This is a genomic window from Roseovarius sp. MBR-154, from assembly GCF_053628595.1.
In genome coordinates, this window is the sequence record NZ_JBRJGR010000022.1 from 1 (window position 1) to 54,104 (window position 54,104).

General features: G+C 65.1%; 58 protein-coding genes, 2 tRNA genes and 1 pseudogene. 43 read left to right on the forward strand and 18 right to left on the reverse strand.

The genetic code is table 11. The features are described 5' to 3' along the window. Positions 1-144: 144 nt before the first annotated feature. Entirely contained in the window at positions 145-1,218 is a 1,074-nt protein-coding gene (locus ACSSV4_RS18920; RefSeq protein WP_454276660.1) for a S8 family serine peptidase, read from the reverse strand. Between ACSSV4_RS18920 and ACSSV4_RS18925 the strand changes: the two genes are divergently transcribed. From ACSSV4_RS18925 to ACSSV4_RS18960, 8 genes are all read left to right on the forward strand, one after another. Next, entirely contained in the window at positions 1,210-1,536 is a 327-nt protein-coding gene (locus ACSSV4_RS18925; protein WP_454276661.1) for a hypothetical protein, read from the forward strand. The two genes, ACSSV4_RS18920 and ACSSV4_RS18925, sit on opposite strands and share 9 nt — an antisense overlap. A 212-nt stretch (positions 1,537-1,748) precedes the next feature. Then, positions 1,749-2,219, forward strand: a complete 471-nt coding sequence (locus ACSSV4_RS18930; RefSeq protein WP_454276714.1) for an RNA polymerase sigma factor — start codon at positions 1,749-1,751, stop codon at positions 2,217-2,219. A 27-nt stretch (positions 2,220-2,246) separates the two neighbouring features. Next, complete coding sequence (locus ACSSV4_RS18935) at positions 2,247-2,954, forward strand: hypothetical protein (protein WP_454276662.1); 708 nt, start codon at positions 2,247-2,249, stop codon at positions 2,952-2,954. A gap of 335 nt (positions 2,955-3,289) precedes the next feature. Next, positions 3,290-3,745: a hypothetical protein gene (locus ACSSV4_RS18940; protein WP_454276663.1), complete on the forward strand. Its 456-nt coding sequence runs from the start codon at positions 3,290-3,292 to the stop codon at positions 3,743-3,745. Beyond that, positions 3,742-4,419, forward strand: a complete 678-nt coding sequence (locus ACSSV4_RS18945) for a MotA/TolQ/ExbB proton channel family protein (protein WP_454276664.1) — start codon at positions 3,742-3,744, stop codon at positions 4,417-4,419. The genes ACSSV4_RS18940 and ACSSV4_RS18945 overlap by 4 nt, the downstream gene beginning before the upstream one ends. Then, positions 4,412-4,792 carry a biopolymer transporter ExbD gene (locus ACSSV4_RS18950; protein ID WP_454276665.1) on the forward strand — a complete coding sequence of 127 codons (381 nt, stop codon included), beginning with the start codon at positions 4,412-4,414 and terminating at the stop codon, positions 4,790-4,792. The genes ACSSV4_RS18945 and ACSSV4_RS18950 overlap by 8 nt, the downstream gene beginning before the upstream one ends. Beyond that, on the forward strand, positions 4,789-5,175 hold the full coding sequence (locus ACSSV4_RS18955; protein ID WP_454276666.1) for an ExbD/TolR family protein: 387 nt from the start codon (positions 4,789-4,791) through the stop codon (positions 5,173-5,175). Before ACSSV4_RS18950 ends, ACSSV4_RS18955 begins: the two co-directional genes overlap by 4 nt. After that, positions 5,172-6,206, forward strand: coding sequence for a TonB family protein (locus tag ACSSV4_RS18960; RefSeq protein ID WP_454276667.1), 1,035 nt, complete (start codon positions 5,172-5,174; stop codon positions 6,204-6,206). The genes ACSSV4_RS18955 and ACSSV4_RS18960 overlap by 4 nt, the downstream gene beginning before the upstream one ends. A 13-nt stretch (positions 6,207-6,219) precedes the next feature. Here ACSSV4_RS18960 and phnE (ACSSV4_RS18965) read toward each other — a convergent pair whose 3' ends face one another. From phnE (ACSSV4_RS18965) to phnD, 4 genes are all read right to left on the reverse strand, one after another. Then, positions 6,220-7,032, reverse strand: coding sequence for a phosphonate ABC transporter, permease protein PhnE (gene phnE / locus ACSSV4_RS18965; RefSeq protein WP_454276668.1), 813 nt, complete (start codon positions 7,030-7,032; stop codon positions 6,220-6,222). Then, positions 7,029-7,832, reverse strand: coding sequence for a phosphonate ABC transporter, permease protein PhnE (gene phnE, locus ACSSV4_RS18970; RefSeq protein WP_454276669.1), 804 nt, complete (start codon positions 7,830-7,832; stop codon positions 7,029-7,031). Before phnE (ACSSV4_RS18970) ends, phnE (ACSSV4_RS18965) begins: the two co-directional genes overlap by 4 nt. Next, positions 7,832-8,650 (reverse strand): phosphonate ABC transporter ATP-binding protein, encoded by an 819-nt coding sequence (phnC, locus tag ACSSV4_RS18975; RefSeq protein WP_454276670.1) that lies wholly within the window; start codon positions 8,648-8,650, stop codon positions 7,832-7,834. The genes phnE (ACSSV4_RS18970) and phnC overlap by 1 nt, the downstream gene beginning before the upstream one ends. 71 nt (positions 8,651-8,721) lie before the next feature. Then, positions 8,722-9,672, reverse strand: a complete 951-nt coding sequence (gene phnD / locus ACSSV4_RS18980) for a phosphate/phosphite/phosphonate ABC transporter substrate-binding protein (RefSeq protein WP_454276671.1) — start codon at positions 9,670-9,672, stop codon at positions 8,722-8,724. A 266-nt stretch (positions 9,673-9,938) separates the two neighbouring features. Between phnD and gpmI the strand changes: the two genes are divergently transcribed. The 3 genes from gpmI to ACSSV4_RS18995 are packed head-to-tail and all read left to right on the forward strand — an operon-like array spanning position 9,939 to position 13,927. Beyond that, positions 9,939-11,453, forward strand: a complete 1,515-nt coding sequence (gpmI, locus tag ACSSV4_RS18985) for a 2,3-bisphosphoglycerate-independent phosphoglycerate mutase (protein WP_454276672.1) — start codon at positions 9,939-9,941, stop codon at positions 11,451-11,453. A gap of 2 nt (positions 11,454-11,455) precedes the next feature. Then, positions 11,456-12,583, forward strand: a complete 1,128-nt coding sequence (locus ACSSV4_RS18990; RefSeq protein WP_454276715.1) for a murein hydrolase activator EnvC family protein — start codon at positions 11,456-11,458, stop codon at positions 12,581-12,583. Between the two features lie 3 nt (positions 12,584-12,586). Next, on the forward strand, positions 12,587-13,927 hold the full coding sequence (locus ACSSV4_RS18995) for a S41 family peptidase (RefSeq protein ID WP_454276673.1): 1,341 nt from the start codon (positions 12,587-12,589) through the stop codon (positions 13,925-13,927). Positions 13,928-14,240: 313 nt separating this feature from the next. On the opposite strand, the pseudogene ACSSV4_RS19000 reads toward ACSSV4_RS18995, so the two are convergent. From ACSSV4_RS19000 to ACSSV4_RS19010, 3 genes and pseudogenes are all read right to left on the reverse strand, one after another. Beyond that, positions 14,241-14,508 (reverse strand): annotated as a pseudogene (locus tag ACSSV4_RS19000) (transposase); the annotation flags it as partial. 286 nt (positions 14,509-14,794) lie between these two features. Next, positions 14,795-16,201, reverse strand: coding sequence for a type I glutamate--ammonia ligase (glnA, locus tag ACSSV4_RS19005; RefSeq protein ID WP_454276674.1), 1,407 nt, complete (start codon positions 16,199-16,201; stop codon positions 14,795-14,797). Positions 16,202-16,232: 31 nt separating this feature from the next. Further along, positions 16,233-16,571, reverse strand: coding sequence for a P-II family nitrogen regulator (locus ACSSV4_RS19010; protein WP_454276675.1), 339 nt, complete (start codon positions 16,569-16,571; stop codon positions 16,233-16,235). Positions 16,572-16,744: 173 nt separating this feature from the next. On the opposite strand from ACSSV4_RS19010, the gene ACSSV4_RS19015 reads away from it, so the two are divergent. After that, positions 16,745-18,313: an NAD(P)H-hydrate dehydratase gene (locus tag ACSSV4_RS19015; protein WP_454276676.1), complete on the forward strand. Its 1,569-nt coding sequence runs from the start codon at positions 16,745-16,747 to the stop codon at positions 18,311-18,313. A gap of 11 nt (positions 18,314-18,324) precedes the next feature. Here ACSSV4_RS19015 and ACSSV4_RS19020 read toward each other — a convergent pair whose 3' ends face one another. After that, positions 18,325-18,822 (reverse strand): Hint domain-containing protein, encoded by a 498-nt coding sequence (locus ACSSV4_RS19020; RefSeq protein WP_454276677.1) that lies wholly within the window; start codon positions 18,820-18,822, stop codon positions 18,325-18,327. 179 nt (positions 18,823-19,001) lie between these two features. Here ACSSV4_RS19020 and ACSSV4_RS19025 point away from each other — a divergent pair. The 5 genes from ACSSV4_RS19025 to ACSSV4_RS19045 all read left to right on the forward strand — a co-directional run bounded on the left by ACSSV4_RS19025 (position 19,002) and on the right by ACSSV4_RS19045 (position 22,390). After that, positions 19,002-19,086, forward strand: a tRNA-Leu gene (locus tag ACSSV4_RS19025). Between the two features lie 257 nt (positions 19,087-19,343). Next, entirely contained in the window at positions 19,344-19,739 is a 396-nt protein-coding gene (locus ACSSV4_RS19030) for a hypothetical protein (protein WP_454276678.1), read from the forward strand. A gap of 143 nt (positions 19,740-19,882) precedes the next feature. After that, on the forward strand, positions 19,883-21,007 hold the full coding sequence (locus tag ACSSV4_RS19035) for a hypothetical protein (RefSeq protein ID WP_454276679.1): 1,125 nt from the start codon (positions 19,883-19,885) through the stop codon (positions 21,005-21,007). Positions 21,008-21,095: 88 nt separating this feature from the next. Next, complete coding sequence (locus ACSSV4_RS19040) at positions 21,096-21,275, forward strand: hypothetical protein (RefSeq protein WP_454276680.1); 180 nt, start codon at positions 21,096-21,098, stop codon at positions 21,273-21,275. Next, entirely contained in the window at positions 21,272-22,390 is a 1,119-nt protein-coding gene (locus tag ACSSV4_RS19045) for a tyrosine-type recombinase/integrase (protein ID WP_454276681.1), read from the forward strand. The genes ACSSV4_RS19040 and ACSSV4_RS19045 overlap by 4 nt, the downstream gene beginning before the upstream one ends. A 9-nt stretch (positions 22,391-22,399) precedes the next feature. Here ACSSV4_RS19045 and ACSSV4_RS19050 read toward each other — a convergent pair. Continuing rightward, a tRNA-Ile gene (locus ACSSV4_RS19050) sits at positions 22,400-22,476 on the reverse strand. Between the two features lie 108 nt (positions 22,477-22,584). Between ACSSV4_RS19050 and purM the strand changes: the two genes are divergently transcribed. The 3 genes from purM (at position 22,585) to rnd (ending at position 25,487) form a co-directional block, all read left to right on the forward strand. Continuing rightward, positions 22,585-23,634: a phosphoribosylformylglycinamidine cyclo-ligase gene (gene purM / locus ACSSV4_RS19055; RefSeq protein ID WP_454276682.1), complete on the forward strand. Its 1,050-nt coding sequence runs from the start codon at positions 22,585-22,587 to the stop codon at positions 23,632-23,634. Next, positions 23,631-24,224, forward strand: coding sequence for a phosphoribosylglycinamide formyltransferase (gene purN, locus ACSSV4_RS19060; protein ID WP_454276683.1), 594 nt, complete (start codon positions 23,631-23,633; stop codon positions 24,222-24,224). Before purM ends, purN begins: the two co-directional genes overlap by 4 nt. Before the next feature lie 102 nt (positions 24,225-24,326). Next, a complete protein-coding gene (gene rnd / locus ACSSV4_RS19065; protein WP_454276684.1) occupies positions 24,327-25,487 on the forward strand; it encodes a ribonuclease D in 1,161 nt (386 codons plus the stop codon). A gap of 19 nt (positions 25,488-25,506) precedes the next feature. On the opposite strand, the gene ACSSV4_RS19070 is transcribed toward rnd, so the two are convergent. Further along, positions 25,507-26,001 carry a hypothetical protein gene (locus ACSSV4_RS19070; protein ID WP_454276685.1) on the reverse strand — a complete coding sequence of 165 codons (495 nt, stop codon included), beginning with the start codon at positions 25,999-26,001 and terminating at the stop codon, positions 25,507-25,509. Positions 26,002-26,151: 150 nt separating this feature from the next. On the opposite strand from ACSSV4_RS19070, the gene ACSSV4_RS19075 reads away from it, so the two are divergent. From ACSSV4_RS19075 to ACSSV4_RS19090, 4 genes are all read left to right on the forward strand, one after another. Then, entirely contained in the window at positions 26,152-26,562 is a 411-nt protein-coding gene (locus ACSSV4_RS19075) for a SufE family protein (protein WP_454276686.1), read from the forward strand. A gap of 134 nt (positions 26,563-26,696) precedes the next feature. Then, positions 26,697-28,370, forward strand: coding sequence for an FAD-dependent oxidoreductase (locus ACSSV4_RS19080; protein ID WP_454276687.1), 1,674 nt, complete (start codon positions 26,697-26,699; stop codon positions 28,368-28,370). Positions 28,371-28,497: 127 nt separating this feature from the next. Further along, entirely contained in the window at positions 28,498-28,776 is a 279-nt protein-coding gene (locus ACSSV4_RS19085) for an HlyU family transcriptional regulator (protein WP_454276688.1), read from the forward strand. 38 nt (positions 28,777-28,814) lie between these two features. Continuing rightward, a complete protein-coding gene (locus ACSSV4_RS19090; RefSeq protein ID WP_454276689.1) occupies positions 28,815-29,285 on the forward strand; it encodes an OsmC family protein in 471 nt (156 codons plus the stop codon). Positions 29,286-29,306: 21 nt separating this feature from the next. On the opposite strand, the gene ACSSV4_RS19095 is transcribed toward ACSSV4_RS19090, so the two are convergent. Continuing rightward, positions 29,307-30,047, reverse strand: coding sequence for a YebC/PmpR family DNA-binding transcriptional regulator (locus ACSSV4_RS19095; protein ID WP_454276690.1), 741 nt, complete (start codon positions 30,045-30,047; stop codon positions 29,307-29,309). Positions 30,048-30,245: 198 nt separating this feature from the next. Here ACSSV4_RS19095 and bchE point away from each other — a divergent pair, with 198 nt between their 5' ends. Together bchE and bchJ are read left to right on the forward strand one after the other, a co-directional pair. Beyond that, the gene (bchE, locus tag ACSSV4_RS19100) at positions 30,246-31,907 is read left to right on the forward strand and encodes a magnesium-protoporphyrin IX monomethyl ester anaerobic oxidative cyclase (protein WP_454276691.1); all 1,662 of its coding nucleotides are present in this window, start codon (positions 30,246-30,248) and stop codon (positions 31,905-31,907) included. Beyond that, positions 31,879-32,493, forward strand: coding sequence for a bacteriochlorophyll 4-vinyl reductase (bchJ, locus tag ACSSV4_RS19105; RefSeq protein ID WP_454276692.1), 615 nt, complete (start codon positions 31,879-31,881; stop codon positions 32,491-32,493). The genes bchE and bchJ overlap by 29 nt, the downstream gene beginning before the upstream one ends. Here the strand turns inward: bchJ and ACSSV4_RS19110 are convergent. The 3 genes from ACSSV4_RS19110 to ACSSV4_RS19120 are packed head-to-tail and all read right to left on the reverse strand — an operon-like array spanning position 32,482 to position 35,163. After that, on the reverse strand, positions 32,482-33,411 hold the full coding sequence (locus ACSSV4_RS19110; protein WP_454276693.1) for a DMT family transporter: 930 nt from the start codon (positions 33,409-33,411) through the stop codon (positions 32,482-32,484). The genes bchJ and ACSSV4_RS19110 overlap by 12 nt on opposite strands. A gap of 4 nt (positions 33,412-33,415) precedes the next feature. Next, positions 33,416-34,231 carry a TIGR00282 family metallophosphoesterase gene (locus tag ACSSV4_RS19115; RefSeq protein ID WP_454276694.1) on the reverse strand — a complete coding sequence of 272 codons (816 nt, stop codon included), beginning with the start codon at positions 34,229-34,231 and terminating at the stop codon, positions 33,416-33,418. Between the two features lie 44 nt (positions 34,232-34,275). Further along, positions 34,276-35,163, reverse strand: a complete 888-nt coding sequence (locus ACSSV4_RS19120; protein ID WP_454276695.1) for a LysR family transcriptional regulator ArgP — start codon at positions 35,161-35,163, stop codon at positions 34,276-34,278. 126 nt (positions 35,164-35,289) lie between these two features. On the opposite strand from ACSSV4_RS19120, the gene ACSSV4_RS19125 reads away from it, so the two are divergent. The 3 genes from ACSSV4_RS19125 (at position 35,290) to ACSSV4_RS19135 (ending at position 37,929) form a co-directional block, all read left to right on the forward strand. Continuing rightward, positions 35,290-35,883, forward strand: a complete 594-nt coding sequence (locus tag ACSSV4_RS19125; RefSeq protein WP_454276696.1) for a LysE/ArgO family amino acid transporter — start codon at positions 35,290-35,292, stop codon at positions 35,881-35,883. 98 nt (positions 35,884-35,981) lie between these two features. Beyond that, positions 35,982-36,911, forward strand: a complete 930-nt coding sequence (locus ACSSV4_RS19130; RefSeq protein WP_454276697.1) for a pirin family protein — start codon at positions 35,982-35,984, stop codon at positions 36,909-36,911. A 97-nt stretch (positions 36,912-37,008) separates the two neighbouring features. Next, on the forward strand, positions 37,009-37,929 hold the full coding sequence (locus tag ACSSV4_RS19135) for a DMT family transporter (RefSeq protein WP_454276698.1): 921 nt from the start codon (positions 37,009-37,011) through the stop codon (positions 37,927-37,929). A 6-nt stretch (positions 37,930-37,935) separates the two neighbouring features. Here the strand turns inward: ACSSV4_RS19135 and crtC are convergent, their stop codons facing one another. Together crtC and crtD are read right to left on the reverse strand one after the other, a co-directional pair. Beyond that, positions 37,936-38,811, reverse strand: coding sequence for a carotenoid 1,2-hydratase (crtC, locus tag ACSSV4_RS19140; protein WP_454276716.1), 876 nt, complete (start codon positions 38,809-38,811; stop codon positions 37,936-37,938). Then, positions 38,808-40,358 (reverse strand): 1-hydroxycarotenoid 3,4-desaturase CrtD, encoded by a 1,551-nt coding sequence (crtD, locus tag ACSSV4_RS19145; RefSeq protein ID WP_454276699.1) that lies wholly within the window; start codon positions 40,356-40,358, stop codon positions 38,808-38,810. Before crtD ends, crtC begins: the two co-directional genes overlap by 4 nt. 95 nt (positions 40,359-40,453) lie before the next feature. On the opposite strand from crtD, the gene ACSSV4_RS19150 reads away from it, so the two are divergent. The 14 genes from ACSSV4_RS19150 (at position 40,454) to dxs (ending at position 53,555) form a co-directional block, all read left to right on the forward strand. Continuing rightward, a complete protein-coding gene (locus tag ACSSV4_RS19150) occupies positions 40,454-41,332 on the forward strand; it encodes a polyprenyl synthetase family protein (RefSeq protein ID WP_454276700.1) in 879 nt (292 codons plus the stop codon). Between the two features lie 5 nt (positions 41,333-41,337). After that, entirely contained in the window at positions 41,338-42,471 is a 1,134-nt protein-coding gene (locus ACSSV4_RS19155) for a methyltransferase (protein WP_454276701.1), read from the forward strand. Positions 42,472-42,598: 127 nt separating this feature from the next. Further along, on the forward strand, positions 42,599-43,540 hold the full coding sequence (gene bchC / locus ACSSV4_RS19160; protein WP_454276717.1) for a chlorophyll synthesis pathway protein BchC: 942 nt from the start codon (positions 42,599-42,601) through the stop codon (positions 43,538-43,540). Beyond that, positions 43,537-44,538, forward strand: coding sequence for a chlorophyllide a reductase iron protein subunit X (locus ACSSV4_RS19165; protein ID WP_454276702.1), 1,002 nt, complete (start codon positions 43,537-43,539; stop codon positions 44,536-44,538). Before bchC ends, ACSSV4_RS19165 begins: the two co-directional genes overlap by 4 nt. Continuing rightward, positions 44,525-44,686: a hypothetical protein gene (locus tag ACSSV4_RS19170; protein ID WP_454276703.1), complete on the forward strand. Its 162-nt coding sequence runs from the start codon at positions 44,525-44,527 to the stop codon at positions 44,684-44,686. The genes ACSSV4_RS19165 and ACSSV4_RS19170 overlap by 14 nt, the downstream gene beginning before the upstream one ends. Next, positions 44,683-46,233 (forward strand): chlorophyllide a reductase subunit Y, encoded by a 1,551-nt coding sequence (gene bchY / locus ACSSV4_RS19175; RefSeq protein ID WP_454276704.1) that lies wholly within the window; start codon positions 44,683-44,685, stop codon positions 46,231-46,233. Before ACSSV4_RS19170 ends, bchY begins: the two co-directional genes overlap by 4 nt. Before the next feature lie 85 nt (positions 46,234-46,318). Beyond that, positions 46,319-47,800, forward strand: coding sequence for a chlorophyllide a reductase subunit Z (bchZ, locus tag ACSSV4_RS19180; RefSeq protein WP_454276705.1), 1,482 nt, complete (start codon positions 46,319-46,321; stop codon positions 47,798-47,800). Further along, on the forward strand, positions 47,793-48,017 hold the full coding sequence (gene pufQ, locus ACSSV4_RS19185) for a cytochrome PufQ (protein ID WP_454276706.1): 225 nt from the start codon (positions 47,793-47,795) through the stop codon (positions 48,015-48,017). Before bchZ ends, pufQ begins: the two co-directional genes overlap by 8 nt. Before the next feature lie 134 nt (positions 48,018-48,151). Continuing rightward, positions 48,152-48,301, forward strand: coding sequence for a light-harvesting antenna LH1, beta subunit (pufB, locus tag ACSSV4_RS19190; protein WP_050662775.1), 150 nt, complete (start codon positions 48,152-48,154; stop codon positions 48,299-48,301). A 16-nt stretch (positions 48,302-48,317) separates the two neighbouring features. Further along, complete coding sequence (gene pufA, locus ACSSV4_RS19195; protein WP_297770349.1) at positions 48,318-48,479, forward strand: light-harvesting antenna LH1, alpha subunit; 162 nt, start codon at positions 48,318-48,320, stop codon at positions 48,477-48,479. 123 nt (positions 48,480-48,602) lie between these two features. Continuing rightward, the gene (gene pufL / locus ACSSV4_RS19200; RefSeq protein ID WP_454276707.1) at positions 48,603-49,442 is read left to right on the forward strand and encodes a photosynthetic reaction center subunit L; all 840 of its coding nucleotides are present in this window, start codon (positions 48,603-48,605) and stop codon (positions 49,440-49,442) included. A 3-nt stretch (positions 49,443-49,445) separates the two neighbouring features. Then, the gene (gene pufM / locus ACSSV4_RS19205) at positions 49,446-50,435 is read left to right on the forward strand and encodes a photosynthetic reaction center subunit M (RefSeq protein ID WP_454276708.1); all 990 of its coding nucleotides are present in this window, start codon (positions 49,446-49,448) and stop codon (positions 50,433-50,435) included. A 3-nt stretch (positions 50,436-50,438) separates the two neighbouring features. Next, a complete protein-coding gene (gene pufC / locus ACSSV4_RS19210; RefSeq protein WP_454276709.1) occupies positions 50,439-51,533 on the forward strand; it encodes a photosynthetic reaction center cytochrome PufC in 1,095 nt (364 codons plus the stop codon). Positions 51,534-51,626: 93 nt separating this feature from the next. Continuing rightward, positions 51,627-53,555, forward strand: coding sequence for a 1-deoxy-D-xylulose-5-phosphate synthase (dxs, locus tag ACSSV4_RS19215; protein WP_454276710.1), 1,929 nt, complete (start codon positions 51,627-51,629; stop codon positions 53,553-53,555). 65 nt (positions 53,556-53,620) lie between these two features. Here dxs and ACSSV4_RS19220 read toward each other — a convergent pair whose 3' ends face one another. Beyond that, complete coding sequence (locus ACSSV4_RS19220; RefSeq protein ID WP_454276712.1) at positions 53,621-53,950, reverse strand: BrnA antitoxin family protein; 330 nt, start codon at positions 53,948-53,950, stop codon at positions 53,621-53,623. Positions 53,951-54,104 lie beyond the last annotated feature (154 nt).

Sequence of the window (54,104 nt, forward strand, 5' to 3'; positions counted from 1 at the left end):
GTGACAGGCGGCGCGTGGAGCACGTAGATTGGACCATGGCGGGGGTCGTCCTCTCAAAAGCTGCATGTTTGGCGGTAGCACCCAAAACATACAGCGTTTCAGATGGTTACGCTACCTCCGCCGCCTTCTCGTGAATTATTTGGGTTAGTTCGCAGAGGCTGGCAGGAAAACCGCCTGCCCAGGGCAGGTGCCACCGAGGTTGAGGACGCCATGCCCGTATGTCTCATCGAGACCGTCAGGGCCAAGATCACCCGCCGAGGCGATCAGCCGTGCGCGGATCTCCTCGGGCGTCAGCATCGGGTCGTGTTGCAGCCAGAGCGCCACCGCCGCCGTGACATAGGGCGCGGCAAAGGACGTGCCGGTCTTCCAGCGCGCGCCCTTGACCGAGGCCGCAGTCCAGATCTCCACGCCCGGGGCGGCGAGGTCGACATGTGTGCCGCGAATGGCGCGGCGATAGACGGTGCCGTTGCGATCCACCGCCGTCACGGCGATCACCGTGTCATAGGCTGCGGGATAGGCCGGTTCGGCGCGGGGGCCGTCATTGCCAGCCGCTGCGATCACCGCGATCCTGCGTTGCCCGGTCAGTTGCAAGAGCGTGTCTTCGAGCACCGTGTTGGGTGGCCCGGCGAGGCTGAGATTGATCACCTGCACGCCGCGTTCGGACAGGTGATCGAGCGCACGCACCAGCGTGAAGGCATCGGTGCGCTCGTCGCCTGCGGTCCGGTGAAACGCATCCACCGCCACCAGCGGCAGGCCGGGCAGGAGGCCGGGCACGCGGGTCTGTGAATCACCGACAAGGATCGCTGCCACCGCCGTGCCGTGAATGGCGGCGGAAGCAGTGTAATCCTCTGGAGCGATGCGGGTGAGGTCGATATCGGCCCCGGCCAACACCTCGTGATCGGTGTTCAGCCCGGTATCGACCATGCCGATCGTCACAGGCGCACCGCATCCCTCGGGGCCAAGCGCCTGCGGCCAGTCGATCAGGGTAAGGGCCGGGCAGTGTAGCCCGTTGCACGCGGGGGCGTCGTCGGTCACCGCCGCGCTGTCCTGTCCGGCGCGGTAATAGTGATTGAAATCCGCCGCTTCGGCACCCGGCAGGGCGCGAATGGTGTCGCGCGCCGCGTCGATCGTCGTGCCCTCTGGCACCCGGAAGCGGCGCATGGTCGTGGCGAGGCTGACAAGATCGGCGCGTTCGAGAACGACGTAGCCTTGTGTCACGAGGGCGTCTGTCTGCGCGTCGGTCAGGCCGCGGGCGACAATCTCTGCGGGGGCGCGTTCGGGCCGGGACGCCGGTTGCGGAGCGGGCTGTCGGCGGGCGCGTTGCGGCTCAACCGGCTGTCGACGCAAAAGACGGCGCAATCCGCGAACGACGTCACGCGGGCCGACACCTTCCCCGGAATTGACACCCCCGCGCGACGCGCCGCCACCTGCGCCGGAGGAGCTGCTACTGCTGCTCCCTCCACCATCGTCGCCGTCGCCGTCGCCACCATCGCCATCGTCGGCCCAAGCGGGCGCGGCGATCATGCTGGTGGATAGAACCGAGACCGAGCCGGTCGCGCATAGCCATAAAGTCACGACCAACACAGTCTCTACGAACACGCGCATCCCGGTAATCTCCTTTTGCTTCCTGGGAAAATGATGCCATCTATAAACGAACGTTATAAGCCGGGATTTATTCCCGGACAGATTGGTGCAGCCGATAAGCGTGGGTCATTCAGGATTCTTTTGTCGAGGACATCGTAGCGCTCCTGCCGAACCTCAAGCGTTTCGCGCTGGCGCTGTGCCGCAGGCCGGATGTGGCCGACGATCTTGTGCAGATCACCGCCGAGCGCGCCTTTCGTGCGCGTCATCAGTTCGACCCTGCGACGCGGCTCGAGGCATGGCTGTTTCGCATCCTGCGCAATGCCTGGATCGACATGCTCCGGCGCGACAGGACGCGGGGCGAGACGGTGGACATTCACGACACCCCGCAGGCCGATCCGGTGGACAGTGCCGCGCAGACCGACGACCGGCTGATGCTGCAATCGGTGCAGGCGGCAATGGCAACCCTGCCCGAGGATCAGCGCGCGGTGCTGCATCTGGTCTGCGTCGAGGGGCTGAGCTATGCCGAGACGGCGCAGACCCTGGGCATCCCGCACGGAACGGTGATGAGTCGGCTGAGCCGGGCGCGGCGTGCCCTTGCGGAAAAAGTGGGAATAAAGGGCGGTGTGGGCCGTTGACGCCGTGCAACGCAAAGGATCGCGACGATGGATATCGACGATGACACATTGATGGCGCTCGCCGATGGTGAGATCGACGGCGACGAGGCCGCGCGCCTGCACGCCGAGATCAAGACCGATCCGGATCTCGCAGCGCGCTATGCGCTTTTCACCCTGACCTCGGATTTTGCGAAGGAGGCGGTGCTGGCCGATCCTGAGACAGCGATTTCGCCCGATCTGGAGGCGCGCATTCGAGAGATGGCCGCGACCACCCCGACTGAGGCGGAAAACGTGGTGCCGCTGCGCCGTCGCGCGTCCGGATGGCAGCCGATGGTGTTGGCCGCCTCGCTTGCGCTGGCGGTCGGTCTCTCGGCGGGGCTGCTCCTTGCGCCCGGCGCGCCGGAGACGGGTGCGACCATCCTGAGTGCGGATGTTCAGGAACAACTCGGCACGTTACCCTCGGGCGCGGAAGCCGGGTTGCCGGATGGACGGCGCGTCAGCGTCATTGCGTCCTTCACCGATGGCGCGGGCACGTTCTGCCGTGAATTCGAGACCTTGGCAGAGGGTGGACCCGGCTATATCGGCGTTGCTTGTCAGGACAGCGCGGACTGGTCACTGCGCTTTGCGGTGGCGACGGCTTCTGAGGCGACGGGCTATACCCCCGCGGCGTCGCTCGAAGCGCTAGACGCGTTCTACGCGGCAACCGGCGCATCGGAGCCACTCTCGGCAGAGGCGGAGCGCGCGTTTCTGAAATAGACCGAGATTGCGGCGCGAAAGCCAACCGCTGCTGTCCAAGAGGCATCTGCGGCGAGGCAAAAGCCAAGATATGTCGACTCAGTTGCCGCAAACCACGCAACTGGGTTTGGTGGAGCGGCGACGGCATCAAGTTGCAGGGCGCCCGTCTCAAGCCGTCATACAGCCGCGCCGTCCGGCTAAAAGACGCGCCTTCGGGATACTTGACTCTTTTGCTCGAAAACTCGTAAGGAAATGCAAATGCGGCCCCGACCGCGCAAATCCCACCGACCGTGCCAGCCATGCGCCAGCCATGCGGTTCCCGTTCACCCCGCTCAGGGGCAGGAAAGGAACATGCCATGACAGCGCAGCGCCGCGTCGTTTCTCGCCTTGCGGCAGCCTTGGGAGGGGCCGCGTTCGGCCTTGCAACACCGGTCTCGGCGCAAGAGTCCGATGATGCCACAGCCACCCTTGCGCTCAGCCTCAACACCGTGTCCGCGACCGAGGCAGGCGGCTGTCGGCTGAGCTTTGTCATTCGCAACGATCTGGGGGCGGATATCGAGGCGCTGGTCGCCGAGGCGGTGCTGTTCGATGGCGAGGGCCAGGTGGCCACCTTGACGCTCTTCGATTTCGGCACCTTGCCTGCGGGACGGCCCCGGATGCGGCAGTTCGATCTGGCCGGGAGGAACTGCGCGGCAATTGGCGGGGTGCTGGTCAACGGGATAGGCACTTGCGACGGACACGGCCTGACGCCTGATGCCTGTCTTGAGGGGCTGCGCCTGTCGTCCGAAACCGAGATCGAGGTGACGGGATGACCGGGATGGATGCAATGATCGACGGGCTTGCCGGACTCATCGAGATGGGCGGACCGGTGATCGCGCTCATCGCCGCCGTGTCGGTGGCGACGCTGGCGGTCATTCTCTACAAGCTGTGGCAGTTCCGCGCCTCGGGTGTTGGGCGGCACCATGCGCTGCGTGCTGCCGTGGCGGAATGGGACCGGGGCGAGGCCCGCGCCGCGCAGCGCACGCTGGAGGGCTCGCGCAGCTATCTCGCCCCGGTGATCGCCCGCGCCTTCGCTGCGGACCCGAGTGATGCCAAGGCCACGCGCCGAATCGAGGCCGAGGCCGAGGCGCGCTTCTCGCGGCTCGAACGCGGCTTCCGCTTTCTCGATACGGTGGCGCAGGTTGCGCCATTGCTGGGCCTCTTCGGCACTGTTCTGGGGATGATCGAGGCGTTCCAGGCGCTGCAATCGGCGGGCAGCCAGGTCGACCCGTCGCTGTTGGCGGGGGGCATCTGGGTGGCGTTGCTGACCACCGCCGCGGGGCTCGCGGTGGCGATGCCTGCCTCGGTGGTGCTGTCGTGGTTCGAATCGCGCATGGCCGAGGAACGCGCGCTCGCCGATCACACGCTGAGCGTCGTTCTTGGCCCCGATGGGCAGGCGGCGGCGCAGTCCGTGCCGCAGGGCCGGGCGGTATCCCAAGGTGCCTAAAACCCCGTTCCGGCGGCGCAAGCTGTCGCTCACCTCGCTCATTGACGTGATCTTCCTGCTGCTTTTGTTCTTCATGCTGTCCTCGACCTTCTCGCAATTCTCAGAAGTTGAGCTCGCCACGTCGGGGCAGGGGCAGACGGCGGCCTCGGAGACCCGCCCGATCTTCGTACAGCTGCGCGCGGAGGGCCTGCGCGTGAACGCCCGCGAGGTGCCGCTCGAGGGTCTCGCCCAAGCGTTCGAGCCGCTCACCGAGGGCGAGACCCGCGCACTTGTCAGCACCGGGGCGGATGTCACGGCGCAGCGGCTGACCGATCTGCTGCTGGCGCTGCGCGGCATTCCGGGCCTCGCGGTGCAGGTGCTGGTGCCGTCATGAAAACGCCCGCGCCCTGCCGCCGCCGCGAGCCCACGATCGCGCTCATCAACATCGTGTTCCTGATGCTGATCTTCTTCATGGCCGCCGCCACGCTCGCGCCTCCGCTCGATGGCGCGCTGAAGCTGGTGCGCACCGCCGATCTGGAAGGGCGCGCGCCGCCCGATGCGCTGGTGGTGCATGCCGACGGGCGGCTGGCCTATCGCGGAGACACCCTGCCTGACGTGGCGGCCTACATGGACGCGCTGCCCGAGGACGCGCGCGCGAGCGTGCGCATCGTGCCCGATGCCGCGCTGCCCGCGCCCGACCTCATTCGGCTGGGCGCGGGGTTGCGGCGCGCGGGGGCAGGGCGCGTGGTGATGGTCACCGAACGGGGGCTGCAATGATCCGCCGATCGCGCCTGATGCTGACGGCATGCGCCGGGGCGGCGCTGGCGTTGCACGGCGCGGGGCTGTGGGTGTCGGGTACGCCGGATCGCATCGAGATCATGGGCGGGGCCGGGGCGGTCGAGGCCGCGCTCGGCAGCAGCTTTGCCGACATGGCGGCGGGCGTAGCGCAGCCCGTGTCGGAGACCGATGTGACGCCCAACCGGCAGGCCGAGGAGGTGGTGAATCCGGCCGAACCGGGGGAGGCGCTGCGCCCCGAGAGGCAGCAGACCGCTACCCCCGCCCCGGCGGAGCGTGCCGAGGTGCCACCCCCCGACGCCGCCGAGACACCGGCCCAGCAGGAAACGGCCAAGGCCGCACGGACGGAGACAGCCACGCCGCAGGCCGCCCCGGCGGCGCGGGTCACGCCCTCGGCATCCCCGCCCGCTGCCGCCGCGCCGGTTCGCCCCTCTGCCGCCCAAACCCCCGCGACACCGCCGCGCGAGACGGCCGAGGCCACCGATGCCCCCCCGCAGGAGGTGATTGCTGCGCAGCCCGAGGCGGAAGAAGGCATGCAGGTCTCGCGCCGCCCGCCCGCCCGCCCGCGTGCCGTCGAAGAGGCCGCTGCCCGCCAATCGCCCGCGCCCGACCGGCGCGAGACAGGAACGCGCAGCCAGCAAGGCAACAACGCCACCCGCGACGCCACGGCGGGCAGCGCTGCCGGGCACGAGAGGGCCACCTCCGCGCAGCAGGGGCGCGACACCTCGCGCGAGAGCGCCGCGCAGGGCAATGCCGCGGCCACCAACTATCCCGGCGAGGTCATGCGCCACCTCGCCCGCGTGCCGCGCCCGCGCGCCGTCAGCCGCGGCGCGGCGCTGGTGCGCTTCTCCATCGGCGCGGGCGGCAGGCTTGCCTCGGTGGGGCTCGCGCGCTCCTCGGGCTCTGCGCGGCTCGACCGCGCGGCGCTCACCGTGGTGCAGCGCGCCGCCCCTTTCCCGGCGCCGCCCACCGGCGCGCAGCGCAGCTTTTCAGTCAGGATCGAGGGGCGGTGAGCGTGCTTGGCGGTCAGATGATCGCGTGGCGGACCCGCGCCGAGACCCATTCGCTCAGTACCACGGTAGCGAGGATTAGCAGCAGGATCACCGTCACCTGCGGCCAGGCCAGCACGTTGAGCGACGCCTGAAGCTTGAGCCCGATTCCGCCCGCGCCCACGAGCCCCAGGATGGTGCTCTCGCGGATATTGATGTCCCATCGAAACACCGAAATCCCCCAGAAGGCGGGCATGATCTGCGGCACGATGCCGTAGCTGACCACCTGTGCGGGGCTGGCGCCGGTGGCCTGCACCGCCTCGATCTGGCGCGCGTCGGTCTCCTCGATCGCCTCATAGAGCAGTTTGCCGACAAAGCCGATGGAGCGCAGCGCGATGGCGACAATCCCCGCGAGGATGCCCGGTCCTATGATCGCCACCAAGAGCAGCGCCCATATGAGCGAGTTGATCGAGCGTGAGGCGACGATGATGAATAATGCAATGGGCCGCAGGATGTGTTCCGAGGGCGTGGTGTTTCGCGCGGCCAGGAACGCCACCGGAACCGCCATGATGACGCCGCCCAATGTGCCCAAGGTGGCGATGTTGATCGTGTCCCAGAGCGGCACCATCAGTTCGGGCAGATAGCTCAGCCGCGGCGGCATCATCCGGCTGCCGATATCGGCAGCCTGCCGGGGTGCGTCCGAGACGAAGGCCCAGATGGTGTTCTCGGTCATCACCTGCCAGCACCACACGAACAGCGCCACCAGCGCCAGCCAGCCCAGCCACATCAGCAGCCGCTTGCGCGGAGTGCGGTGACGCCAGATTTCCGAGTGATGGCTGATCTCGCTCATTGCAGGAACTTTCGCAGGTAGCTGGAGCCGTATTCGGCGACCATCACGATGCCGATGATGATCAGCAGGATCGCCCCCGCGCTGTCATATTCATAGCGGTCGATGGCGGTATTGAGCGTGGCTCCGATGCCGCCTGCACCGACGATGCCGATGACCGCGCTTTCGCGGAAATTGATGTCAAGCCGGTAGAGCGACAACCCGATCAGGCGGGGCATCACCTGCGGCTGGATCGCGTAATTCACCAGTTGCCACCACGAGGCCCCGGTGGCGCGGATCGCTTCGGCCTGCGCCTCGTCGATCTCCTCGATATCGTCGGCGAGCAGCTTGGCGATAAAGCCGATTGTGGCGAAGCTGAGGGTGAGAAATCCCGCGAAGGGACCAAAGCCGAACATCGCCACGAGAAAGATCGCGATGATGATCTCCTGAAGCGCGCGGCTGACGGCGATGATGCTGCGGCAGACGTAGTAGATCGCGCGCGGGGCGAGATTGCGCGCCGCACCGATGCCGATGGGCGCCGAGATGATCACTCCCACAACCGTGGAGGTCAGAGTCATCGTCAGGCTCTCGATCAGCCCCTGTCGGATATCGGTCCAGCGGCTGGTGAAATCGGGTTGCAGGAATCCCATGACAAAGCGCTGTCCGCGTTCCAGCCCTGCGGCGACGCGCGCCCAGTCCACTTCGAGCGAGCCGATCGCCAGAACGAGGTAGATCACGATCCCCGCCTGCAACGCGATGCGCAAACGCCGGTCGGTCACGATCTGGGGCGGACGTTTCCAGGTGGTGGGGTAGGGCGCGGCCATCAGGCGAGCGCCTCCATCCGGGCGCGCGCCTCGGCCTCGGCCTCGGCCTGTTCGGCATCGCCCGCGCGCATCGCGTGCCAGTCTTCCGCCCCGTAGATTTCAGTGAGCGCGGCCTCGGTCAGGCCAGCGGGCGGACCGTCAAACACCACGCGGCCCGCGCGCAGGCCGACGATGCGCTGCATGAAATGCTGCGCCAGCGGCACGTCGTGGATGTTGACGATGGCGGGCAGATCACGTTCGGCGCAGATCTCGGTCAGCAGGCGCATGATCTGGCGGCTGGTCTTGGGATCGAGGCTGGCGGTGGGTTCGTCCACCAGCAGCAGTTCGGGTTCCTGGGCCAGCGCACGGGCGATGCCCACCCGCTGCCGCTGCCCTCCCGAGAGCGCGTCGGCGCGCTTGTCGGCATGCTCCATCAGGCCCACCCGGTCGAGCAGGCGGTAGGCGTTCTGGATGTCCCTGGGCGGATAACGGCGCAGGAAACTGCGCCAAAAGGGAACATAGCCCAGACGACCCGACAGCACGTTCTCCATCACCGTCAACCGCTCGACCAGCGCGTATTCCTGAAAGATCATGCCGATCCGCCGCCGCTGGCGGCGCAACTTGCGCTTGCCGAGTTTCGCGAGGTCCACATCGCCCAGCATCACCGCGCCCGCCGTGGGCTCGACCAGCCGGTTGATGCAGCGGATGAGGGTTGATTTGCCCGCCCCCGACGGACCGATCAGCCCCATGATCTGACCCTTTGGCACATTGAGCGTCACGTCGCTGAGTGCGGTGTCGCCGGTCTTGTAGGTCTTGCTGAGACCTTTCAGATACAGCATGTTGTGCCTTTCTCATGACGAACACGGGCCGCATCATGCCGCCCGTGTTCGTGAGTGCAAGGTTCAATGGGTCAGTTGCACTGATATTCGACGTTGTTGGCGTCGTCGATGGTGCGAATCACCGACCAGTGTTCCTTGAATGTGATCGGGATGAACTGCGCCTCCCCATTGCGGCTGAACTCCTCCTCCAGCGCGGATCCTTCCCATTCGAAGCTGAAGAACGCCTCCTTGATCTTCTCCTGCAGGTCGGGGTGCAGGTTGTAGACCACGCCGTAGCCCGTGGTCGGGAAGGTCTCCGACTTGTAAAGCACCTTGAGCTGATCCTCGGTGACCACCTCGCGTTCGATCATCCGCGCCTTGACCGAATTGGCGATCGAGGCGGCCGCGTAGTCCTTGTTGGCAACACCCAGGATCGAGTTGTCATGCTTGCCCGAGAAGGTGGCCTCGAAATCCTCGCCGGCCACCAGTCCGAATTCTGCCTTGAGGATTGCAGACGGTGCCTTGAAGCCTGAATTCGAGGTCTCGGAGGTGAAGGCCAGTTCCTTGCCCTTCAGATCCTCGACCTTTTCCAGACCCGAGTCAGGATGGGTGATGATCTCCATCTCGTAGCCGAAAGATCCGTCCTCGGCGGCCATGATGGTGAATGGGCGGAACCCGGCGCAGGCGACGGCCAGCGGGTTCGACCCGGTGTTGAAGCCCGCCACGTGCAGGCGTCCGGCGCGCATTGCCTCGATCTGCGCGGCGTTGGATTGCACCGGGAAGAACTGAACCTTCTTGCCGGTCAGTTCCGCCATGTGATCGAGAAAACCCTGCCAGACCTCGGCATAGACGGCCGGATCCTCGACCGGCGTATAGGCAAAGATAAGCGTGTCGGGATCAAGCCATTGCGCGCTGTCCTCGGGAATGTCGGCGATCAGGTCGCTATCGGCGTCCGTGTAACGCTCTCCGAGTTTGAATTCTGCCACGGCAGGCTGGGTAATCGCGAGCGCTGCGAGGGCGGTGACGACGGTGGTGAGTTTCATTTCGATCCCCTTTTTATGGTGTCGTGCATGTCCTATTGTTGGAATGTAACAGGGCTTTTGGCAATGGGTGATGTTTTTGCATACCCCGCCCGATCATTGAGGCTTATGAATGTGCGCCTCGTCGCACCGCATGCCGACCGGATCAAACGCCACATTCCGGACGACGAAACGGACGGGACATGCCGATTTCTCCGATGATGCGGCTATCTGCTTCACCCCGATGCCCCGACACGTTAGAAGACCGCCAAAGCAAGGCAGGAGAGAGCATGTCCAAACCCGTCGTCCTGTGCATCCTCGATGGCTGGGGGCTGAGCGAGCGCACCGAGGCCAATGCGCCGCATCTGGCGCGGACGCCGAATTTCGACCGGCTGATGGCAACCTGCCCAAATGCCACGCTGATCACCCATGGCCCTGATGTGGGCCTGCCGCGCGGGCAGATGGGCAATTCCGAGGTCGGCCATACCAATATCGGTGCGGGGCGCGTGGTGGCGATGGATCTGGGCCAGATCGACCTGGCGATCGAGGAGGGCAGTTTTGCCCGCAACGAGGCGTTGCAGCACTTCATCGCCGAATTGCAGCAGAGCGGCGGCGCGGCGCATCTGATCGGGCTGGTGTCGGATGGCGGGGTGCACGGGCATCTGCGCCATATCGTGGCCGCCGCCCGGGTGATCCGCGAGGCGGGCGTGCCGGTGATCCTGCATGCGATCACCGACGGGCGCGATGTCGCCCCGCGCTCGGCCCGCAGCCATCTGGCGCGGTTGATCGAGGATCTGCCCGAGGGCGTGCGTATCGCCACCTTGACCGGGCGCTATTTCGCGCTCGATCGCGACAATCGCTGGTCGCGGGTGCAGGAGGCCTATGAGGCGATGGTCTGCGCCAAGGGGTTACGCGCCGCCGATCCGAACCGGGCGGTCAGCAATGCCTATGCCCGCTCTGAGAGCGATGAGTTCATCGCCGCCACGGTGATCGGCTACTACCGGGGGGTGACACCCGGCGACGGGCTCTTTTGTCTCAACTTTCGCGCGGATCGGGCGCGCGAGATATTGCAGGCGATGGCCGATCCCGAATTTGATGCCTTCGCGCGGGGTGCGGTGCCTGAATGGGCCGCATGTCTCGGCATGGTGGAATATTCCGAGGCTCATAATGCCTGGCTCGACACGGTGTTTCCGTCGCGCGATATCGTCAACACGCTGGGGGCCTGGGTGGCCGATCACGGGTTGCGGCAGTTTCATCTGGCGGAGACCGAGAAATACCCGCATGTGACCTTTTTCCTCAATGGCGGCAAGGAAGAGCCGGAAGAGGGCGAGGCGCGCTACATGGCGGCGTCGCCCGATGTCGCGACCTACGATCTGCAGCCCGAGATGTCGGCGGCGGAGGTGACCGATCATCTGGTCGGGGCAATTCGCGACGGCTATGATCTGATCGTCGTCAACTATGCCAATCCGGACATGGTCGGCCATACCGGCGACCTCAAGGCCGCGATGGCCGCCTGCGAAGCGGTGGATGCGGGGCTTGGCCGTGTGCTCGACGCGCTGGAGGAGGCGGGCGGCGCGATGATCGTGACCGCCGATCACGGTAATTGCGAGGTGATGGTCGATCCCGAGACCGGCGGGCCGCATACCGCGCATACGCTCAACCCTGTGCCTGTCATCCTTGTGGGCGGGCCCGAGGGCGCGCAGTTGCGCGAGGGCGGGCGGCTGGCCGATCTCGCACCCACAGTGCTGGCGCTGATGGGATTGCCGCAGCCCGGTGAAATGACCGGCGAGAGTTTGCTGACATGAGTATGCTCCGGGCCTGCATCCTTGCGGCTGCGGTCGTCGCGCTTCCCGCCTCGGCGCAGGAGCCCTCTGAAGCCGCGCGCGCGGCGGCGGATCAGTTGAATAGCGCGGCCGAGCAACTGGCGCAGGCCGAAGGTGCGCAGAACCGCGTCAAGGCGCTGACGCAGGTGATCGGGGCCTATGAAGACGGGCTGGAGGCGATGCGCGAGGGTCTGCGCCGCGCCGCGCTGCGCGAGCAGGCGCTTGGCGCGGAATTGCAGGCGCGCAATGACGAGATTGCGCAGCTTCTGGGCGTGTTGCAGACCATGGGGGCGGCTCCGGTGCCGGTCTTGATGATGCATCCTTCGGGGCCGGTGGGCACCGCGCGGGCCGGCATGATCCTGTCCGAGGTGGCCCCCGCGCTCGACGCCCGCGCGATGGATTTGCGCGACAAGGTGCAGGAACTGAGCGTGCTGCGTGCCTTGCAGCAAAGTGCGGCGGACAAGTTGCAGGACGGGCTGGAGGGCGTGCAGGCGGCGCGCACGGCGCTGAGTGCCGCCATGGCCGAACGCACCGACCTGCCGCGCCGCTTTACCGAGGACCCGGTCAAGACCGCGCTGCTCATTGCCTCGACCGAGACGCTGGAAGGGTTTGCCAGCGGGCTGAGCGAGATCGCGGTGGATGAGGCCCCCGGCAGCCTGCCCGAGATCACCCCGCGCAAGGGCAATCTGGCGCTACCGGTCGAAGGGGTCGTCCTGCGCCGGGCGGGCGAGGCGGATGCCGCGGGCATCACCCGGCCCGGCATCGTAGTGGCGACGCGTCCGCGTGCTCTGGTCACGACGCCCGCGCCTGCGACGGTGCGCTATCGCGGCCCCTTGCTCGACTACGGAAATGTGATCATTCTGGAACCGCAGGCCGGGATTCTTCTGGTATTCGCCGGTCTCGATGTTGTTTATGGTCAGACCGGTCAGGTCCTGCCCGGGGGCAGTCCGGTGGGCCTCATGGGCGGGGCGGGTGCAGATGGCGATCTGCTTCTGGCCGCTGATCCGCCGCCGGCGGGTGCCCAAAGGAGCCAGACGCTCTATATCGAAGTGCGTCAAGACAATTCACCGGTGGACCCGCTCACGTGGTTCAGAACCGACAAGGAAGACTGAGACATGAAAAAATTCCTGATGGCCGCATCCGTCGGCATCCTGACAGGCGCGATTGCGACGACGCAGGTGGCGGCCCCCCTGCTGGCGCAAGAGAGCGAGAAATCGAGCAATGTCTATGAGCAACTCGATCTGTTCGGGGACATCTTCGAACGCATCCGTGCGCAATATGTCGAGGAGGTCGACACCAAGGACCTGATCGAGGCAGCGATCAACGGCATGCTGACTTCGCTCGATCCGCATTCCAGCTATCTGTCGCCCGATGATGCCGAGAACATGCAGGTGCAGACGCGCGGTGAGTTCGGTGGCCTAGGCATCGAGGTCACGCAGGAGGACGGCTTCGTTAAGGTGGTTTCGCCGATGGATGGCACCCCCGCCGATCAGGCCGGCATCGAGTCGGGCGATTTCATCACCCATGTCGATGGCGAGAGCCTGCTTGGCCTGACCCTCAACGATGCGGTCGAATTGATGCGCGGCCCGGTCGGCAGCGAGATCGTGATCACCGTGGTGCGCGAGGGAGAGGCGGAGCCGTTCGACGTGTCGATAATCCGCGACACGATCGAACTGACTGCGGTGCGCTCGCGTGTGGAGCGCGATGCGGTGGTGCTGCGGGTGACCACCTTCAACGACAACACCTATCCCAATCTCGAAAGCGGTCTGAAAGAGCAGATCGAGGCGCTTGGCGGGATGGAGAACGTGAGCGGCATCGTGCTCGATCTGCGCAACAATCCGGGCGGCCTGCTGACCCAGGCGATCAAGGTGTCGGATGCGTTTCTCGACAAGGGCGAGATCGTCTCGACGCGGGGCCGCGAGGCGCAGGACGGTGAGCGGTTCAACGCCACGCCGGGCGATCTGGCCGGGGGCAAGCCCATCGTGGTGCTGATCAACGGTGGTTCCGCCAGCGCATCCGAGATCGTCGCAGGGGCCTTGCAGGACCATCACCGCGCCATCGTGGTGGGCACCAAGAGCTTCGGCAAGGGCTCGGTCCAGACTGTGATGCCGCTGCGCGGCAATGGCGCGATGCGCCTGACCACCTCGCGCTATTACACGCCCTCCGGGCGGTCCATTCAGGCGCTCGGGGTCAGCCCCGATATCGTCGTGCAGCAGCCGCCGCGCAGCGAGCAGACGGAGGAAGAGGAAGAGACCCGTCCCGGCCGCTCCGAGGCCGATCTACGGGGTCGCCTCAACAATGACAGCCTGAGCGAGGATGAAATCAAGCAGATCGAAGAGGATCGCGCGCGCGCCGAAGAGGCTGCCAAGCTGCGCGAGGAGGATTACCAGCTGGCCTATGCTGTGGACATCCTGCGCGGCCTGTCGGTCATGAGGGGCAGCCAGCAGGCGGAGTGACCTGCTCCCGGCTTTGACAGTGAAAAACCCGTCCGGTTTCGAGCGGGCGGGTGTTTCGGTTTGACATGCGAGAGGGTAGGGCCGGTGGCTCAGGCAGGCATCGCCATCTGGCGCGCGTTGTTGACCTCGATACTGGCCTGTCATGAAGACATGAACGGGCCGCATGGCCGTGCGGCACGCTCTTGGTATGGCCCCTGAGCCGTTCGCAGATCGCGTTTCAAAAGGCCGTACCGGACCGCAGACTATCAACAAACCCGGTCATTTTGGCCGGGTTTGTTTGTGCCAGACGAGGATTTGAGGGGTTACCCTCCTTTCATGCTGGCAGCGGGTGGGTTTTGCAGGCTACCATCGCGATCTTCTTGATACTCTGGGCGGCGGCGAGGAGGGTTTGCCCTCGGACGCTGTTGAGGCCGCGATAGCGCGCGTATCGATGGCCGTTGAACCGCTTTGCGTCGGCGAAGGAGCGCTCGACGGTCTCCTTTCGCTTTTTGAAACCCTTTTTCCCAGTCTGTCGGGCGGTGCGCGTCGGTGCGGTCGCAGGCGTCGATCCAGATGTCTCGCGTGAGGGTCTTTACGGGCTTCGCGCCAAAGGGCGGCCGTTGTCGGGGCAATAGAACCCCTCGTTCAGATCTCGGATGACGCGGAGATCACGCGTTACTTCAAACTTGCGCAAAAGATGATCGGCAGGACCCTGGCGCTCAAGCGACACCATATCGAGTTTGTTCTGAACGGGGCGCGGTATCTACAAACTGATCCGTTGAATCAAAAGCCCCCGCCAAAGGCGAGGCCATTGTCAGGAGGTTTGGGCGCCCCTAGCGGGGCGCCCCTTTTCGATGATTCCGGGCCTCAAGAAGCCCGATCGCTGGCTCAGCAGCTGTAGTACATCAGAAATTCGACCGGGTGCGGTGTGTGCTCATAGAGTTCGAGCTCTTCCATCTTGAGGTCGATATAGCCGTCGATCTGATCCTTGGTGAACACGTCACCGGCCAAGAGGAAGGCATGATCGGCCCGCAGCGCATCAAGAGCCTCGCGAAGGGAGCCGCAGACGGTCGGGATGCCTTCAAGCTCTTCGGCGGGCAGATCGTAAAGGTTCTTGTCCATCGCCTCGCCCGGGTCGATCTTGGACTTGATGCCATCGAGACCAGCCATCAAGAGTGCGGCAAAGCACAGGTAGGGGTTTGCCGATGGATCGGGGAACCGCGCCTCGACGCGCTTGGCCTTGGGGCTCTCGGTCCACGGAATACGCACACAACCCGAACGGTTGCGGGCCGAATAGGCGCGCAGCACGGGGGCCTCAAAGCCGGGAATCAGCCGCTTGTAGCTGTTGGTCGACGGGTTGGTGAAGGCGTTGAGCGTCTTGGCGTGCTTGAGGATGCCGCCGATGAACCAAAGCGCCTCCTGGCTCAGGTCGGCATATTTGTCGCCGGCAAAGAGCGGCTTGCCGTCTTTCCAGATCGACATGTTGACATGCATGCCTGTGCCGTTGTCGCCATAGATCGGCTTGGGCATGAAGGTCGCGGTCTTGCCATAGGCTTGCGCGACATTGTGGATGACATACTTGTACTTCTGCAACTCGTCGGCCTGCTTGGTCAGCGTGCCGAAGATCAGGCCCAACTCGTGCTGGCACGACGCAACCTCGTGGTGGTGCTTGTCCACCTTCATGCCGAGACGCTTCATCGTCGACAGCATTTCCGAGCGGATGTCCTGACCGTCATCAATCGGGTTGACCGGGAAATAGCCGCCCTTGACGCCGGGGCGATGGCCGGTATTGCCCATTTCGTATTCGGTGTCGGTGTTCCATGACCCGTCGAGCGCATCGACCTCGTAGGACACCTTGTTGATCGAGTTCGAGACACGAACATCGTCAAACAGGAAGAATTCAGCTTCGGGACCCCAATAGGACACATCCCCGATACCCGACGCTTTCAGATACGCCTCGGCCTTTTCGGCGGTGCCGCGCGGATCGCGGTTATAGGGTTCGCCGGTGTCCGGCTCAACGACCGTACAATGGATGCAGAGCGTCTTTTCGGCATAGAACGGATCGACATAGGCGCTGTCGAAGGCCGGCATCAGCTTCATGTCGGAGGCTTCGATCGACTTCCACCCCGCGATGGAGGAGCCGTCGAACATGAAGCCCTCTTCGAGAAAGTCCTCGTCGACCTGATCGGCCATCACCGTCACATGCTGCAGCTTGCCGCGCGGATCGGTAAAGCGGATGTCGACATACTCGATATCCTCGTCCTTGATCTGATTGAGAATCGCGTCTTTGCTCATTCTCTTTTTCCTTTTCTTGCTGAGAAATGGGTTAGAGCGCGTCCAGACCGTGCTCGCCGGTGCGGATGCGGATCGCCTGTTCGACGTGGCTCACGAAAATCTTTCCATCGCCGATCTTGTCGGTCTTCGCAGCGTCGATGATCGCTTCGATGGCGGCATCGACCTGATCGTCGTCGAGCACGACGTCGATCTTCACCTTTGGCAGGAAATCCACCACGTATTCGGCCCCGCGATAAAGTTCGGTATGGCCTTTCTGGCGGCCGAACCCCTTGACCTCGATCACCGAAAGGCCCTGGATGCCTGCCTCCTGCAACGCTTCCTTCACCTCGTCAAGTTTGAAGGGCTTGATGATCGCTTCGATCTTTTTCATGGCTGCGGGCCTCCTCGGCTGTCGTTTCGCAACGTGCAGACCACTTCTCAGCGGGGTGCTCAATCGGTTACGGTCACTGCGCGGGTGTTCCCGGGGCCGCTCGACAGGGTTTGCCTAAAAAATATGCAAAGCGCCACATTTTACGGCGAAAATGAATCGTGAAAGGGCAGGGAATGCACGAACTCCTCACAGCCGCCCAAATGCGCGGCATTGAACAGGCGGCCATCGAGTCGGGCACGGTCACCGGGCTGGAACTGATGGAGCGTGCCGGGCGCGGCGTGGTCGAGGCAGTATTCGAGACATGGCCCGTTCTGACGCAAGCCCCGCACAAGGCGGTCGTGCTCTGCGGTCCCGGCAACAATGGCGGCGACGGGTTCGTGGTGGCGCGGTTGCTGAAGGAGTGGGGCTGGGAGATTGAGGTGTTTCTCTATGGCCATGCCGCCAAGCTGCCGCCGGATGCGAAGGCGAACTATGAGCGTTGGCAGCGCCTAGGATGTGTCGAGGATCTGGCGTCGGTCCCGATCGGCCAAGCGGAGCATTCGGATCTCATTGTCGATGCGATTTTCGGCACGGGGCTTGGCCGGCCGGTCGAGGGACAACTCGGGCAGGTCCTGAGCGCGGTTGACAGCCTTCGGGCCAGCCACGTGCGGGTGGTGGCGGTGGATATACCATCGGGCCTCTGTGCCGATAGCGGTCGCCCGGTCGGTGCATGCGCCACGGCGGATTTGACCGTCAGTTTTCACGCGGCCAAGCTGGGGCATTTTCTATCCTGCGGTCCGCGTCGGACAGGAAAGCTCATCGTCAAGAGCATCGGTCTTGAGGACGTCGACCGGACGCCGGGAGGGGCGGGTGATGTCATAAAGCTCGTTGATGACGATTCTTGCGCTCGAATGAACAAGGACGCGCAAACTCACAAGTATTCCCACGGCCACGCCCTGATCCTCTCGGGTGGCGCAGGCCGAACAGGGGCCGCGCGTCTGGCGGCGCGCGGCGCGTTGCGCATCGGTGCGGGCGTGGTGACGCTTGGCGTGCCCGGGTCGGCGCAGCAGGAGGTGGCCTGTCAGATCACCGCGCTGATGTTGCGGCGGGTCGATGATGGCGCAGGACTGCGCGATGCGTTGCAGGACAAGCGGATCAATGCGCTGTGTCTGGGGCCGGGCATGGGCACCGGCGTGCGAGAGGCAGAGTTGATTGCGGCGACGTTGGAGATGAGCGGGGGACGCTCATCCTGTGAGGGCCGCTCGGTGGTGCTGGATGCGGACGCGCTGACGATGATTTCGCAGGATGAGGCGCTCTTCGGAATGCTGCACGAGCGCTGCGTGCTGACGCCGCATGCCGGAGAATTCGCGCGGCTCTTTCCAGACATCGCTGAGAAACTGAACGCGCCCGCCACCAGAGGTCCGGCTTATTCCAAGGTGGATGCAGCGCGCGCGGCAGCGAAGCGGTCACGATGTGTCGTGCTTTTCAAGGGGCCTGATACTGTAATTGCGGCTCCGGATGGGTGCTGCGGGATCAACTCGGCGCAGTATGACCGATCTGCCCCGTGGCTGGCAACGGCCGGGGCAGGCGATGTGTTGGCGGGGTTCATTACCGGACTGCTGGCGCGCGGGCTGCCACCAATGCAGGCATCTGAGGCGGCCGCCTGGGTGCATGTGGACTGCGCGCGCACCTTTGGGCCGGGCCTCATTGCCGAAGATTTGCCCGAGGCCGTGCCGGGAGTGCTGCGCGCTGCCGGATTGTAGCGCCATGCATTTCAGGCTGCCCGTCGTGAGCCCACCGTCTGCGGTGAGACGGCGAGTTCGAGACCATCCACGTAGAGCACATGCGCATCGTCGAAGCCGAGGTCGCAGATCGCGATTTCGCGTGCCGGTTCCAGTGTCACGAATTCACCGTCGACCAGACGCGCGACGGGCACTAGTGCCTGATCGGCCCCGAACAGCGCCTTGGAACGCCAGTCACGCACCAGGATCGACTGGCCCGCGGGCAGGATCACGTCGCGCTCGGGGCGGGTATGGCCCAGAGAGCCAGCCAAAATGCGCACCGCAGGGCAGGTGATGCGCCGCATTGCGGTCCGCACCAGCGGCACCGCGCCGCGATCGCGGGAGATGACCCGCATGCCGGGACGCAGGTCTCCGACCCGCATCTCGCCGCTCAGGGTAAGGATTATACTGTCGGCGCATAGCCCGCCGCAGCCCACAGGGGGAGAGACGGCCAATTCGCCGCCCGACCGCCCGACCGTTTTCGGTTTCATGGCGTTTCTCGCTTTGTTACTGCCTCATTGTTTGACCAGAATATGGCAATTTTCGGTTAATGTCGCGCCTTAATTTCGCCACATCCGCCCGTGTCTGGCGCGCGTTTTCCGCTCGCATCCGGTAAAGCGCTTTGCTAGAGACACCGACAGGCGGGTGCGATAAGACGCACCCGGTCGATGCGGGTGTGGCGAAATTGGTAGACGCACCAGATTTAGGTTCTGGCGCCGCAAGGCGTGGGGGTTCAAGTCCCTCCACCCGCACCACATTGAATTAAAACGATAAATCACGATTTCTGCGCTCAGGTGTTTAGGCGGATTTTCTGCTACTGCTACGATTCTGCTACAGTGGGATAGCTGATTGTAGCAGCGGTGTAGCAGGCGGCGACTCCGGGTCGGGCGCGCCGCCGTCGATGTGTAAGCCCGCGTTAGCGGGGGCAGTACCGACGTGGTGCGCCATCTGATCGGCATTGCCATTCTCTCGCACCTCGACTTACGATCCTTGTGGACGGTTCGGGGGCGCAATGAAACACCAGATGACAGGAAACGCCGGGTTGTTTCATATCGCGTGGGAGCTGACCCGGCGCGGCTGGAACGTCATGCCCACGGTGCGAAACGCACGGGGTGCCGACTTGTACGCCGCCCCGGTTGATGACGAAGAGGCAGTCATCCCCATCCAGTCGAAGGCGCTGTCCAAGCGCGCGGCGGTGCCACTGGGTACCAATCTTGATCGGCTTCGGTCTCGGTGGTGGATCATCACACTAGGCGCAAATAGCGATGATCCGGTTTGTTTTGTTCTCACGCTTGAAGAAGTGAAGGCGCTCGCGACGCAAAACAAGGGCGGCGCGCGCGCGTATTGGCTTGAAGCGAAGCACTATGATGTGCCCGAGTTTCGCGAGGCGTGGCATCGGTTAGCATAGTCGTATCCATTGCACGCACTGCCCCGCCGCACTTTGGGCAGGGGCTTTTTCTTGGTGGTGCCCCGCGTCAGCGGGACGGCTCTGCCGTCGCATTCCCGGGCTGGGGACTGACCACGCATTGGAAGGGCGACCGCAAGGACGGCATGGGGTATGTGCTGGGCGTGTCTGCGAACGGGTCGCGCGAAAAACTGGCCATGCGCGATATGGCGGCGATTGGGCTGGACCTTGACGAAGGGGCGGACATTGAGACGGTAGCGGACACCGTAGAGGCCACCGGCTGGGCCTGTTTTCTCTATACGTCCTACAATCATCTGAAGACCACGATTGACGTAGGGTATAGCGCCATTCACGCTGCAGCGAAGGGCAAGGCGTTTACCAACGATATGGTGCGCGACCACCTGCGCCGGAAGCGGCCCGCACTCGGGGAAGCGTTTATCAGTAAGGTCACGATCCGCAACGAAAAGTTGGACATTGGCGGTGGGTTTGTCGTGCGATGTGACTGCCCGCCCATTCACAAGATGCGCTTGATCTTCCCGTTTTCCGAGGCGGTGAATATCGCGGAACTGGATGACGATCCAGCCAAGGGGCCGGACGTGTGGAAGTCGAAGGTAAAGGGGCTGGCCGCGAAGCTGGGCGTTCACCACGACAAGGCCTGCGAAGACCCCTCGCGCCTCTTTTTTACGGCACGCCATCGCCCGGAAGACGAGGATTTTGAATGCATCGTGTTCCGTGGGGCACCCGCCGCATGGGAAGACATTCCGACCGATGCGGACCCGTGGTCGCAGGCCGGTGAGGGTCAGGGCGAAAGTAGTATCCCGGAAGGTGTCATGTTCGGCGACGTGTCCGTGACGGACCTTTACCGCAGGTATGGGATGCGCTGGAACATCGCCAATATTCTGGAAACTTCTGACGCTCATTTTGAGTGGGCGGGCGAGGGCAAGAGCCATATTGATTGCCCGTTCCGGGAACTTAACCACACTGACAAGGGCAAGGACCGTGCGGCTATCGCTGTAAACGCAGCAGACTCGAGGCAGAGATACGCTGTAATCCACTGCGAACATGAAAGCTGCAAGACGTCGAATCCGCACATTGTCCACTATCTCAAGCAGCTTCTGGAAGACGGCACGCTGACCTTGGACATGCTGGAAGACCCGCGCGATATGGCGTGCAAGCCCCGCGTCTGGATTTCCCGATCACCGGGTTCAACGATGAGTGGGAAGCATGCGACCTGGACGATCCGCCCAATTTCGTCTCCCCGAGCGGCGTAGGGGCTATCGCAACCCTTTGCCTTTCGCTCGAGGCTGTCCGCGCTGACGTGCAGGCGCGCATCGCGCAATGGAGCGGGGAGGCAGGGGGATGAACCGCCCGGCCACCGTCAAACAGGCAGATATCACCCGCGCTGTCAAAGGCGCGGTGAAAGCCGGTTTTGCGGTGGGGCGGATCGAGGTTGACCAGATCACCGGCAAGGTGACGATCTATCCCGAGGGGGCGAGCGGTCAGGACAAGCCGAACGAATGGGATGAGGTGTTGTCATGAAGCGCAGCCGCTATTCCTATGCGAAGCCCTACACAGACCGGCATGGCCGCAAGCGGTGGCGCTATCGCCGCAAGACTTTTTCTGCGGAGCTGGGCACCGCCTACGGCTCAGACGAATTCAGGCGGCGCTATGCTGATGCAGAGGCCGAATTCCTTGGTCGGGCCGCGCGCGGGGCAGGGGCCGAGCGCATCCGGCCCGGCTCTGTTTCTGACGTTGTGGCGAGCCTGTTCAAAACGCCCTGGTGGCGCGGCCTGTCCGAAAGCACGAAACGCACCTATCTGGGGCCTATCGAGGCATTCCGGGCTGCGCATGGCGACAAGCGGGTTGCTGACCTCAAGCGCAAGCACATCATGGCGATATTGGCCGCGAAGGCTGACACGCCAGCGGCGTCGAACAACCTGCGCAAGCGGCTGATCCAGTTGCTCGATCACGCGATTGCAATGGACCTGATCACGATAAACCCGGCCAAGCTGGTAAGGTCCTACAGGCTCGAGGGGGGTGGTTTTCACGCATGGGATGAGGGCGAGATTGCCCGCTTCTTCGAGGTCCACAAGCCCGGCACGGTGGCGCATCGCGCCGTGACCTTGATGCTCTACACCGGCGCGGCCCGCGTAGACGTGGTGAAGCTAGGGCCATGGAGCGTGAAGGCCGGGCGGATCGAGTATCGCCGCCAAAAGACCATCCGCACTAACGGCATGCTGGTGAGCATCCCCTTGCATCCCGATCTGGCCGAGGTGCTGGCCGATCTGCCCGATGATCGGCCATTCCTTGCGACCGCCTACGGCAAGGCCAGATCGCCCGATGGGCTGGGCAACAAGATGCGCGAATGGTGCGACCAGGCGGGGCTCTCCGATTGCACCGCTCATGGCCTTCGAAAGGCTTGCGCCCGGCGTCTGGCAGAGGCTGGCGCAACGTCTCATGAGATCATGGCCGTGACCGGCCACAAGACCCTTTCAGAGGTCCAGAGATACACGGAATCGGCCATGCGAGAGGGCCTTGCAGATGCAGCTCACGCGAAGCTCATGACCCGACCAAATGGCGAACAAAACGTGGTGAACCTGCGCCATAGGTTCACCGAAAATCACCGTCAAGCAGTTGAAAAGAAAGGCGAATAACATGGGGTTTGGTAGGCCCGGAGGGACTCGAACCCCCAACCAAAGCGTTATGAGCGCTCTGCTCTAACCAATTGAGCTACAGGCCCGACCTGATCTTCCTCGTAAGTGCACCCCGCAAAGAGGTCAAGGCTTTGACGTTGCGTGGCGCGCGCTGATGGGCTAACGGGTGGCGCATTCATCCGACGGGGACTGCCATGACCGACAAGCGAAACGGGATCACCTATGCCGAGGCCGGTGTCGATATCGACGCGGGAAATGCGCTGGTTGAGCGGATCAAGCCTGCTGCCAAGCGCACCATGCGTCCGGGTGTCATGGCGGGTCTGGGCAGCTTCGGCGGGCTCTTTGATCTCAAGGCGGCGGGATATTTCGATCCGGTTCTGGTTGCGGCCACCGATGGGGTGGGCACCAAGCTGCGGATTGCGATCGACACCGGCCATGTCGATGGCGTGGGGGTCGACCTGGTGGCGATGTGCGTCAATGATTTGATCTGTCAGGGTGCAGAGCCCCTGTTTTTCCTGGATTATTTCGCGACCGGCAAGCTTGAACTCGATCAGGCAACGCGGATCATCGAGGGCATTGCGCGGGGTTGTGAAGGCTCTGGTTGTGCGCTTATCGGCGGTGAGACGGCGGAGATGCCGGGCATGTATCCGGCGGGCGATTTCGATCTGGCGGGGTTTGCCGTGGGCGCGATGGAACGCGGGACCGAGTTACCCGCGGGCGTGGCCGCGGGCGATATCCTGCTGGGGCTCGCCTCGGACGGGGTGCATTCCAACGGCTATTCGCTGGTGCGGCGGATCGTCGAGATGTCGGAGCTGGGATGGGACGATGCCTGCCCGTGGTCCGAGGGCAGTCTGGGGGCGGCGCTTCTGACGCCGACGCGGCTCTATGTGCGCCCGGTGCTGGAGGCGATCGCCACGGGCGGCGTGCATGCGCTTGCGCATATCACCGGCGGCGGGCTGACCGAGAACCTACCGCGCGTGTTGCCCGAGGGCACGGGGGTCGAGATCGACCTTGGGGCCTGGGAGATGCCGGGCGTGTTCCGCTGGCTGGCCGAGATCGGCGGCATGAATGAGGGCGAATTGCTCAAGACCTTCAATGCCGGGATCGGAATGGTCGTGGCGGTAGATCCGGCACAGGCCAACGCGGTCGAGGCGGTGTTACACGACGCGGGCGAGACCGTGCACCGGATCGGACACGTCACGGCTGGGGAGGGCAGGGTGCGCTATACGGGCCGTCTGGTTTGACCAAGCGGGTCGCGATCTTTCTGTCGGGGGGCGGCTCGAACATGCGCGCCCTCGTCGAGGATATGACGGGCGATCATCCCGCGGGGCCCGCACTCGTGTTGTCGAACAACGCGGGTGCGGGGGGCATTGCCTGGGCGCGGGAGCGCGGGATCGCGACCGAGGTGGTGGATCACCGTCCGCATGGGGGAGACCGCTCGGCGTTCGAGGCCGAGATCGCGGCGCGACTCGCGCCCTATGAGATCGACATCATCTGCCTTGCAGGCTTCATGCGGGTTCTCACGGCGGGGTTCGTGACGCCCTGGCAGGGGCGAATGATCAACATTCATCCGTCGCTCTTGCCGAAATATCGTGGCCTCAACACCCATGCGCGCGCCATCGAGGCGGATGAGCGCGAGGCGGGCTGCACGGTTCACGAGGTGACGGCGGAACTCGATGACGGCCCGATCCTCGGGCAGGCGCGCGTCGTGGTGCGGCCCGACGACACGCCCGAGCGCCTGGCGGCGCGGGTGCTCGAGCAGGAGCACATCCTCTACCCGATGGTGCTGCGCCGATTTGCGGCAGGTGAGACTGCCCCGCTCTATCTGCCCTGACACAGCGGGCGGCGTTTGCATTCCACGCGTTCTCGTCTATAGCTGGGGCGTGGGGGCGGTGAAGGGCAGACAAGACAAGAACGAAAGTAGACAACAGACCCCATGAAGACCATCACCACAACAGACGAACTCGCGGCGTTCTGCGCCAAGGCGCAGCAGCATGATTACGTGACCGTGGATACTGAATTCCTGCGCGAACGCACCTATTATTCCAAGCTGTGCCTGGTGCAGCTTGCGGTGCCGGGCAAGGAGGACGACTGCGCCGTTCTGGTTGACCCGCTGGCGGGGGACGGCCTGTCACTGGAGCCGCTTTACGAGCTGTTCCGCGACCCGTCGGTGGTCAAGGTGTTTCATGCCGCACGTCAGGATCTGGAAATTTTCCAGGTCGAGGCGGGGGTAATCCCCGCGCCGCTATTTGATACGCAGGTGGCGGCGATGGTCTGCGGCTTTGGTGAACAGGCGGGCTATGAGACGCTGGTCAAGAAGATCGCCAAGCAATCTCTGGACAAGAGCTCTCGTTTCACCGACTGGTCGCGCCGCCCGCTGACCGAGGCGCAACTGACCTATGCTCTTTGCGACGTCACGCATCTGCGTGGGATCTATGAGTATCTCGCCAGGAAACTGGCCAATAGCGGACGCGACAAATGGGTCGAGGAGGAGCTCCGCGTGCTCAGCGATCCCGAGACGTATCGCACCGAGCCGCATGAGGCGTGGCGGCGGATCAAGACGCGCAATACCTCGCCGCGCTTTCTGGCGATCCTGCGCGAACTGGCGCGGTTCCGCGAGGAATATGCGCAGAGCCGCAACATCCCGCGCAGCCGGGTCTACAAGGATGATGCGCTTGTCGAGTTGGCCGCGACCAAGCCGCAGAGCCTGCAGGATCTGAACCGCTCGCGCCTGCTCCTGCGCGAGGCGCGCAAGGGCGATATCGCCGAGGGCATACTGGCAGCGGTGAAAGCCGGGATTGACTGCCCGCAGGACTTGCTGCCGATGCCCGACAAAAGCGCGGACCGCCAACAGGTCAATCCCGCGCTCGCGGATCTGCTGCGCGTACTGCTGAAAGCCAAGAGCGAGACCTATGGCGTCGCCTCCAAACTGATCGCGAGCGCCGCCGACCTCGACGCGATGGCGGGGGGCGATCGAGACGTAGCGGCGCTGCGTGGCTGGCGGCGGGATGTGTTTGGATGCGATGCGCTGCGGCTCTGCGAAGGCGAGATCGGTCTCGCGGTCAAGGGCAATGCGGTCGAGCCGGTGGAGATCTGAGCGCCCCGAAGAGGCGACGTCAGCGGCGGCTGATCTGCTCGTTACGCGCGCCACGGACGCGGACTTCCGAGGTGCGCTCGACCGTCTGTTTTGATATCGCGACGCCTGCCATCACGCGCCGCGACCGCTCAGATCCCTGAGGCGTATTGTCGGACTGAATCGCGCGCAGTTCAAAGCCGAGCACACCTTCCACCGGTTCCGCGTCCGGATTGTCCGGCACAAGTCGCACATCATAGGCACCCTGCCGCAGCGGCAGGCCCTCGACCCGGAGGATCGCGCCATCCGTTGTCGGCTTCAACTCCAGAGCGGTGACCTGATCCACGAGCGTGCCCTCGTAGACTTCTTTTTCCCGCCTGCGGCTGAAGATCGTGTCTTCGCGCTCGGGGATCAGCGGATTGCTGGCTTCCGTCGGTCCCTCGACCTGCGTGCGGCGCAGTTCGCTGCTGCGCCCGAACCAGTTGCGCGGATTCAATCGCGACCCGCCGCAGCCCGCCAGCACAAATGCCCCGACCATGGAAAGAAAAACCCGCCTCTGCATGTCATCCGCCTCTGATGTTCCCGGCACGGGTTATCGCATCCGGATCCGATTGAAAAGGTGCAAGCCGAGGCTGGACCTTCGGGGATAGTCTGCCTAGGTGTTGCCTAGGACCATCAGGAGTATTCCATGACAAGCGCGGCGTTCGAAGAAATTGTCGATGATTTCGAATTTCTCGAGGATTGGGAGGATCGCTATCGCTACGTGATCGAGCGCGGCAAGGCAATGGACCCGCTCGACGATGCGCTCAAGGTGCCCGCCACCAAGGTCGAGGGCTGTGCAAGCCAGGTCTGGCTGCATCCCCGGATCGAGCAGGGCTGTTTCAGCTTTGACGGCGACAGCGATGCGATGATCGTGCGCGGGCTGATCGCGGTGCTGCGCGCGCTCTATAACGACAGGCCGGTCGCGGAGGTACCAAAGGTGGATGCGGCCGCGGAGCTTGCGCGGCTCGGGCTCAATGATCACCTCTCAGCGCAGCGCTCCAACGGCTTGCGCGCGATGATCGAGCGGATCCGCTCGGTGGCCGCCGAAGCCGCATGATGGACCTGCGCGGTCGCCTGTTCCGGATAACGGATGCTGCGATTTCGGTCACGTTTTGGTATATTCACCACGCGGCACGGTGACAGAGCGCGGCGTTACTGGCATGAGAAGTCGCATCGGATGCGGGAGATGACATGCTGAACCGGTTGACGGATCATGCGCCGGGTGCGCGGCTTCATGCGGATGTGGCGATCATTGGGGCGGGGGCTGCGGGGATCACCCTCGCGCGCGCGCTCACAGGGCGCGGTCTGTCGGTTTGTCTCGTCGAATCCGGGGATGCGGATTACGATCCCAAGGTGCAGGATCTCGCGATCGGAGAGATCCGGGGCCAGCCCTATTACGATCTGCGCGACGCGCGGCTGCGATTTTTCGGTGGCACAACGGCAATCTGGGGCGGGCGTTGCATGCCGCTCGATCCGATTGATTACCGCGCCCGGCCTTGGGTGCCGCTTAGCGGCTGGCCGATCGACGAGGACATGGTTGCGCCGTGGCTTCGCGAGGCGGGAGCGGGACTCGGCCTGCGGTTCGAGCGGTTCGATGCGCGCCTGCGCGAAGATCTTGATCTGCAGGAATTTCCACTGGAAGGCGCGGGGCTCGGCACCGTGTTCTGGCAGTTCGACCATGCGTTCTGGCGCTTTGGCCTGCCGAATTGCCGGGATCTGGCCCGGGCCGACGATCTGTGCATCCTGCTCGGTGCGACGCTGATGGATATCGTGACCGATCCGCAGGCCCGCCATGTGCAGGATTTGCAACTGGCTGGACGCGACGGGCAGCGGCGCTGGCTGCGGGCAGGGCAAGTGGTGCTGGCCGCAGGCGGGATCGAGACTCCGCGCCTTTTGCTCAATGCGCGGGGCACCATGCCGATGGGGTTGGGCAACGCGCAGGATCAAGTGGGCCGCTATTTCATGGAGCATCCCCGCGCGCTGATCGGATGTGTGTATGGGCAAGACGGTTTGCGGCTCTGGCAGGCGTACCGCGCCTTTCACAAGGCAGGTACCAAGCTTACCCCGGCCCTGCGCCTGCCCGATGCCGAGCAGGAGGCGCGCGGCGTGCTCAATGCGGCGGTCACACTCAAGTATCGTCCGAACGGTGGCCGGTCGCTGTTGGCGCGGATTTACGAGGAGGCGCGGCATCGCGGATCGCCGAACCGGCTTGTACGGCGCATCTGGAGCATGAAATCGCTGGTCGACCGGGCCGTGGTGCAGCGCGCCGAGATGGCCCTGCGCCGGGCGCAGATCGCGGCCGGGGCGGGCAGCTTTCAGGTCATGGTGCGCGCGGAACAGGCTCCCGATCCCGAAAGCCGGATCACGCTGAGTGCGCGGCGCGATGCGCTTGGTCAGCCGATGGCGCGGCTCGACTGGCGCGTCGGCGCGCAGGAGGTGGCGACCGCCCGCGCCATGGGCGAGGTCTTTGGCGCGGCGCTCGACCGGGCGGGCATCGGTGGGTTCGTCCGTGCCGACTGGCTCGACGACGCAGCGGCGGGCTGGCCCACGGATCCGACGATCAGCGGTCACGCGCTCGGCGGCTATCATCACATGGGCACGACGCGCATGGGGACCGATCCGGCGACCAGCGTGGTCGATCCCGAGTGCCGGTTGCACGGGGTGGACAATCTCTGGATTGCGGGCAGTTCGGTCTTTCCGACGGGGGGCTGGTCGAACCCGACATTGATGATCATCGCACTTTCGCTGCGTCTGGCCGAACGCGTCGCCGCCGAGGCGGAACGAACCCGACAGCCAAGGGTCCTGCGCGCGGTCGGGACCGGCGCGGGACCGGCGGCAGGGCAGGCGGCACGCTCGCTCGGCTGACGGGGCACCACGCATGGACCGCGGGCCGCGTCTGGGGTATCCTCCTGAGGCGGAGCGCGGTGCGGTCCGCCGATTACGCCGCCGCCGATGCACCCGCGCGGCGCACTCGCACCAGAGAGGAGGCCTCATGTCGATCCTGTCACGCCTGTTTGGAGGAGGGGCCAAGCCCGAGGCCCGGGCCGAACCGTCGGAGACCTACAAGGAGTTCCGCATCATCGCCGCGCCGCAATCGGATGCCGAGGGCTATCGCGTCGGTGCCCGGATCGAGAAGGATGTGGGGGGCGAACTCAAGGTGCATCACCTCCTGCGTGCCGATACGCTGCGCAGTCTGGAGGAGGCCGAGGCGTTCTCGATCCGCAAGGCGAAACAGGTGATCGACGAGCAGGGCGAGCGGATTTTCCGCTGACCTGCGGTCTGTGCCGTCAACGTTCGGAGGGCAGGGCGATGGCCCAACACGAGTATAGCGCGCGGGTGGTCTGGACCGGCAATCGCGGCACCGGCACCCGCGATTACAAGGGCTATGCCCGGACCTGGAATGTGGAGACGCCGGGCAAGCCGGTCATTCCCTGTTCCAACGATCCACTTCTGGGCGGCGACCCGGCGCTGCACAATCCCGAGGATATGCTGATCGCCGTGCTCTCGGCCTGTCACATGCTGTGGTTCCTGCATCTGGCGAGCGATGCCGGTGTGATCGTGACCGGATACCAGGACGATCCACTCGCCACAGGCGAGACCGATGCCACCGGAGCGAGCCGCTTTCTGCACGCCACGCTGCGCCCCCGGATCAGCGTGGCGCAGGGGACCGACCTGCAAGGGGCGGATGCGCTTCATGCCCGGGTGCATGACTATTGCTTCATCGCGCGCTCGGTGAATTTTCCGGTCGATTACAAGGCGCGTTATCGCATCAGCACATAATCGGCATGGCAACGCTGGCCGTCAAAGCTGCTCCATCACCTCGTCGGAGGCCTCGAAATTGGTGGTGACGCGCTGTACGTCGTCGTCATCCTCCAGCGCCTCGATCAGCTTCATCAGCTTTTCCATGCTCTCGAGATCCATCTCGGTCGTCGTGGTGGGTTTCCAGACCAGTTTGGTCGATTCGCTCTCGCCCAAATCCGCCTCAAGCGCGCTCGCCACGTCATTGAGGTCCGTATCGGCGCACCAGATCACGTGGCCGTCCTCAGCGCTCTCGACATCTTCGGCACCCGCCTCGATTGCGGCCATCATCACCGTGTCGGCATCGCCCACATCGGCGGGATAGGTGATCTCGCCCTTGCGTTCGAACATGAAACCGACGCTGCCGGTCTCGCCTAAGTTGCCGCCGTTCTTGGAAAAAGTCGACCGCACGGTCGATGCGGTGCGGTTGCGGTTGTCGGTCATAGCCTCGACGATCACGGCCACGCCGTTGGGGCCGTACCCTTCGTACCGGATTTCTTCATAATCCTCGGCATCGCCGCCCGACGCCTTCTTGATGGCGCGCTCGATATTGTCCTTGGGCATGGACTGCGCCTTGGCTTCCTTGATCGCGAGGCGTAGGCGGGGGTTCTTGTCGGGGTCGGGGTCGCCCATCTTGGCGGCGACGGTGATCTCCTTGGAAAACTTGGAGAAAAGTTTTGCCCGCACGGCATCCTGCCGCCCCTTGCGGTGTTGAATATTCGCCCATTTGGAATGGCCGGCCATGGTGCCTTCTCCTGACTCTTCGGAAATCTGCCGCCTTTTATCCGCTGTCACGCGGCAGGGCAACGCCCCTCTGACGCGGCTCGGCAGCGGGGCGGTATCGCGTCGGTATCACGTCGGTATTGCGTCGGTTTGATATATGTCAACTAAACTGGACACTATCCCTGATAGCCTGAATTGACAGGAGAGGGAGACAACACCATGCGTATCGTGCTCATCCACCCCAACTATCATTCCGGCGGTGCCGAGATCGCGGGAAGCTGGCCGCCCGCCTGGGTCGCCTATCTGGCGGGCCATCTGCGCGATGCGGGTTACGGTGATGTGCAGTTCATCGACGCCATGACCAATCATATCGACGACGACACCCTGCGCGCCCGGCTGCGCGCGCTACAGCCCGATGTGGTCGGCGTCACCGCCATCACCCCGTCGATCTACGTGGCCGAAAACATCCTCAAACTCGCGCAGGAGGAAGTGCCGGGCGCGCTGCGCGTTCTGGGCGGCGTGCATGCCACCTTCATGTATAAACAGGTGCTGTCTGAGGCGCCCTGGGTCGATGTTATCGTGCGCGGCGAGGGAGAGGAGATTTTCCTCAACCTCATCCGCGCCGTCGATCAGGGCGAATGGCCCGCCGCGCGCGGCGCGATCAAGGGGCTGGCCTATCTCGACGGCGACACGATCAAGGCCACCCCGGCGGCGGCCACGGTCAAGGACCTCGATTCGATCAATCCCGACTGGTCGCTGCTGGAATGGGAGAAATACATCTACGTGCCCCTCGGCAAGCGTGTCGCCATCCCCAACATGGCGCGCGGCTGTCCCTTCACCTGTTCGTTCTGTAGCCAGTGGAAATTCTGGCGCGATTACCGCGTGCGCGACCCGATTAAGGTGGTGGACGAGATCGAGAACCTTGTGAACAACCACGGCGTCGGGTTTTTCATCCTCGCTGACGAGGAACCGACCATCAACAAGAAGAAATTCGTCCAGTTCTGCGAGGAGCTGATCAAGCGCGATCTGCCTGCCCGCGTGCAATGGGGCATCAATACCCGTGTCACGGACATCTACCGCGACCGTGACCTGCTGAAATTCTACCGCAAGGCGGGGCTAGTGCATGTCAGCCTTGGCACCGAGGCGGCGGCGCAGTTGAAACTCGACCAGTTCAACAAGGAAACCAAGGTCGAAGAGAACAAGGAGGCGATCCGCCTGCTGCGCGAGGCCGATATCTTTACCGAGGCGCAGTTCATTGTCGGTCTGGATAACGAGACCCCCGAGACGCTGGAGGAAACATTCCAGATGGCGTGGGACTGGCAGCCGGATCTCGCCAACTGGGCGATGTACACGCCCTGGCCGTTCACGCCGCTCTTTCAGGAGTTGCGCGATCAGGTCGAGATCTTCGATTTCTCGAAATACAATTTCGTCACGCCGATCATGAAGCCCGCCACCATGACGCGCGGCGAGTTGCTCGACGGGGTGATGAAGAACTACCGCCGTTTCTACATGCGCAAGGCGCTGTTTCACTATCCGTGGCGCGGCACCGGCTATCGGCGGCGTTATCTTCTGGGCTGCCTCAAGGCGTTTCTCAAGGCCGGCTTTGCGCGCACCTTCTATGATCTGGGCAAGGCCGGGTATTGGGGCCCGCAGACCAAGAACACCGTCAGTTTCGACTTTGACGAGAGCCGCACCATTGCCGAGGCGCAGATGGAGGATTGGGAGGCCAGCGCCGACCGGGCCGCGCGGGCGGCAGAGCGTCGCGAGGCGGTGCGCGCCCAGATGAAGGACCGCGCGGGTGAGCGCAGCCAAGGCTTCAAGATGCCCAACGGGGCCGAGGTGCGCGCCTGCGGTGGAAGCACCGAGCAGATGGATGCCTGACGGCAGTCACATGCCCGCGCGCATCGGCCCCAACGCCGTCTTGCAACTCGCCCCGGTGATGGATCGGATGGTGGGCGAGGCGGCGCGCCGCGCGCTCTTTGCGCCGCTTGGCTTTGATCCGTTGCCTGGTGCGGAGGCGATGATCGACGAGCGCCCGGTTGCGGCCCTGCACCGTGCCTTGCGCCGGGACCATCCAGAAGTTGCGGACCGGATCGCGAGGGCAGCAGGCGCCGCCACCGGCGACTACATCCTCGCCAACCGCATCCCCCGCGCCGCGCAAACCCTGTTGCGCGCGCTGCCTGCCGCACTTGCCGCGCCGCTTTTAACTCGTGCGATCCTCGCGCATGGCTGGACATTCTGCGGCAGCGGTCAGTTGACGGCGCGCGGCCGTCACCCGGTGACGTTCACCCTGGAAAACAACCCTATCCCGCAAGTGGGCGAGAGCGCCGCGCCGGTCTGCCATTGGCACGCCGCCTGCTTTGAGCGGCTTTTCGCGCGGCTTGTCCATGGGCAATCCGAGGTCACCGAAACCGCCTGCTGCGCGACCGGGGCCCCGGCCTGCCGGTTCACCGTCTCATGGCGCTGACGGGGTGGTGACCGGGGGCAGGCGCGGGCGCGGCTGCACCAGCGCAAGGCCGAGGATCATCAGGCCAAGGGCTGCCCAGACATAGCCCGAATAGCGCTCTGACAGCAGGCCCATCGACCACAGCATACCAAAGAGCGTGACCAGATAGGATGCTTGCGCGGCAAAGACCGATCCCGCCCGCCCGGTGAGCCACACATAGCCCGCATAGACCAGGGCATGCACCACCGCATTGGCCAGGAGGGCGGCATCCGCGAGCCCCCAGGGCGGGCGCGGGTCGATCCATTGCCCCGACAGCACCGCCAGCGGCAAGGCGATCAGCGCCGCCACGATCGAGGCCCCGGTCAGCGCCTGAATCGGATCGAGCCCCGCCGTGCCCCAGCGGGCCACGTAATTGACCTCGCTCGCATAGCAAAGCGGCGCGATCAGCGCGAGCGGGATGAAGGTCGCCATGGCCGCGTCGGGCAGGCTCGCCTCGGGTCCGATCAGCAGGAATATCCCCGCCATACCGGCCAGCAGCCCGGCGATGCGCAGCGCCTGAAACCGGTCATTGCCCAGCATCAGTGCAATCGGAAAGGCGAACATCGGCACGCTGGAAATCAGGATCGCCAGCACCCCGGCGGGCAGGTGCTGTGCGGCGCGGTAATAAGCCACATCGGGCAAGAGCGCGCCCAGACAGGCGATCACCAGATAGGTCCGCCAGATCACCGGCCCGCCGCCGGTGGCGCGCGACAGGGGCAGGCCCCGGCGGCGCAGGACATTGATCACACCCAGGAAAAGGGCGACGATCACCACTTGCCAGAAGATCAGTCCCAGTGGCTGATAGCCGCCGCTCACCGCGATCTTGCTCAGCGGGATGCACAGGCCCCAGCCCAGCCCCAGCAGGACCAGAACGCCGGTCAGCAGGGCGCGGTCGCGCATCGCCTCACTCCGGCCCGGATTGGGTGAGCCGACCGCCCTGCCGCACCATCTCGATCCGCGTGGCGCGGCCGGTGGCGTCGTCGGTCTCGAGATAGACGCCCGAGAGCGTGACCGCCCCCATCGCGGGGGTGAAGCGTTCGCGGCCCATGCCGGTCACGAAGCGGCGCATCGGTTCGGTCTTTTCCATGCCGATGACCGAATTGTAATCGCCGCACATGCCCGCATCGCCCTGGAACCCGGTGCCGCCGGGCAGGATCTGGGTATCGGCGGTTGGGATATGGGTGTGGGTGCCGACCACGAGGCTCGCGCGGCCATCGCAGAAATGCCCCATCGCCATCTTTTCGCTGGTCGCCTCGCAATGCACATCAACCAGCGCCGCCTGCACCGCGCCGCCCAGGGGGTGCGTGCGCAGCGTGGCGTCGATGGCCGAGAACGGATCATCAAAAGCGCGGCGCATGAAGACGTTGCCGAGCACCTGCGCCACGAGGATCTTGCGCCCGCGCCCGTCGGTGAAGACCCGTGCGCCGCGCCCCGGTGCCACCTTGGAATAGTTGAGCGGGCGCAGGATGCGGGCATCGCGCTCGATCGCCTGCAGCATGTCCTTTTGGTCGAACGCATGATCGCCCAGCGTGACGCAATCGGCCCCGGCGTCGAAGAGGACCTTGGCGTGCGCGCCCGTGAGGCCCATCCCGCCCGAGGCGTTCTCGCCATTGACCACCACGAAATCGAGTTTCCACGCCGCGCGCAGGTTGGGCAGGCGCTCCGCCACCGCTGCGCGCCCCGCGCGCCCCATCACATCACCGAGAAAGAGTATTTTCATGGGCCTCGTGTTAGGGCGCGCTGCGGAAAAGGGCAAGTCCGGTCTCAGTCGGGTGCAAGCAGCGTGTTGCGCGCCGCGCGTCTGAGGGCGCGGGTCAGCGGGGTGAGGGCGGTGCTCATCAGGCGCGCGCTCTGCCAGTAGAGCGGGATGTCGAGCGGCAGGTCGGAGTGCAGGGCGCGGAGCGTGCCCCGCGCGAGATCGCGGCGGACGAGCGGTTCGGGGTTCATGCCCCACCCGAGGCCGAGGCGCGCGGCGTTGGCGAATCCCTCCGACGAGGGCAGGCGGTGGCAGGGTGGCGTGAGCGCGGCCCCGGTCGCCTGGGTGATCCAGCGATGTTGCAGCTGATCCCGGCTGTCGAATTGCAGCATCGGGGCGGTGGCGAGCGTCTCGGCGGTGACCCCCGCGCCGAAGTGACGGGCGATGAAGGCGGGGCTTGCGGTGGCGATGTAGCGCAGCCGCCCGAGGGGCGTAACGGTGCAGCCGGGCAGCGGGGCCGCACGTGAGGTGAGCGCGCCCAGAACCTCGCCCCGGGTGAGGCGATCATGGGCGGTGTCCTGATCCTCGATCACCAGATCGAAGAGGTGGCCCGTCAGCTGTGCGAGCGCCTCGGGCAGCCATGTGGCGAGGCTGTCGGCGTTGATCGCGAGGCGCAGCCGGGTTTGCGGGGCAGGGGCCAGCCCCGCGAGATCCCGGGTCAGGCGGGATTCGAGCAGCGCCACCTGATCGGCATGGGCGGCGAGGCGCTCTCCGGCTGCGGTCGCCGTGCAGGGGGTGGCGCGGTGGACAAGCTGCGCGCCGATGCGGGATTCAAGCGCCTTGAGCCGCTGCGAAACGGCCGATTGGGTGAGCCCGAGATGCCGCGCCGCGCCCTCGAAACTGCCGGTGTGCAGGATCGCGGAGAGGGTGACGAGATGGTCGGAGGGAAGGGTCATCAGTTTTGCTTATGCTAAATTAAGGTAATCAGTTTGGATAATACGTCGCCGCGCGATAGGCAATCCGTGGTGAGGACGGCGGCGTTGGACTTTTGAGTATTTTCGCCAAGAAGAAGGGGCAGAGGCATGCAGGCAGGGCTGGCGGGGTTCGCGCTTGGGTTTTCGCTGATCCTCGCGATCGGGGCGCAGAATGCGTTTGTGCTGCGGCAGGGGCTGCGGCGCGAGCATGTGCTGGCGGTGGTGCTGGTCTGTGCGGTCTCTGACGCGGTACTGGTGACGGTGGGCGTCAGCGGTTTTGGGGCGCTGGCCGAACGGGTGCCGGGGCTGGAGCGGGTGATGCGCTATGGCGGGGCCGCATTCCTGCTGGTTTACGGAGCGCGCAGTTTCCGGGCCGCCTGGCGCGGCGGGGCGGTGCTGGAGGCCGGGACGGGCGCGGGCAGCCTGCGGCGTGCGGTGCTGACCTGTCTCGCGCTGACCTGGCTCAACCCGCATGTCTATCTCGATACGGTGGTGCTTCTGGGGTCGGTCTCGGCGCAATACGAGGATCGGCTGGGGTTTGGTATCGGCGCGGTTTGCGCGAGTTTCGTGTTCTTCTTCGCACTGGGCTATGGCGCGCGGTTGCTGGCCCCGTTCTTTCGCCGTCCGGTCAGCTGGCGGGTGCTGGACATGGGCGTGGGGGCGGTGATGTGGGCGATTGCCGCGAGCCTGCTGTTGGAGTGAGCCTGCACAGGGTCTGTGCGGGGCTGGGGGCTGAGCGGCGGGCGTGATCGTGCTATTCTGGGCGAAAGTATTCTGGGCCAAAGCATGGAGGATGCGCGATGAGCTGGAACCCGACAGTTGAGCCGATCTGCCCCGATGCGGGGCCCGATGCGATAGAGACCGTGATCGTGCCGCGCGCCCGCGATATCGGCGGGTTCGAGGTGCGCCGGGCGCTGCCCGCGCCGCGACGGCAGATGGTGGGGCCGTTCATCTTTTTCGACCAGATGGGCCCGGCGGAGTTTCTGACCGGGCAGGGCATCGACGTGCGCCCGCATCCGCATATCGGGTTGGGCACCGTGACCTACCTGTTCGACGGCGAGTTTCAGCATCGTGACAGCCTGGGAACCGATCAGATGATCCATCCCGGCGCGGTCAACTGGATGGTGGCGGGGCGCGGTGTGACCCATTCGGAGCGCACATCCGAGGCGACGCGGCGCGGTAAGAGCAAGCTCTTCGGTATCCAGACCTGGGTGGCGCTGCCGGATGCCGAGGAGGAGCGGCTTGCCAGTTTCGAGCATCATGGCAAGGACGTGCTGCCGGTGCTGGAGGAGGGGGGCGCGCAGGCGCGACTGATCATGGGGCGGGCCTGGGGTGCGACGGCACCGGTCAGCACCTTTACGGATATGTTCTATGCCGATGTGCGGCTGGAGCCGGGGGCGGGCCTGCCGCTGCCCGAGGATCACGAGGATCGCGGGGTTTACGTGATCGCGGGCGCGGCCGAGGTGGCAGGGCAGGTGTTCGAGGCCGGGCAGATGATGGTCTTTCGCCCCGGCGACCGGATCGGCCTGCGCGCAGGCAAGCAGGGCGCGCGGCTGATCGTGCTGGGCGGCGAGACGCTGAACGGGCCGCGCTACATCTGGTGGAATTTCGTGGCCTCGAGCCGCGAGAAGATCGAGGCGGCCAAGGCGGATTGGGCCGCCGGTGACTGGGCCGAGGGGCGGTTTCGGCTGCCGCCGGGAGATGACGCGGAGTTCATTCCGCTGCCCTGAGCCATGCGTCAAGTGGGACGTGGTGTTGCAAGCGTTGCATGGATATCCGTCTCGCCCGCGCTCGACAGATCCCGCGCGGCGTGAGTTAATGCCGGGCATGAGCGCGAATGAGACGATCAGGGCGGAGGCCACCGCACGTCCCGGATGGGGTGTATTCTGGATGGTTGTGACGGGGATTCTCTTTGTCGGGGTCACGGCGCTGGTGAAGGTTCTGGGCACGCGGGTACCGGCCCCGCAGGCGGCGTTCCTGCGCTATGCGATGGGCCTGATTTTTCTGCTGCCACTGCTGACCACGTTGCGCGATCTGCGGCTCGACCGGGGCACCTGGGCGCTGATTGGCGCACGCGGGGCGTTTCATACATTGGGCGTGGCGTTGTGGTTTTATGCCATGGCGCGCATCCCGATCGCCGATGTGACGGCGATGAATTACCTCTCGCCGATTTACGTGACGCTGGGGGCGGCCCTTTTCCTTGGCGAGACGTTGGCGGCGCGCCGGGTGATGGCGGTGGTGGTGGCGCTCTGCGGTGCGCTGATCATCCTGCGGCCCGGGTTTCGCGAGGTGGGCAGCGGCCATCTTGCGATGCTGTTCACGGCGATCTTTTTCGGCGGGTCGTATTTGCTGGCCAAGATGATTTCGGGCCGGGTGAGCGCGGGCGTGGTCGTGGCGATGCTGTCGATGACCGTCACGGTGGGGCTTGCGCCGATGGCCTGGGCGGTCTGGGTGACGCCGACCTGGTGGGAGTTGGGCGTGCTCTTTGCCGTGGCGTGCCTCGCCACCGGTGGCCATTACACGATGACGCTGGCGTTCCGGTCGGCGCCGTTGACGGTGACGCAGCCGGTCACCTTCCTGCAACTCGTGTGGGCGGTGCTTCTGGGGGCGCTGGTCTTTGGCGAGGGGGTGGACATGTTCGTCGTGCTGGGCGGCACGGTGATCGTCGGCTCGGTGAGCTTTATCTCGTGGCGCGAGGCGGTGCTCAAGCGGCGGGTGACGCCGCCGGTCTCGGCCACCAAGGTCTGAGCGCGGTCAGTCGTCGAACCGCCACCGCGCCCGGCGCGGCACCCGCACCGCCAGCATCGGCTTGAGCAGGGCGGCGCGGAACCGCCGGAGATCGAGCGCCTCGTGCACGCCCACGGTTTCCTCGCCATCGAGACAGGTCTGCACGGCGGAGCGGCAGTAGAACGGCGCGTCGAGCATCGGCTTGACCTGGCGTGGCTGATAGCCCGGATCGGCCCGGGTTTCGCGCGCCACGGCCCAGAGGCTGCGACGCATCCGGACCTTGGGGGCGGCGTCGATCACCTGCGCCTGACCATCCGCGTCGAAATGCACCGCCGTTGCGAGGCCTGAGCCGTCACGTCGCGTGGCATCGTAGAAACAGGTGCTGCCGCCGCGCGCGGGGTAGCGCCCCCAGGTCCAGGTGCTGAAATCCTGCTCGAGCGCGCGGGTGCCGAAATTGGCGTCGAAATAGCCATGCCCGCGCCATTGCCAGCCCGGGGCCTCCAGATCGACCTCGATATCCGCTGTGGGACCAAAAGGTCGCCAGACATGGCTGCCATCGGGGGTGAGGGGCAGTTCCACTTGGCTGAGCGCCGTGGGCGTGACGGTGATGCGCCCGCGCACGCGCGACACCATCGGCGGTGAGCCGATCTCGTTCACCTCGATCACCAGCCGGTCGGCTTGCCAGCGCATCGAGGAGGGGCCGACGGTCAGGCAGTCGCGGCTCTGGCGCAGGGCGCTTTCGCCCCGGTCGGTCATGGTGAAGCGCCCGCCGGGGCCATAGGTGGCGACATTGATGCAGACATGGTTCGCCGGACGCTTGCGCCCCGACCACGCATACCACGGCGAGAACACCGAGCCGATGAAGCCGATCACGCTGATTGCGCGGGCACCGTCGTCGCTCAGGCCGTCGACATACCACCAGGCATAGCCGTTCGCGGGCACGTCGAGGTCGAAATTCGGTCGCTCAAGATCGCCTCGGCCGCGTGCCGGGCGGAGAGGGTCGCCATCGGCACACCCGCCCCCGGATGCGCCCCGCCCCCGGCCAGATAGAGCCCCTTCACCTGCGTCCGTGCCGTCGGCCGCTGGAAGGCCGCGAACATGCCCTGCGGGCTCTGCCCGTAGAGTGCGCCGAGTGTCGCGGGAAAGAGCTTCTCGAAGCTCTGCGGCGTGCTCAGGCACTCCGGGCCCGGTGCGGGATCGAAGCGCAGCCCGAAACGGCGCAGCATCTGGAAGGTGCGTGTCTGACATGCGTGGATATCCTCTGATTGGGCAAGGCCGGGGCGCAGGGGCGGCGCGTTGGCGATGATCTCGAAGCGTTCGATCTCTGGCGGCGGCGCGGGCACTCCACGATCCTGCGCGCAGACATAGAGCGTGGGGTCGTGCAGGCGGGTGCCCTTGGCGAGCGCGTCGAACTCGGCCTGCGCATCCTCGCGGAAGAACACGTTGTGATGGGCGAGGTCGGGGCCGTGCGGTGTTGCCGCAAAGGCCCAGACATCCGCCGAGAGCGAGCGCGCGGCGCGGGCGGTCTGCGGGGCGACGCGGGCCACATCCGGCCCGAGCGCGCCGGTGGCCAGCGCGCGGGGGTCGCCGTTGAAGAGCACCGCTTGCGCGGCCAGTGTCGTGCCATTGGCCAGCACCACCTGCGCGGCGCGCCCCTCTACCGTCTCGATCCGCGCGACATGGGCGTTGTAGTGAAACATCGCGCCATGCGACTGCGCCAGATCGGCGAGCGCCTGCGCAAGCTGCGTCATGCCGCCCTCGACCACCCATACCCCTGCCGCCTCGGCCTGCCAGATGAGGGCCAGAAGCGCGGGTACCTTGCCCGGCGCGCCGCCGACATAGGTGGCGTAGCGGCCGAACATCTGCGCAAGGCGCGGGTCGTCAAAACTGCGCCGAAGCAGCCCCGCGAGCGACGACGCGGGCGCCATTGCGCGGATCAGATGCGGGTGGCGCGCCACATGCGTGATCAGCCGCGCGGGCGAGGGGGTGGCAGACTGCATCACCGGGCCGTCGAACCCGTCGAACAGCGTCCGCGCGCGCGCGCAGAAACGTCGGAACTGCGCCTCGCCACGGGATCCAGCGAAATCGCGCACCGCCGCCGCGCTGCGGTCGTGATCGGCATAGAGGTCGAGCGTGCTGCCATCGGGCCAGAAATGCCGCGCCAGCACATCCTGCCGGTGCAGGGTCACGTGATCCTCCAGCCGGGTGCCAAGCTGCGTGAAAAGATCGTCGAAGACGTGGCGCATGGTCAGCACGGTGGGCCCGGTGTTCACCGGACCGGCGCGCGAGGGCAGGGCGCGGATCTTGCCGCCGGGGGCGGCGTGACGTTCCAGCACCGTGACCGGGAGCCCGGCCTGCGCCAGCCGCGCCGCCGCCGCAAGCCCGGCAATGCCCGCGCCGATGACGATCACGGGCGGGCCGCTGCAATCCGGGAAATTTCTCTCGCTCATGGGGCGATTGTTGACTCGAATGCGCAATGTGTCCAGTATGATTTACACATGACATGTCATACAATAGTGACATACGCAGAGCGAAGGAGGCTTGCATGCCACTCACCGACCGGATCGACAGCGCGCTGCGCCGTGCCATCAGGCGGGGGCAGGGCGGGCTTGTCCCGCAGCAACTGGCCTCGGCGCTCGACTATGCCACGACGCCCGGCGGCGCGCGCATCAGGCCGACGATCCTCATGTCGGTAGCCATGGCCTGCGGCGACGATCGCCCCGCGCTCACCGACCGGGCGGCGGCGGCATTGGAGCTTATTCACTGTGCGAGCCTCGTTCATGACGATCTGCCCTGTTTCGACGATGCCGATCTGCGACGCGGCAAACCGTCGGTGCATCGCGCCTATTCCGAGCCGCTGGCGGTGCTGACCGGCGACAGTCTGATCGTGATGGCCTTCGACGTGTTGTCGCGCGCTGAGGCGATGGATGCGGGCCGTGCGCTTGGCCTCATACGCGCACTCTCGGACCGGACCGGCATGCCCAACGGCATCTGCGCCGGGCAGGGCTGGGAGAGCGAGCCCGAGATCGACCTGCGCGCCTATCACCGCTCCAAGACCGGGGCGCTGTTCATGGCGGCGACCGAGATGGGCGCGCTGTCGGCGGGCCATGCGCCCGAGAACTGGACCGATCTGGGCGCGCTGATCGGCGAGGCGTTTCAGGTGGCCGACGATCTGCGCGACGCGCTGCTGGATGAGGCGAGCCTTGGCAAGCCGGTGGGACAGGACGATCTGCACGGCCGGCCCAATGCGGTCGCGGAACTGGGGGTCGAGGGGGCTATGGCGCGGTTGGGTGACATTCTGGCCGGTGCCATTGCCTCGATCCCGTCCTGCCCCGGTGAGGCGGCGCTCGCGCAGATGGTGCGCAAGCAGGCGCAACAGATCATGCCCAAGGTGCCTGCCGCCCGCGCCCGAAGCTCGGTCTGAGCCGCATGGCGGTGCAGGACGCAGCCCCCGCCCCGCGCCGCCCGCGCGCGGGGCTCATCGCACGGCTGCTCGCCAATCCCGGATTTCAGAGCCTTGCCAGCCGGTTGCCGTTCAGCCGGGGGATCGCCCGGCGCGACGGAGCGGCGCTCTTTGATGTCGTGCAGGGTTTCGTGCAGTCGCAGGTCCTGTTCGCGCTGATCGAACTGGATATCCTGCGCCGTCTTTTTAATCACGGCCCGCAAGCGCCCGAGGCGCTGGCCCGCGCGACGGCCATCCCGCCCGACCGGATGGCGCATCTCTTGCAGGCGGGGGCGGCGCTCGATCTGCTGAAGCGTCGTCGCGACGGGCGGTTTACGCTCGCGCGGCGCGGGGCCGCGCTGCTGGGTGTGCCGGGGCTGGAGGCGATGATTCGCCATCACCGGGCGTTTTACGCCGATATGGCCGATCCCGTGGCGCTCTTGCGTGGCGAGGGGGAGACGGAACTGGCCCGGTTCTGGCCTTACGTGTTTGGCACCGGGGGCGACATCGCGCCCGATGTGGCGGAGCGGTATTCCGACCTGATGGCGCAGAGCCAGGTTATGGTGGCCGAGGATGTGCTGCGGATGATCCCGTTGCGCGGGATGCGCCGTCTGATGGATGTGGGCGGCGGATCGGGGGCCTTTCTGCGCGCGGTGGCGCAGCGCCATCCGCGACTGGAGCTGCAACTTTTCGATCTGCCCGAGGTGATGCCAGAGGCGACGCGCCGCATGGCCGAAGCGGGGCTGTCGGGCCGGGTGGATCTGTGCGGCGGTTCGTTCCGCGACGGGGCGCTGCCAACGGGGGCAGATGCGATTTCGCTGATTCGCGTGCTCTATGATCATGCCGATGACACCGTGACCGACCTGCTCGCCAAGTGCCATGCCGCGCTGCCGCCTGGCGGGCGGCTGATCGTGGCCGAGCCGATGTCGGGCGGGGCCCGGCCTGAACGCGCAGGCGACGTGTATTTTTCCTTTTATACCATGGCCATGGGCACCGGGCGCGTGCGCTCTTCCGCGCGGATCGCCGAGATGTGTCGCGCGGCGGGCTTTGACACCGTGACGATCCCGCGCGCGCCGCGCCCTTACATCACCGGGGCGTTGAGCTGCGTTAAGGCGGAATGACAGTATTTCAGGCAAATGTGTAACGTAAACTTGACACATAGACATGTCCGAGTAGACTGACATCATGAACCCGTATCTGCCTGCTGAGTCTTTCGCGCAGGAAACGGGCCACAGCTGGGAGGCGATCATGGAAACCCGCGCTGTCTTTTTGAACGGTCCCGAGGATCTTCATCTCGACACCCTTGCGCTCAAGGCGCCGGGCGCGGGAGATATCGTGGTCGAGATCGCCCATTCAGGGATTTCCACCGGCACCGAAAAGCTGTTCTGGAATGGCACGATGCCGCCGTTTCCGGGCATGGGCTATCCGCTTGTGCCGGGATACGAGGCCGCAGGTGAAGTGGTCGAGGCTGCACCGGGCACGGGCTACAGGCCCGGCGATCATGTGTTCGTGCCGGGAGCCGATTGTTTTGACGGGGCGTATGGCCTCTTCGGCGGGGCGGCGTCGCGGCTGGTGACATCCGCCGCCCGCGTCACGCGAATCGATTCGCAGATGGGCCCCGAAGGCGCGCTTCTGGCGCTTGCCGCCACGGCGCGGCATGCGATGGCCGGGCTCGACAAGGCGGTGCCTGATCTGATCGTCGGGCACGGTGTCTTTGGACGCCTTCTGGCGCGGCTCACCCTTGCGGCGGGCGCGCCTGCGCCGACCGTGTGGGAGACCGAGCCGGGACGCCGCAATGGCGCGCGGGGCTACGAGGTCATCGACCCGGCAGACGATCCGCGCCGCGATTACCGCACGATCTTTGACGCGTCCGGTAATGCCGCAATCCTCAACGATCTGATCGGGCGCATTCAGAAGGGCGGCGAGATCGTTTTGGCCGGCTTTTACCCCGAGGCGCTCAGCTTTGCCTTTCCGCCCGCCTTCATGAAGGAGGCGCGGCTGCGCGTGGCGGCGGAATGGGCGCGCGAGGACCTGGCGGCGGTGAGTTCGCTCATCGACCAGGGCGCGCTCAGCCTTGGCGGGCTGATTACCCATCAGGCGCCCGCTAGGGACGCCCCGCGCGCCTATCGCACGGCCTTCGGAGACCCCGACTGCCTGAAAATGATACTCAACTGGAAGGACGTAGCGTGAAGGACGACGTGCCGAATCTCAAGGACTTCGACCAGCGGCTGCGCGATGAGGCGCATGAAGATCTGGCCGATCTGATCACCGAGGAACCGACCTCCAAGACCCAGATCATCGCGATTTATGGCAAGGGCGGGATTGGTAAATCCTTCACCCTCGCCAATCTCAGCCACATGATGGCCGAGCAGGGCAAGCGGGTGCTGCTGATCGGCTGCGATCCGAAATCGGATACCACCTCGCTCTTGTTCGGCGGCAAGGCGTGTCCGACGATCATCGAGACCTCGACCAAGAAGAACCTCGCTGGCGAGCCGGTGAAGATCGGCGACGTGTGCTTCAAGCGCGGCGGTGTCTTTGCCATGGAACTGGGCGGCCCGGAAGTCGGCCGGGGCTGTGGCGGGCGCGGCATCATCCACGGCTTTGAGCTCTTGGAAAAGCTGGGCTTTCACGACTGGGATTTCGACTACGTGCTGCTGGATTTCCTCGGTGACGTGGTCTGCGGCGGCTTTGGCCTGCCGATCGCGCGGGACATGGCGCAGAAGGTCATTCTGGTGGCCTCGAACGACCTGCAGTCGCTTTATGTGGCCAACAACGTCTGCTCGGCGGTGGAGTATTTCCGCAAATTGGGCGGTAATGTCGGCGTCGCGGGCCTTGTGATCAACAAGGACGATCATTCCGGCGAGGCGCAGGCCTTTGCCAAGGCGGTGGACATCCCCGTCCTGGCCGCCATTCCGCAGGATGACGACCTGCGCAAGAAATCCGCCAATTACCAGATTGTCGGCACATCGCAGAGCCAGTGGGGTGGCCTTTTCGCCGAACTCGCCGATGCAGTCTCGATCGCCCCGCCGGTGCGGCCCAATCCGCTGGATCAGGATGGGCTACTTGCGCTCTTCGACAGCAAGGATACCGGCGGTGATTACGTGCTGGAGCCTGCGACCGATGAGGACATGCGCGGCAAATACGCCGCCCCCAAGGCATCGCTGGAGGTGGTCTATGACGACGCCTGAACAGCCCCGCCGCGAGACACTGGCCGAGGTGCAGCGCATGCTGGCGCGCGCCCGGCCCGAGCAATTGCGCCGCCTGCTGGCAGATATCGAGGCCGTGGACGTGATTTCCGACCGGGGCGCAGACATCCCCCAAAGGCGGACGGCATGAGCGATGACGTCACATATGACGGGGCCGCCGACGCGCCCGTGATCACTGGCCCCGCCGCTGAGGCTGCGCCGCAGGAGGGGATGGGCTGTCATTCGGGGTCGGAGATGGAGAAGGCCGCGCGCATGGCGGGGCAGTCCGAATTGCTCGACCAATATGCCAGGGACTATCCCAAGGGGCCGCATGATCAGCCGCAAAGCATGTGCCCTGCCTTTGGAAGCCTGCGCGTGGGCCTGCGGATGAAGCGGGTGGCGACGGTTCTGAGCGGGTCGGCCTGCTGCGTCTATGGGCTGACGTTTGTCTCACATTTCTACGGTGCGCGGCGCTCGGTCGGCTATGTGCCGTTCAATTCCGAGACGCTGGTCACAGGCAAGCTCTTTGAGGATATCCGCGAGAGCGTGCATGAGATGGCGGACCCGGACAGGTTTGACGCCATCGTCGTGACCAACCTCTGCGTGCCAACGGCGAGCGGGGTGCCATTGCGGCTTTTGCCGAAGGAAATCAACGGGGTGCGTATTGTCGGCATCGACGTGCCGGGATTTGGTATTCCCACCCATGCCGAGGCCAAGGATGTGCTGGCGGGGGCGATGCTCAACTATGCGCGCAAGGAGGTCGAGGCGGGGCCGGTGGCGGCACCGGAATCGGGCGTCTCGGACCGGCCTACGGTTACCCTGTTGGGCGAGATGTTTCCGGCGGATCCGATGATGATCGGGGCGATGCTGGCGCCGATGGGGCTGGCGGCCGGGCCGGTGGTGCCGTGCCGGGAGTGGCGCGAGCTTTATGCGGCGCTCGATTGCGGGGCGGTGGCGGCGATCCATCCGTTCTATACCGCTGCTGTGCGCGAGTTCGAGGCCGCTGGTCGCCCCATCGTGGGGAGCGCGCCGGTGGGCCATGATGGCACTGCTGAGTGGTTGAAGAACATCGGGCAAGCCTTTGGATTGTCTGAGGAAAAGGTTGCTGCGGCGCAGAACGCGTTTCTACCCGCGATCCGCGAGGGGCTGGCCAATGCACCCATCACGGGGCGGATCACGCTGTCGGGTTATGAGGGCAGTGAACTCTTGGTGGCGCGGTTGCTGATCGAGAGCGGGGCGGAGGTGCCGTATGTGGGCACCGCCTGTCCCAAGACGCCGTGGTCTGCGGCGGATGCGGAATGGCTGACGTCACGCGGTGTGACGGTGAAATTCCGCGCCTCGCTGGAAGACGACTGCGCCGCGATGGAGGCGCTGGAACCGGACCTTGCCATTGGCACGACACCTGTTGTGCAAAAGGCAAAAGAGAAAGGTATTCCAAGCCTTTATTTCACGAACCTCATGTCAGCCCGTCCGCTGATGGGCCCCGCCGGGGCGGGCAGTCTGGCCGAGGTGGTCAATGCCGCGATGGGCAACAAGGACCGCATGGGCAAGATGCGCGCCTTCTTCGAGGGTGTGGGCACTGGCGATACGGCGGGCGTGTGGGAAGGCGATCCGAATATCCGTGAGGATTTCCGGGCGACCAACCTCAAGAAGATTGAAAAGAAGGCCCGAGCGGCCAAGGCGCAGGAGATGATCTGATGCGCGGGATGGCTCAACATATCGCGGTCGGTATCACGTCGGTATTCCGTCGGTATTGCGTCGGTGCGCAGCAAGGCGGTGCGCCATGCTGATTCAGGACCATGATCGCGCGGGCGGATACTGGGGGGCGGTCTATGCCTTCTGCGCCGTCAAGGGGTTGCAGGTGGTGATCGACGGACCCGTCGGCTGCGAGAACCTGCCGGTGACGAGCGTGTTGCATTACACCGACGCGCTGCCGCCGCATGAGTTGCCCATCGTGGTGACCGGTCTGGGCGAGGGCGAGATGGGGGCGGGCACCGAAGAGGCGATGAAACGCGCCTGGGGCACGCTCGATCCTGCGCTGCCTGCCGTGGTCGTGACCGGCTCGATCGCCGAGATGATCGGCGGCGGGGTGACGCCACAGGGCACCAATATCCAGCGGTTCCTGCCGCGCACCATCGACGAGGATCAATGGCAGTCCGCCGACCGGGCGATGACCTGGATCTTTACCGAATTCGGCATGACCAAGGGGCGCATGCCGCCCGAGAAGAAACGCGAGGAGGGCAGTGCCCCTCGCGTCAATATCCTCGGGCCGATGTATGGCACGTTCAACATGCCCTCTGATCTGGCCGAGATCCGGCGTCTGGTCGAGGGGATCGGGGCCGAGGTCAACATGGTGATGCCGATGGGCGCGCATCTCGCGGAGATGCGCAACCTGGTGAATTCGGACGCCAATATCGTGATGTATCGTGAGTTTGGCCGCGGTCTGGCCGAGGTTCTGGGCAAGCCCTATCTGCAAGCGCCGATCGGTGTCGAGTCGACCACATTGTTCTTGCGTAAACTCGGCGAGATGCTGGGGCTTGACCCGGAACCGTTCATTGCCCGCGAGAAGCATTCGACGCTGAAACCGGTCTGGGATCTGTGGCGCAGCGTCACGCAGGATTTCTTTGCCACAGCGAATTTCGGGATCGTCGCGGGGGAAACCTATGCGCGCGGTATCCGCAATTACCTGGAGGATGATCTGGGCCTGCCCTGCGCCTTTGCGGTGGCGCGTTGCGCGGGCAAGAAAACCAACAACGAGGAAGTGCGGTCGCTGATCGCGAACAAGCGCCCGCTGATCCTGATGGGGTCGATCAACGAGAAGATCTATCTCGCCGAGCAAAAGGCCGGGCACGGCCCGCGCCCCACCTTCATTCCCGCGTCATTTCCGGGGGCGGCGATCCGGCGCGCCACGGGCACGCCGATGATGGGCTATGCCGGGGCCACGTATCTGTTGCAGGAGGTGTGCAACGGGCTCTTTGATGCGCTCTTTCATATCCTGCCGCTGGGGTCCGAGATGGACGCCGGACCCTCGACGCCGACGCCCCTGCGCCGCGATTTTCCGTGGGATGCGGATGCCGCGCGCGAGCTGGAACGGATCGTGTCCAGCCACCCTGTTCTTACCCGAATTTCCGCCGCCAAGACGCTGCGCGATGCCGCCGAGGAGGCAGCACTGCGTCAGGGCGACGAACGTGTCGTCCTGGAGACCATCCAGGCGTTTTCCACACTTCCGACAGCATCCGACAAGGAGGATCTGACCGATGACTGACATGACATCCAACCCGCCGCAGCGGAGCCGCGCGGGCCGCCCGCGCAGCGCGGAATACCATGTGTATTTCTTCTGCATCTTCTTTGTCGCCATCCCGTTCGCAACCCTGCGGTGGATGCGCGACGTGATCCGTCACCGTACCCTCAACCTGCGCGGCCCGCTGGCGCGCGCATGGCTCGAGGCGGACCGGGTGACGCCGACGATTTTCTCGGTCTGAGGCCTGCATGGCCAATGACCGAGATACGACCTGCCTGCCCGAAAGGGCGGACAGAAACCTGAGGGACCACGAAGGGCCCAAAGGACCCGGCCGCGGGGAACGCGGCGTCAGCATAACATTCCGGAGGAAAGTTCATGGCTGATAAATCCGACCTGTCCTTCACAGGTCTCACAGACGAACAGGCCCAGGAGCTGCATTCCGTCTACATGAGCGGCCTTTGGCTGTTCTCGGCGATTGCAGTGGTTGCACATATCGCAACCTTCATCTGGTTCCCGTGGTTCTGAAAAAAGGGGAAAGAAAATGGCTAAATTCTACAAGATCTGGCTGATCTTCGACCCCCGCCGCGTGTTCGTGGCGCAGGGCGTGTTCCTGTTTCTGCTGGCAGCGATGATCCACCTCGTGCTTCTGAGCACCGACGGTTTCAACTGGTTTGAAATCGCGGCTGCCAAGTACGGTCAGTGATCACGCTTGTCTAAAGCCCGCTGCGGGCGCGGCCCGGTGCCCCGCCCGCAGCTTTCAAGATCAATATGAACTGGCCTCTCGGGCGGATCTCGCCCCCGTGGCCGAACGCGGAGACTTAAGACGATGGCTTTGCTCAGTTTCGAACGCAAATACCGGGTCCGCGGGGGGACGCTCGTTGGCGGCGATCTGTTCGACTTCTGGGTCGGACCGTTCTATGTCGGCTTCTTCGGGGTCACGACGGCCTTTTTCGCCCTCCTTGGCACCATCCTGATTTTTTGGGGGGCCTCGCAACAGGGCACCTTCAATCCCTGGCTCATCAATATCGCGCCGCCTGACCTGAGCTATGGTCTGGGCCTGGCGCCGCTCATGGAGGGCGGTCTGTGGCAGATCATCACGATCTGCGCCACCGGTGCCTTTGTCAGCTGGGCGCTGCGCGAGGTGGAGATCTGCCGCAAGCTCGGCATCGGGTATCACGTGCCCTTCGCCTTCGCCTTCGCGATCCTCGCCTATGTCACGCTGGTGATCTTTCGCCCGCTCCTGATGGGGGCCTGGGGGCATGGCTTTCCCTATGGCATCTTCAGTCATCTCGACTGGGTCAGCAACACCGGCTACGCCTATCTGCATTTCCATTACAACCCGGCGCATATGCTGGCGGTGACGCTGTTCTTCACCACCACGCTGGCCCTGGCGCTGCATGGTGGTCTGATCCTGTCGGCGGCGAACCCCGAAAAGGGCGAAGACATGAAGACGCCCGATCACGAGGACACGTTCTTTCGCGATTTCATCGGCTATTCGGTGGGCACGCTGGGGATTCACCGTCTGGGTTTCCTGCTGGCGATCAACGCGGTCTTTTTCTCGGCGGTCTGCATCATCATTTCCGGCCCGGTCTGGACCAAGGGCTGGCCCGAATGGTGGAACTGGTGGCTCGAGCTGCCGATCTGGCCCTCTCAGGTAGGGATGTGAACCATGATTGAATATCAGAATATCTTTACGCAGGTGCAGGTGCAGGGCACGCCCGAAATGGGCATGGACGACACCGGCGGGCGGCTCTCTGCCGAGCGTTCGGGCAAGCCCTTCTTCTCCACCCTCGTCGGTTGGCTGGGCAATGCCCAGATCGGGCCGATCAATCTCGGGATGCTGGGGGTGGTCAGTCTGGCCAGCGGTCTGTTGTGGTTCTTTATCGTCGGCATGAACATGCTGGCGCAGGTGGGCTGGTCCTTGCCTGAGTTCCTGCGGCAGCTCTTTTGGCTGGCGCTGGAGCCGCCGGGGCCGGAGCATGGCCTGTCGATGCCGCCGCTGAATGACGGTGGCTGGTATATCATCAGCTCGTTCTTCCTGCTGGTCGCGGTGCTGGCCTGGTGGCTGCGGGCCTATCAACTGGCGGCGAGCCACAAGATGGGCAAGCACGTGGCCTGGGCGTTCGGATCGGCGATCTGGCTGTTCCTGGTGCTGGGCCTCTTTCGCCCGGTGCTGATGGGGTCATGGTCGGAGGCGGTGCCTTATGGCATCTTCCCGCACCTTGACTGGACCACGGCATTCTCGATCCGCTACGGCAACCTCTACTACAACCCGTTCCACTGTCTCTCGATCGTGTTCCTCTATGGCTCGGTGCTGCTTTTTGCGATGCACGGGGCGACCATTCTGGCCGTCACCCGCTATGGCGGCGACCGGGAGCTGGAGCAGATCGTCGACCGGGGCACGGCAAGCGAGCGCGCCGCCCTCTTCTGGCGCTGGACCATGGGCTTCAACGCCACGATGGAGGGCATTCACCGCTGGGCCTGGTGGTTCGCGGTGCTGACGCCGATCACCGGCGGGATCGGCATCCTGCTGACCGGAACCGTGGTGGATAACTGGTTCATCTGGGCACAGGAGCACAATTTCGCGCCCATGTATGACGGCTCTTATGGCTACGAGGCTTACGGCTCCTACGAAGCCTTCATCGGACAGGAGGAGTGAGCCATGTTTCCCAGATGGTTTGACAAATGGAACCGCGAGAACCCCAAGGACATCTACGGCCCGGCTATCGCTGTGGGTGTCGTCGGGGGGGCGATCTTCACCGCGACGATGCTGATCGCCTTTGGTGCGCCCTATCAGACGGACAGCCTGCAAACGGGGCCGCGCGGCATCGGCATGTCGGTGCCGGAGTTCAAGGCCGATCTCGCCAAGCCGGACCCGGGAATCGAGGCGTTCCTCGCCTCGACCTCCGCGCCGGTGGTGCCGCAGGGCGGCGAAGAGACCGCCGGAGAGGCGCGTGAGAACGTGCCGCCGGGGCTGGAGGGGTTGACGGTCGAGAATTACGACCGGCTGCTGGCCGCGATGCGTGAATGGACGGGGATTCCCGATCTCTTCAACGACCCGGCAAGCTATCAGACCAGTGTCGGGCATGTGATGATCGGAATGACCCAGACCCTCAACGAGGAATGGGCCGGGCACGTGAACGCCAACAAGGAAGTGGGTGTGACCTGTTACACCTGTCACCGTGGTCAGCCGGTGCCCTCGGATGTCTGGTTCAAGATCAGCCCGGTGAATGAGAGCGCCGAAGGCTGGTCGGCCAACCAGAACCGGGTGACGATGCAGTCGCAATACACCTCGCTGCCCTCGGACGCGCTGGAGAAATACCTTCTCGATGGCGAGAGCATCAAGGTGCATGATCTGGAGTCGCGCGTGGCCGGTGTGCCGGGCACGGATGGTTATCCGGGTATCCAGCAGGCCGAGCGGACCTATTCGCTGATGAACTATGTCAGCAATTCGCTCGGGGTGAACTGTGTGTTCTGCCACAATTCCCGCGCCTTCTATGATGCGAGCCAGGTCACGCCGCAATGGGGCACGGAATTGCTGGGCATCCAGATGGTGCTGGAGCTGAACAACACCTATCTGGTGCCGCTTGAAGGGCTCTTGCCCGAGAACCGGCTTGGCCCGATCTACGCGGACGCGCCCAAGGCGGCCTGCAAGACCTGCCACAAGGGCTATCAGCAGCCCCTGCAGGGCACCAATGTGATCAAGGACTGGCCGGAGCTTGCCACCGTGAGTGGCGAGCCGGATTACGGCAACTGATCCAAGCGCGGGGGCGCGGATGATCGCGCCCCCGGCCCAAGTTTGCGCCGCCCTTGCGTGGGCGGCGTCCGCGCCACCGGGGAGGAGGCCGACATGACCCAGGACACACCCAAGACACCGCTGCTGGACCGGATCGCCGGGCCGTCGGATCTGCGGCAGATGCCGGATGACACGCTGGCCCTGCTGGCGGACGAGCTGCGCGCCGAGGTGATTTCGGCGGTGTCGGAAACCGGCGGGCATCTGGGCTCATCCCTCGGGGTGGTGGAGTTGAGCGTGGCGATTCACGCGGTGTTCAACACGCCGATGGACAAGGTGATCTGGGATGTGGGCCATCAATGCTACCCCCACAAGATCCTGACCGGGCGGCGCGACCGTATCCGCACATTGCGGCAGAAGGACGGGTTGTCGGGCTTTACCAAGCGGTCGGAGAGCCAGCATGATCCGTTCGGGGCCGCGCATTCCTCGACCTCGATCAGCGCCGCACTGGGATTTGCTGTGGGCCGCGACATGGGGCAGGCGACGGGCGACGCCATTGCCGTCATTGGCGACGGGGCGATCAGCGCGGGCATGGCCTATGAGGCGCTGAACAATGCCGGCGCCGAGGGGCGGCGGCTGTTCGTGATCCTCAATGACAACGAGATGAGCATCGCCCCGCCGGTGGGCGCGATGTCATCCTATCTGAGCCGGATGTATGCCAGCGAGCCCTTGGCGCGCGTGGCGTCATTGGCTGAAGGGTTCGAGGCGGCGCTGCCTGCGCCGATGCGCGACGGCGCGCGCCGGGCGCGGCAGTTGGTGACGGGGCTCACGGGTTCGGGCACGCTCTTTGAGGAACTGGGGTTCCAGTATGTCGGCCCCATTGACGGGCATGACATGGGGCAGTTGCTGGCCGTGCTGCGCGCGGCGCGGACGCGGGCCACCGGGCCGGTGCTCATCCATTGCTGCACGGTCAAGGGCAAGGGCTATGCCCCCGCCGAGGATGCCGCCGACAAGGGGCACGGCGTGTCGAAATTCGATCCCATGACGGGCGCGCAGGCGAAATCCAAACCCGGTGCGCCGTCTTATACCTCTGTCTTCGGGCAGGCTCTGACAGATGAGGCGGCGCGGGATGAGCGTGTCGTCGCGGTGACGGCGGCGATGCCGGACGGCACCGGCGTGTCGAAGATGGCGGAGCGGTTTCCGGGTCGTGTCTTTGACGTGGGGATCGCCGAGCAGCATGCGGTGACCTTTGCCGCCGGGATGGCGGCGAGCGGGCTGCGGCCGTTTTGCGCGATCTATTCGACGTTTCTGCAACGCGCCTATGATCAGGTGGTGCATGACGTGGCCTTGCAGGGGCTGCCGGTGCGGTTTGCGATTGACCGGGCCGGGCTGGTGGGCGCGGATGGTGCCACCCATGCCGGGGCGTTCGATATCGGCTATCTGGGCAATCTGCCGGGGATGACGGTGATGGCGGCCTCGGACGAGGCGGAACTGGTGCATATGGTGGCCACGGCGGCGGCGCATGACGCAGGGCCGATTGCCTTTCGCTATCCGCGCGGGGCAGGCACTGGTGCGGCACTGCCCGAGCGGGGCAGGGTGTTGCCCATTGGCAAGGGCCGGGTGATCGAGGAAGGCACGGACGTGGCGATCCTGAGTTTCGGCGCGCATCTTTTCGAGTGTCAGGTGGCCGCCGACATGCTGGTCGAGGAGGGGATTTCGGTGACCATCGCGGATGCGCGGTTCGCCAAGCCGCTCGATACAGATCTTCTGATGCAGCTGGTGCGGCATCACCGGGCGCTCATCACCGTCGAGCAGGGGGTGATGGGGGGCTTCGGCTCCATCGTGATGCACGCGTTGGCGGCGCGCGGGGCGTTTGATCGGGGGCTGGCGATCCGCAATATCTGTTTGCCGGATCGGTATATAGATCAGGCGAGCCCGGCGCAGATGTATGCGGATGCGGGCATGACGGCAGGTGACATCGCGGAGACGATCCGGCGCGTTGCGGTGCCGGGCAAGGCGCAGGTTGTACCGCTGCGCGGGGTGTGACGGGGCGCGCTTCGCCCTTGGCACCGCGCGCGCGGCGATCCCGTAGGGTGGATTTCCCCCCCCGCTTACTCGTTGCCCGCCACCCGCTTCGCCAGGTATTCCTCCAGCCGCACCTCGCCTGCGATCTTCATCTGCGCCCATGTCCGCAAGAGGCGGTTGATCCGCGCGTGATAGCCGCGCCCCATGCCGCGATAGAACCGCGCCACCGACCGGTCGAGATAGAGCGTCACCTTCTCGCGCGGTTCCTCCACCTCCAGATCGGCCTCCAGCGTGTGCCAGGCCGCGGGGACCGTCTCGGTCAGCGTGGCGGGAATCCAGTCCTCGCGGGTCAGGTGGATGAGGTCGCGCATCAGCAGGTCGCGGGCGCGAGTTTGGGTCTTGGTCATGCGGGTCATGGGTGTCTCCGGTTTGCCGGACGTGACCCTGCGCGTGGCCCGGTTAACGCGGCCCTGACCGCGCGCGCGCCCGCCAAGGCAGGACCGCCGCGTGCCGGGGCTTATCCGCCTGCAGCAAAGACCGTCGCCCCGAGCCGCGCCGCCGTGGATGAGC

What these genes read in the sequence shown, in the direction of transcription:
- ACSSV4_RS18935 (WP_454276662.1), top strand. Translation starts at nt 2,247, where the DNA reads ATGGATATCGACGATGACACATTGATGGCGCTCGCCGATGGTGAGATC.
- ACSSV4_RS18940 (WP_454276663.1), top strand. Translation starts at nt 3,290, where the DNA reads ATGACAGCGCAGCGCCGCGTCGTTTCTCGCCTTGCGGCAGCCTTGGGA.
- ACSSV4_RS18945 (WP_454276664.1), top strand. Translation starts at nt 3,742, where the DNA reads ATGACCGGGATGGATGCAATGATCGACGGGCTTGCCGGACTCATCGAG.
- ACSSV4_RS18955 (WP_454276666.1), top strand. Translation starts at nt 4,789, where the DNA reads ATGAAAACGCCCGCGCCCTGCCGCCGCCGCGAGCCCACGATCGCGCTC.
- ACSSV4_RS18960 (WP_454276667.1), top strand. Translation starts at nt 5,172, where the DNA reads ATGATCCGCCGATCGCGCCTGATGCTGACGGCATGCGCCGGGGCGGCG.
- phnE (WP_454276668.1), bottom strand. Translation starts at nt 7,032, where the DNA reads ATGAGCGAGATCAGCCATCACTCGGAAATCTGGCGTCACCGCACTCCG.
- phnE (WP_454276669.1), bottom strand. Translation starts at nt 7,832, where the DNA reads ATGGCCGCGCCCTACCCCACCACCTGGAAACGTCCGCCCCAGATCGTG.
- phnC (WP_454276670.1), bottom strand. Translation starts at nt 8,650, where the DNA reads ATGCTGTATCTGAAAGGTCTCAGCAAGACCTACAAGACCGGCGACACC.
- phnD (WP_454276671.1), bottom strand. Translation starts at nt 9,672, where the DNA reads ATGAAACTCACCACCGTCGTCACCGCCCTCGCAGCGCTCGCGATTACC.
- gpmI (WP_454276672.1), top strand. Translation starts at nt 9,939, where the DNA reads ATGTCCAAACCCGTCGTCCTGTGCATCCTCGATGGCTGGGGGCTGAGC.
- ACSSV4_RS18990 (WP_454276715.1), top strand. Translation starts at nt 11,456, where the DNA reads ATGCTCCGGGCCTGCATCCTTGCGGCTGCGGTCGTCGCGCTTCCCGCC.
- ACSSV4_RS18995 (WP_454276673.1), top strand. Translation starts at nt 12,587, where the DNA reads ATGAAAAAATTCCTGATGGCCGCATCCGTCGGCATCCTGACAGGCGCG.
- glnA (WP_454276674.1), bottom strand. Translation starts at nt 16,201, where the DNA reads ATGAGCAAAGACGCGATTCTCAATCAGATCAAGGACGAGGATATCGAG.
- ACSSV4_RS19010 (WP_454276675.1), bottom strand. Translation starts at nt 16,571, where the DNA reads ATGAAAAAGATCGAAGCGATCATCAAGCCCTTCAAACTTGACGAGGTG.
- ACSSV4_RS19015 (WP_454276676.1), top strand. Translation starts at nt 16,745, where the DNA reads ATGCACGAACTCCTCACAGCCGCCCAAATGCGCGGCATTGAACAGGCG.
- ACSSV4_RS19020 (WP_454276677.1), bottom strand. Translation starts at nt 18,822, where the DNA reads ATGAAACCGAAAACGGTCGGGCGGTCGGGCGGCGAATTGGCCGTCTCT.
- ACSSV4_RS19030 (WP_454276678.1), top strand. Translation starts at nt 19,344, where the DNA reads ATGAAACACCAGATGACAGGAAACGCCGGGTTGTTTCATATCGCGTGG.
- ACSSV4_RS19035 (WP_454276679.1), top strand. Translation starts at nt 19,883, where the DNA reads ATGGGGTATGTGCTGGGCGTGTCTGCGAACGGGTCGCGCGAAAAACTG.
- ACSSV4_RS19040 (WP_454276680.1), top strand. Translation starts at nt 21,096, where the DNA reads ATGAACCGCCCGGCCACCGTCAAACAGGCAGATATCACCCGCGCTGTC.
- ACSSV4_RS19045 (WP_454276681.1), top strand. Translation starts at nt 21,272, where the DNA reads ATGAAGCGCAGCCGCTATTCCTATGCGAAGCCCTACACAGACCGGCAT.
- purM (WP_454276682.1), top strand. Translation starts at nt 22,585, where the DNA reads ATGACCGACAAGCGAAACGGGATCACCTATGCCGAGGCCGGTGTCGAT.
- rnd (WP_454276684.1), top strand. Translation starts at nt 24,327, where the DNA reads ATGAAGACCATCACCACAACAGACGAACTCGCGGCGTTCTGCGCCAAG.
- ACSSV4_RS19070 (WP_454276685.1), bottom strand. Translation starts at nt 26,001, where the DNA reads ATGGTCGGGGCATTTGTGCTGGCGGGCTGCGGCGGGTCGCGATTGAAT.
- ACSSV4_RS19075 (WP_454276686.1), top strand. Translation starts at nt 26,152, where the DNA reads ATGACAAGCGCGGCGTTCGAAGAAATTGTCGATGATTTCGAATTTCTC.
- ACSSV4_RS19080 (WP_454276687.1), top strand. Translation starts at nt 26,697, where the DNA reads ATGCTGAACCGGTTGACGGATCATGCGCCGGGTGCGCGGCTTCATGCG.
- ACSSV4_RS19085 (WP_454276688.1), top strand. Translation starts at nt 28,498, where the DNA reads ATGTCGATCCTGTCACGCCTGTTTGGAGGAGGGGCCAAGCCCGAGGCC.
- ACSSV4_RS19090 (WP_454276689.1), top strand. Translation starts at nt 28,815, where the DNA reads ATGGCCCAACACGAGTATAGCGCGCGGGTGGTCTGGACCGGCAATCGC.
- ACSSV4_RS19095 (WP_454276690.1), bottom strand. Translation starts at nt 30,047, where the DNA reads ATGGCCGGCCATTCCAAATGGGCGAATATTCAACACCGCAAGGGGCGG.
- bchE (WP_454276691.1), top strand. Translation starts at nt 30,246, where the DNA reads ATGCGTATCGTGCTCATCCACCCCAACTATCATTCCGGCGGTGCCGAG.
- ACSSV4_RS19110 (WP_454276693.1), bottom strand. Translation starts at nt 33,411, where the DNA reads ATGCGCGACCGCGCCCTGCTGACCGGCGTTCTGGTCCTGCTGGGGCTG.
- ACSSV4_RS19115 (WP_454276694.1), bottom strand. Translation starts at nt 34,231, where the DNA reads ATGAAAATACTCTTTCTCGGTGATGTGATGGGGCGCGCGGGGCGCGCA.
- ACSSV4_RS19120 (WP_454276695.1), bottom strand. Translation starts at nt 35,163, where the DNA reads ATGACCCTTCCCTCCGACCATCTCGTCACCCTCTCCGCGATCCTGCAC.
- ACSSV4_RS19125 (WP_454276696.1), top strand. Translation starts at nt 35,290, where the DNA reads ATGCAGGCAGGGCTGGCGGGGTTCGCGCTTGGGTTTTCGCTGATCCTC.
- ACSSV4_RS19130 (WP_454276697.1), top strand. Translation starts at nt 35,982, where the DNA reads ATGAGCTGGAACCCGACAGTTGAGCCGATCTGCCCCGATGCGGGGCCC.
- ACSSV4_RS19135 (WP_454276698.1), top strand. Translation starts at nt 37,009, where the DNA reads ATGAGCGCGAATGAGACGATCAGGGCGGAGGCCACCGCACGTCCCGGA.
- crtD (WP_454276699.1), bottom strand. Translation starts at nt 40,358, where the DNA reads ATGAGCGAGAGAAATTTCCCGGATTGCAGCGGCCCGCCCGTGATCGTC.
- ACSSV4_RS19150 (WP_454276700.1), top strand. Translation starts at nt 40,454, where the DNA reads ATGCCACTCACCGACCGGATCGACAGCGCGCTGCGCCGTGCCATCAGG.
- ACSSV4_RS19155 (WP_454276701.1), top strand. Translation starts at nt 41,338, where the DNA reads ATGGCGGTGCAGGACGCAGCCCCCGCCCCGCGCCGCCCGCGCGCGGGG.
- bchC (WP_454276717.1), top strand. Translation starts at nt 42,599, where the DNA reads ATGGAAACCCGCGCTGTCTTTTTGAACGGTCCCGAGGATCTTCATCTC.
- ACSSV4_RS19170 (WP_454276703.1), top strand. Translation starts at nt 44,525, where the DNA reads ATGACGACGCCTGAACAGCCCCGCCGCGAGACACTGGCCGAGGTGCAG.
- bchY (WP_454276704.1), top strand. Translation starts at nt 44,683, where the DNA reads ATGAGCGATGACGTCACATATGACGGGGCCGCCGACGCGCCCGTGATC.
- bchZ (WP_454276705.1), top strand. Translation starts at nt 46,319, where the DNA reads ATGCTGATTCAGGACCATGATCGCGCGGGCGGATACTGGGGGGCGGTC.
- pufQ (WP_454276706.1), top strand. Translation starts at nt 47,793, where the DNA reads ATGACTGACATGACATCCAACCCGCCGCAGCGGAGCCGCGCGGGCCGC.
- pufB (WP_050662775.1), top strand. Translation starts at nt 48,152, where the DNA reads ATGGCTGATAAATCCGACCTGTCCTTCACAGGTCTCACAGACGAACAG.
- pufA (WP_297770349.1), top strand. Translation starts at nt 48,318, where the DNA reads ATGGCTAAATTCTACAAGATCTGGCTGATCTTCGACCCCCGCCGCGTG.
- pufL (WP_454276707.1), top strand. Translation starts at nt 48,603, where the DNA reads ATGGCTTTGCTCAGTTTCGAACGCAAATACCGGGTCCGCGGGGGGACG.
- pufM (WP_454276708.1), top strand. Translation starts at nt 49,446, where the DNA reads ATGATTGAATATCAGAATATCTTTACGCAGGTGCAGGTGCAGGGCACG.
- pufC (WP_454276709.1), top strand. Translation starts at nt 50,439, where the DNA reads ATGTTTCCCAGATGGTTTGACAAATGGAACCGCGAGAACCCCAAGGAC.
- dxs (WP_454276710.1), top strand. Translation starts at nt 51,627, where the DNA reads ATGACCCAGGACACACCCAAGACACCGCTGCTGGACCGGATCGCCGGG.
- ACSSV4_RS19220 (WP_454276712.1), bottom strand. Translation starts at nt 53,950, where the DNA reads ATGACCCGCATGACCAAGACCCAAACTCGCGCCCGCGACCTGCTGATG.